Raw genomic sequence first — 56,369 nt, 5'->3', positions numbered from 1 at the left:
GTGCCACCGGTCGTGGTCGTGCCGCCAGTCCTGGTGCCACCCGTACGGGACGTGCCGCCGGTAGTCGTGCCGCCGAATAATGTGACGCCTGCGCCGCCGCCGATCGCGACGCTGGTGGTGGTGCCGCCGGCCTTGCCGCCTGGTGCGAGATTCGCGCTGCCGCCGCCGGTACCGCCGGTGTTGCCGCCGGTGCCGGTAGTGACGCCGCCAGCGCCGCCGGTCACGCCGATTGAAGCGCCGCCAGCGCCGTATGTGCCGGTCGTGCATCCGCGCAAACAGGACCGCAACTGATGGCCGGGCGATGGGGTGGCATGCTGCTGGCCCTGGGCGCCCTGGCTGCGGCGCCTTGCGCGCTGGCGGCCGGGCGGGCCGACTTCAAGCTGGAGCCGGCGTCTGCCGAAGCGAGCAGGCTGGCGGACTGGATCGTCGATTCCGGCGATAACGGCCGGCTGCCGTTCGTCATTATCGACAAGCACGGCGCCAAGGTGTTTGTCTTCCATGCCGACGGCAGCCTGCGCGGCGCCTCGGCCGCCTTGCTGGGACAGTCGTCGGGAGACGACTCGGCGCCCGGCATCGGCACGCGCAAGCTGGCCGATATCCGGCCCGAGGAGCGCACCACGCCGGCCGGCCGTTTTGTCGCCTCGCTGGGCCATAATCTGCACGGCGGCGAAATCTTGTGGGTCGACTACGACGCCGCCATTTCCCTGCATCCGGTGGTCACCAGCAATCCGCGCGAACAGCGGCTGCAGCGCCTGGCCAGCGCCACGCCGCTCGACAACCGCATCTCGTATGGCTGCATCAATGTGCCGCCCAAGTTTTACCAGGGCGTCGTCAGTCCGTCGTTCAAGCAGTCCGATGGCATCGTATATATCCTTCCAGAAACCCGGCCGGCCAGCACGGTCTTCCCTGGCTATCGATAGTGTCTGCATTGCGCCGGACATGCGCGCGGGTGCTTGCATCCTGAGAAAAATGGGTACACAATGCATCGCATATGCAATGCATTGGAGTATTCATGAAAACAGCGACCTTTCCTTCCCTGCGTGTGGATCCGGCATTGCGGCAAGCAGCGGAAGATAATCTGCAGCATGGTGAGACCATTTCGGGTTTTATCGAGCAGTCGATCCGCGACAGTATTTTACGCCGGCAGCATCAACGTGAATTCGTTGCGCGTGGTCTGACCGCACGCGACGAGGCCGCGCGCACCGGTCGCTATGTCAGTGCCGATGCGGTACTGGGCAAACTGGAGACCATGCTGGCCGAAGCCAGGGCCAAGGCTGACGCCGAGGCCGTCGAGTGAGTCTTGCGGACCGCTTTGCCGTCCGCTTCACGTCCCATGCCGAAGACGACCTGCTACGGCTGTATGCATTCCTCTTGCAGCGTGACAATGCAGGTTTTGCCGTCGCCGAGCGTGCTCTGGAGGCCATCCGTCACGCCATCCGTGGCCTGGAGCTATCGCCGTTCAGTTACCGCAAGATCAGAGCCGATAACCCCTTCCTGCGCGAACTGCTGATTCTGTTTGGCGCCGCCGGCTATGTTGCCCTGCTTGAAATCGAGGAGGAGCGGACGGTGACGATATTGGCCGTACGGCACCAGCTGGAAGATGATTGGCTGTAATTTATTCGTCTCCATCCCATGCCGGCTGGCTCGATCGCTTCCACGTCCACATCAGTCCGATGCCGGCCGAGGTGCCGCTGTTCTGGCGCAGCAACGGGCTGTCGCGGTTGGCGGCGCCTGAATAATTGTCGTAGCGCAGAAAGGCAAACGCGCGCCAGTCGCGGTGCAGCAGGTAGGAGCCGCCCAGGCCCAGGCGGGTGAGCATCAGCCCGCCTTTGGCCGCATAGGCGGGACGGCCAGGCGTGGCAAATTGCTGCTCGACGCCATAGAAATAATCGTTGATGCCGCGATTGCCCAGCACGGCGGAGAGGGCCGTGTCCACATGCCAGCGCCCCTGCGGGTCGGCCAGCGTATAGGCCAGGCGCGGCTCGAAGGTGGCGCCCTGGCGGTGCAGGCCGCCGCGCGCCTCGATCACGGCGCGCAGCGGCAGTTCCAGCCGCACCCGGCTGTTCGGCGATGGTTCGGCCAGCTTGATTTTCAGGCGCGGGCCAAATTCCACCAGGGTGCCCAGGTCCGGCATGCCGCGCCGGGCCGGCACATCGTCGGACCTGGCCGGCAGCGAGAGGGCAAAGCCGACGTCGAATTCGGTGCGGTCCGTATTGACCAGCCGCGCGCCCACGCCCGAGCGGTCGGCGCGCAGCACCTTGCCCCGATAAACAAGATAGGGCAGGGCCAGCGTGCGCGTCGAATGGTCGCTGGCGCCCGGATAGGCGGGCGTGACGGCGCTGCCGCCAAACACGCCCGCTTCCCACAGCGGCAGTGCCGGTTCGGCGGCCAGCGCCGGCGCGGCGCTGGCGATGGCCAGCAGTGTGACAGTCCTGATCATGGTCGTGCTCCACAAGATTGCGCAACCGACGGTAGTGTCGACGGGGCGGTTATCCCGGCCCGCCGCCACAGCGCGGTCGCGCTGCGCACATGATGTTCTAGCGCATCGGGGCGGCAGGCGGCGCCGGCGGCCTGCGCGGCTTGCTGGTGCAGGCGCGCCTGCCAGCTGGCGTCTCCATGGCCCAGTTCGACATTGTCGATGGCGTCTTCATACGTGCGCAGCGCCTGCGGCCAGTGTCCCTGCCGGGCCGCCTCGCCTGCCCATTGCTCCTGCTGCGCGGCCATGCGCAGCTCGGCCTGGGTGGCGCAGGCGGCCAATGCCAGCAGGCAGGGCAGCAGCAGGCAAGGCATGGCGCGGGGTGGCAGGGGCATGGCGGCGGCAAGGTTGTCGGAATGAGACTACTGTAGCGCATCGGCGGGCGCACACGCTTGCCGCCGGCGAAATCGTCCCTGGCAGGCGGTAGCGATGACATATAATTTGCTCACCACTTTGTCATCTTCGCCATATCACCAACAGGAGCACCATGTTTTCACGCAAATTCCAGTCTTGTGCACAGCTGATGCTGGCCACCTTGATGATGAGTTTTGTCGCCGCCGCACCCGCGCGCGCGCAGCAGGCAGCCGTCAAATTGCCGAACGTGGTGATCCTGGCCACCGGCGGCACCATCGCCGGCAGCGGCGCCGACAGCACCACCACCGTCGGCTACACCTCGGCCACCGTCGGCGTCGAGCGCCTGATCGCGGCCGTGCCGGAACTGAAAAAAGTGGCCAACGTGAAAGGCGAGCAAGTCTTCCAGATCGCCAGCGAAAGCATGGGCAATGAACACTGGCTGACGCTGGCCAAGCGCATCAATGTGCTGCTGGCTTCGCAGGATGTGGACGGCGTGGTCGTGACGCACGGCACCGACACCATCGAAGAGACCGCGTATTTCCTGAACCTGACCGTGAAGAGCCACAAGCCGGTGGTGGTGGTGGGCGCCATGCGCCCGTCGACGGCGATCTCGGCCGACGGCCCGATCAACCTGTACAACGCGGTGCTGCTGGCCGGCAGCAAGGAAGCCGTCGGCAAGGGCGTGCTGGTGGCCTTGAACGATCAGATCAATGGCGCGCGCGAAGTGACCAAGACCAACACCTCGACCACCGACACCTTCAAGTCGACCGAACTGGGCATGCTGGGCTATATCCAGGGCAGCAAACCGTTCTTTTACCGCCAGTCGACGCGCAAGCACACGCTGGAAGCGGAATTTGACATCAGCAAGCTCGATTCCCTGCCGCAAGTCGATATCGTGTATGGCTACGCCAACATGAACCGCATCGGCATGGACGCCTTTATTGCCGCCGGCGCCAAGGGCATCATCCACGCCGGTGTCGGCGATGGCAGCGTGGCGGCGCAGATGAAGCCGGCGCTGGTCGAGGCGCGCCAGAAGGGCGTGCTGATCGTGCGTTCCAGCCGCGTGGGCCAGGGCATCGTGGCGCGCAATGGCGAAGCCAATGACGATGAGCTCGACAGTGTCGTGTCGGACACCCTGAACCCGCAAAAAGCCCGCATCCTGCTGATGCTGGCCTTGACCAAGACCAACAGTACGCAGGAAATCCAGCGTATTTTCTACACCTATTGATGGCCTGCCGGGCCGGCGCCACATTTGCCTCATCAGGCAGATTTACGCTGGCCCGCTTTGCTGCCATACTTCGCCCCTGAACAATGAATCGGCAGCGGCTGCGGCGCTGCCCGTGGCGCATGGCTATCCTGTCCGAGATTACCTTTTATCCGATCAAATCGTGCGCCGGCATCGCCCTGCGCGAAGCCGTGCTCACCGCCTCCGGCCTGATGAGCGAACAGGTGTATGACCGCGAGTGGATGGTGGTCGATGCCGAGGGCCGCTTCCTGACCCAGCGCGAACATCCGCGCATGGCGCTGATCGTGCCTACCATCAAGGCCACCACCCTGGAACTGCGCGCGCCGGGCATGTTGCGCCTGGAAATCGAACTGGGCCTGCCGCATCCGCAGCTGGCGCCCATGCTGGAAGTCCAGTTGTGGGATGAGCAGGTACGCGCCTATGATTGCGACGAGGTGACGGCCGCCTGGTTTTCCAACGCCATCGGCGTGCCGTGCCGGCTGGCGCGCTTCCACCCGGACGTGGTGCGCACCACCGGCACCAAGTGGACCGGCGGCATTGCCGCGCCCACCCTGTTTTCCGACGGCTATCCGCTGCTGGTGGCCAGCGTGGCCTCGCTCGATGATGTGAACGAGAAACTGCATGCGGCCGGCCGCGCGCCGTTGCCGATGAACCGTTTCCGGCCCAACCTGGTACTCGACGGCATCGGCGCTTTCGAGGAAGATTACGCCGACGAGCTGCAGTTTGGCGCCACCACCCTGAAACCCGTCAAGCCTTGCCCGCGCTGCCCGATTCCATCGGTCGACCAGGCCACGGGCGTGCCGGGACCGGACCCGCTCGATGTCATGCATTATCGGGCCAAGCCCGGGCTCGACGGCGCGATCTGCTTCGGCATGAACGCCATCGTCACCAACGGCGGCGACGAACCCATCGTGGTGGGCCAGGAAGTCGGTTTCGAACTGGCGTTTTAAGCGTAGTGGCCGCACAGAAGGGTTTGAGGTTTATATGAGTCAACCGATATCGCCAGTGTCAGGCCAGCAGGGCAGCGATGCCAGGAGCCAGGCCGCTTCGCTCGCCCGCCTGGAAGCGGAAAACCAGGCCTTGCGCGCGCGCATGGCCTACTTGCTCGAGCAACTGGAACGCAATCACGACATCATGGGCCGCCACCAGGCATTCGACCTGGAAATCGTCGGCGCCGCCACCTTTCCCGAACTGATCGGCACCATTTTTCGCACCTTGCCCGTGGTGTCCGAGCTCGACGGCGTTACCCTGAGCCTGGTCGACGAGGGCGACGATATCCTGGTGGTGATGGAAAAGCTGGGCGTCGATTTCAGCCTATTTCCGCAAATGCTGTTCGTGCAACACCCCGAAGAGCTCGGGTTCACGCCGGCTGGCGAAGGCGGGCCGCCGCTGCCGCTGCTGGGGCCGTTCGATGCGGCCGTGCACGGCGCGCGCTTTCCGGCCAGCGCGACCGTTGGCGAGCTGGTGCTGCGCAGCGTGGCGCTGGTGCCCTTGCTGCGCAACAAGCGGCTGATCGGCAGCCTGAACCTGGCCAGCAGCGACAGCGCGCGCTTTACGCCGGCGCTGGGCACCGACTTCGTCAAGCACATGGCGTCGATTATCGCGATCTGCCTGGAAAACGTGATCAGCAATGAAATGCTGAAATATATCGGCCTGACCGATGCGCTGACCGGCGTCTACAACCGCCGCTACATCGACCGGCGCCTGCTGGAAGAAATCGCCCGCGCGCGGCGCCAGCAATATTGCATCGCTTGCATGTACATCGATATCGACCACTTCAAGAAGGTCAACGATACCCATGGCCACCAGGGCGGCGACGAGGTGCTGCGCGAAGTGGCCGCGCGCATCCGCCAGGAATTGCGCCGCTCCGACGCGCTGGGGCGCTTCGGTGGCGAGGAATTCGTGGTGCTGCTGATCGATGCCGATCTCGACAGCGCTACTTTTGTTGCCGAGCGCATCCGTGCCAGCATCGCCGGCGTGCCGTTCGACCTGCCGGCCGCGCAAGCGTCGGTCAGCGTGTCGATCGGCGTGGCCAGCCTGCCGCCGCAATCGGACCAGTTGCCGATCGAGGTGGTGGCGCAGCAGCTGGTGGCGCACGCCGACCAGGCCCTGTACCAGGCCAAGGCGAATGGCCGCAATCTGGTGGTCAGCGCCTCGGCAAGCTGATTATTTCAGCAGCAAGGTTTCCGCTTTGGCCACGGCGTCGGCTGTGCCGCGCAGCACCACCACGTCGCCGCTGGCCAGCTGCGTCTCGGGCGTGACGGCAAGCCGGCTGCGTCCGCGGCGGATGGTGGTCACCAGCGCGCCGCAGGCCGCCATGTCGATCGTGCTCAAGGGGAAACCGATGCAGCGCGCGCCATCGCCGACGGTGACCGAATGCAGGCGTTCGAGCTCGGCGTCGTCGCCGGCGTCGCTGGCGCCGTGGAAATAGCCGCGCAGCGAGGCATAGCGCTCTTCGCGCGCCGCCTGCACCCGGTGCACCACGCGGCGCAACGGCACGCCCATCATGATCAGCGCGTGCGAGGCCAGCATCAGGCTGCCTTCCATCAGTTCCGGCACCACTTCGGTGGCGCCCGCGTCGCGCAGCAGGTCCAGGTCGCTGTCGTCGTAGCTGCGCACGATGACGGGCAGGGTCGGCGCCAGTTCATTGACCATATGCAGCAGCCGCAGGGCCGCCGGCGTGTTGGCATAGGTAATCACCACGGCGCTGGCCCGGTAAATGCCGGCCGCCACCAGGCTTTCGCGCCGGCCCGCGTCGCCGTACGACACATGGGCGCCGGCCAGCTGCGCTTCCTGCACCCGTTCCGGGTCCAGGTCCAGCGCGTGGTACTCGATCTTTTCTTCCGTCAGTAGTGTCGCCAGGCTTTGCCCGCTGCGCCCGAAGCCGGCGATCAGCACGTGTTTCTGGGCCGCCATGGTACGGGTGGCGATTTTCGTCAGCGCCAGCGACTGCATCATCCAGTCATTGGCGGCCAGCTTCATGACGATGGCGTCCGATTTCGCGATCAGCAGGGGCGCGATCAGCATCGACAGCACCATCGCCGCCAGCACCACCTGCACCACGAACGGGTCCATCAGCTTGATGCCGCCGGCCAGATTGAGCAGCACGAAGCCGAATTCGCCGGCCTGGGCCAGCCCCAGCCCGGTGCGCAGGGCCACGCCGTTGCTGGAACCAAACAACCGCGCCAGGCCGGCGATCAGGGCGAATTTCAGCAGCACGGGCGCGCCCAGCAGCAGCAGCACCAGCCACCAGTTGTCGATCACCACGCGGATATTGAGCAGCATGCCGACCGTGATGAAAAACAGGCCCAGCAGCACGTCGCGGAAAGGTTTGATATCCTCTTCCACCTGGTGCTTGAATTCGGTCTCGGAGATCAGCATGCCGGCGACAAAAGCCCCCAGGGCCAGCGACAAGCCTGCCCGTTCCGTGATCCAGGCCGCGCCTAGGGTGATCAAGAGCAGGTTGAGCATGAACAGTTCCTGCGAGCGGCGCTTGGCGACGATGGTCAGCCAGCCGCGCACCATTTTTTGCCCCAGGAACAGCAGCAGGATCAGCACCACCACGGCCTTGGCGCCGGCCCAGGCCAGGGTTTCGGCCAGGTTGTCGGAGTCTTTGGTCAGCGCGGGAATCAGGATCAGCAGCGGCACCACGGCCAGGTCCTGGAACAGCAGGATGCCGATGATCTTGCGGCCGTGTTCGCTTTCAAGCTCCAGCCGTTCTGTCAGCATTTTTGACACGATGGCCGTCGACGACATGGCCAGCGCGCCGCCCAGGGCAAACGCGGCCTGCCAGCTGAGGTGGAAGTAGGCCGACAGGTAGCGCCCGACGAACCAGCCGAAGACGACGGTGGCGACGATGGTGGTGACCACCTGCGCCATGCCGAGGCCGAAAACGATGCGCCGCATGGCAAGAAACTTGGGAAGGGAAAACTCGAGCCCGATGGAAAACATCAGGAAGACAACGCCGAATTCGGCCAGGGTATGGCTCGCTTCATTCTCGGCAGCCAGGCCCAGCGCATGGGGGCCGATGATGATGCCGACCGCCAGGTAGCCGAGCATGGGGGGCAAGTGCAACATTCTGAAAGCAACCACGCCAAGCACGGCGCTGCCGAGTAACATCAGGGTCAATTCTAGCGAGGAAAACATGGGTTGCCCGGGGTGGTCAGTGGAAATCGTTGTTTGTTGTGACTGGCAAGTTTTTTGCTTTCCTAATTCGTTTATACTTTGGGCATGAGTGTAACCCATGAAAAAACAATGCAGAAAGCTTTTGATCGAAGTGACATGAAAGCCACAAGCGAGCGCGCCGTGGCGCTGGCCCGCACCACCTTGCAGATCGAGGCGGACGCCATCGTTGCGCTGCACGCCCGCCTGGCCACCGACGACAGCGTCGGCCGCGCGGTGGCGCTGCTGCTCGAATGCAAGGGCCGCGTGGTGGTGTCCGGCATCGGCAAGTCCGGCCATATCGCGCGCAAGATCGCCGCCACCCTGGCCTCGACCGGCACGCCGGCCATGTTCGTCCATCCGGCCGAAGCGGCCCATGGCGACCTGGGCATGGTCACCTCGGACGACGCCTTTATCGCCATCTCGTATTCCGGCGAATCGGCCGAACTGATGGCCATCATGCCGGTCGTCAAGCGCATGGGCGGCGTGCTGATCGCCATGACGGGCAAGCCGCAATCGAGCCTGGCGCAACTGGCCGACGTCCACCTCGATATTTCGGTGGAAAAAGAAGCCTGTCCGCTGAACCTGGCGCCGACCGCCAGCACCACCGTCACCCTGGCGCTGGGCGACGCGCTGGCCGTGGCGCTGCTGGACCTGCGCGGCTTCAAGGAAGAAGATTTTGCCCGTTCGCATCCGGGCGGCGCGCTGGGCCGGCGCCTGCTGACGCATGTGCATGACGTGATGCGCAGCGGCGAACGGGTGCCGAAAGTGCCGGCGGATGCCTCGCTGCTGCAGGCACTGGAAGAAATGACGAAAAAGGGCATGGGCATGACGGCCATCGTCGATGCGGATGACCGTCCGGTGGGCGTATTTACCGATGGCGACCTGCGCCGCATGTTCGAGCGCGTGCAGGATTTCACGCAAGTGGCGATCCGCGACGTGATGCATGCGCAGCCGCGCAGCATCGCGCCCGACCGCCTGGCCGTCGACGCGGTGGCCGTGATGGAACAGCACCGCATCAACCAGATGCTGGTGGTCGACCTTGACGGCAAGCTGGTCGGCGCCTTGCATATCCATGACCTGACCCAGGCGAAGGTCATCTGATGCCGGTGTGCCGCTCCAGCGGAGCAGGCCTATTTTTGAGAGTGAAACACTATGCGTAAGCCAGAAGGCGCCCATCGCTGGCGCATGATTTTTACCGTGCTGGGCGCCGTCGCGGTGGCGCTGGGCAGCTTCTGGCTGCTTGAAGTGATGAACAAGAGCAGCCAGGACGTCAGTGCCGGCAAGAAATTGGATGAGCCCGATTATTTCGTTACCAATTTCAGCCTGGTGCGCATGGACTTGCAGGGTAAACCAAGCTATATCGTCTCCGGCGCCAAGCTCACGCATTACCCGGCCGACGATTCCTCCGATATCGACCAGCCTTTCGTGCGCAAGATCAGCCCGGGCGTGCCGCCCCTGAACATGACGGCCGAGCTGGCGCATATCGACCAGGGCAATACGCGGCTGCAATTGTCGCGCAATGTCGTGATCGACCGCGTGGCCGGTCCCAAAACCCAGAACATGACGCTGAAGACCGAGGCGCTGACGATCTTTCCCGATGAAGAGCGGATGGAGTCGGCCGTGCCGGTCGACCTGCTGTCGGGGCGTTCGCACGTGACCGGCGTGGGCCTGAAGGCCAACAATGCCTCCAGCGTGGTGGAAGTGCCGAGCTCGGTGCGCATCGTGATTCCGCCGCGCAAAGCCGTGCCGGCCAAATAAATAAAGAGGACCAAATCAAAATGAAAAAAATCTTGCTGTTGAGCTTGTTTTCCCTGGCCGTGATGGGCAGCGCCCATGCCGAAAAGGCCGACTCGGACAAGGAAGCCGTCATCACCGCCCAGCGCGGCCAGGTCGATGACATCAAGCAGACCCGCACCCTGACCGGCGACGTGGTGCTGGTGAAGGGCACCCTGACCATGAAGGCGGGGCGCGCCCTGATCACGGAAGATCCGCAGGGCTACCAGTTCATCACTTTCTGGGGCGAGGCGGGCAAGCTGGCCACCTTTCGCCAGAAGCGCGACGGCGAAGGCGACCTGTGGGTGGAAGGCGAAGCGGAACGGGTGGAATACAACAACAAGACGGAAGTCGTGAAACTGTTTTCCAAGGCCAAGCTGACGCGCCTGCAAGGCGTCAAGCCGACCGACGTGGCCAACGGCGCCTTCATTTCGTATGACAGCCGCAATGAATTATTCAATATGGAAAACAGCGACAGCGGCACCAGTTCCCCCGGCGCCGGCAGCGTGCGCATGGTGATCCAGCCGAAGAACAAGCCGGCGGCGGAGAAAGCCCCCGCCGCGCCTGCGCCAGGGAAGAAATAATGGACAATAATGTACGTTGCGGCAGCACCCTGATCGTGCGGGGGCTGCAGAAAACCTATGGCAAGCGGCAAGTCGTGCATGATGTGTCGCTGCAAGTCGAATGCGGCGAAGTGGTGGGCCTGCTGGGTCCGAACGGCGCCGGCAAGACCACCTCGTTCTACATGATCGTCGGCCTGGTGCCGTCCGATGGCGGCACCATCGATATCAGCGGCGTCGACATTTCCAGCCTGCCGATCCACCGCCGCGCGCAGATGGGCCTGTCCTACCTGCCGCAGGAAGCGTCGGTGTTTCGCAAGCTGACGGTGGAAGACAATATCCGCGCCGTGCTGGAAATCCAGACAGTCGACGGCCGGCCCCTGAAAAAGGCCGAAATCGAAGAACGCCTCGACAAACTGCTGGCCGACTTGCAAATTGAAAAGCTGCGCGAAAACCAGGCGCTGTCGCTGTCGGGCGGCGAGCGGCGCCGCGTGGAAATCGCCCGCGCGCTGGCCACCGACCCGCGTTTCGTGCTGCTCGACGAACCGTTCGCCGGCGTCGATCCGATCGCCGTGATCGAAATCCAGCGCATCGTGCGGTTTTTGAAGGAACGCAATATCGGCGTGCTGATCACCGACCATAATGTGCGCGAAACGCTGGGCATCTGCGACCGCGCCTACATCATCAACCAGGGCTCGGTGCTGGCGTCGGGCCGGCCCGACGACATCATCGCCAACGAGTCGGTACGCCGGGTGTATCTGGGCGAACACTTCCGCATGTAAGCCAATGAAACAATCCCTGCAACTGCGCACCTCGCAGCACCTGGCACTGACGCCGCAATTACAGCAATCGATACGCCTGCTGCAACTGTCCACGCTGGAATTGCACCAGGAGCTGGAGCAATTGCTGACCGATAATCCCTTGCTGGAACGGCTCGACGATCCGCTCGACCGCTCGCTGCGCCTGCTGTCCGATGGCGCCCTGAGTTCGACCGCCGCCCCCGGCGAAGCGCCACCGGCGCCGCCGGGCCAGGAAGCGCCGGCGCCAGCCGCCGAAGCGGAGTCGTTTGACGGCGATGGCGGCGAGAGCACGGCCGCGTCCGAGGGCGGCGACAGCGACTGGAACGAGGCCAGCCGCGGCAAGGCGCCCGATGACGAGGATTCCCGTCCGCAACTGGAGGCCCATCACTGCACCTTGCGCGAACACCTGATGGAACAGATGCGCGTGACCGTGCTGGAGCTGCGCGACCGCGCGCTGGTGGAATTGATCATCGATGCGCTCGACGACAATGGCTACCTGGAAGAGCCGCTCGACGATATCCTGGCGCGCCTGCCGGAAGAACTGGAAGTCGATGCGGATGAGCTGCGCACGGCGCTGTCGCTGCTGCAAAGTTTCGACCCGGCCGGCGTGGGTGCGCGCAATGCGTCCGAATGCCTGGCGCTGCAGATCAAACGCTTGCCGCAGGTGGCGCTGGTGACGCGGCGCATGGCCTTGAACATCGTCGAGAAACACCTGACCTGGTTCGCCCAGCGCGACTTCAACAAGCTCAAGAAAGCCCTCGACTGCGACGATGAAGACTTGCGCGAAGCACAGACCGTGATTCGCTTGTGCAACCCGCATCCGGGCGCCGTGTTCGCTTCCGACGTGTCCGATTACGTGGTGCCGGACGTGGTGGTCAAGCGGGCCCGCAATGGCTGGCAGGTATCGCTCAACAATGACGTCATGCCGCGCCTGCGCGTGAACGCCATGTACGCCAACCTGCTCAAGCAGGGCAAGGGCGAAGGCGGCATGGGTGCGCAGTTGCAGGAAGCCAAGTGGCTGATCAAGAACATGCGCCAGCGCTTCGACACCATCCTGCGCGTGGCGCAGGCGATCGTGGAACGGCAAAAGGATTTTTTCTCGCACGGCGCAGTTGCCATGCGGCCACTTGTGCTTCGCGAAATAGCTGATACACTGGGTTTACACGAGAGTACTATCTCGCGGGTAACAACCCAAAAGTACATGCTGACCCCGCATGGAATGTTTGAGTTGAAGTATTTCTTTGGCAGCCACGTCGCCACCGAAGCAGGAGGGGAGGCGTCATCGACGGCGATACGGGCCTTGATCGTGCAATTGACAGGAGCAGAGAACCCTAAAAATCCTTTATCCGACAGTAAGATTGCGGACATGCTGGGGGAACAAGGCATGGTGATTGCGCGACGTACTGTTGCCAAATACCGGGAAGCGTTGAAAATTCCGCCAGTGAGTCTGCGTAAGTCTTTGTAGTTTTTTCGGTTCCTCTGCGGGCCGGAACGATGGACACCGCACGAACCCGATCATCTTTAGGAGTGTGTATGAATCTCACCATCAGCGGACATCATCTCGAAGTGACACCAGCCATCCGTGAATACGTACAAACCAAACTGGAGCGCGTGAAACGCCATTTCGATCACGTTATCGATATTGCCGTGATTCTGACCGTCGACAACCTCAAAGAGAAAGAAAAACGCCAGAAGGCCGAAGTGAATCTGCGACTGAGCGGCAAGACCGTCTACGTGGAAAGCCTGGCGCAAGACCTGTATGCCGCGATCGACAGCCTGATCGACAAGCTGGACCGGCAAGTGATGAAGTACAAAACCAAAGTGCAAGGGCACGGTAAAGAGGCGATCAAGCATCTGCCAGACAACACTCCTGAAGAAGCCGCCGCCGTCTAGGCCTGCCGCTCCAGATTGTTGTGATCAACTAAGGGCGCGCTGTTTTATCTTCGCGCCCTTTTTTGCGCCCATTTTTCCGGCTCAGTTACGCTCGCGGTGGCGCAGCACGACCCGTTCGCGGTCGGCAAAATACTGCGCCAGGTGTTCCGCCATATACACCGAACGGTGCTGGCCACCCGTGCAGCCGAGTGCGACCGTCAGATAGCTGCGGTTGTCGGACTTGAACGACGGCAGCCACTTTTCCACGAAATCGCGGATATCCGCAAACAGTTCCAGCGCGCTGGGCTGGGCGTCCAGAAAAGCGATCACGGGCGCATCGCGGCCATCGAGCGGCCGCAACGCCAGGTCGTAATACGGATTGGGCAGGGCCCGCACGTCGAACACGAAATCGGCATCCAGCGGCACGCCCAGCTTGAAGGCGAACGACTCGAAGAACAGGGTCAGCGGCGCGCGTTCGGAGGCGACGATATCCTTGACCCAGGCGCGCAGCTTGTTGGCGCTCAGTTCCGAAGTATCGATCACATGGCCCAGTTGCTGGATCGCCGACAGCCGCTCGCGCTCCTCCGAAATGCATTCGATCAGCGTGCGGCGGCTGGCCGGATTCTCACCTGGAAGCAACTCATGCGACAAAGGATGGCTGCGCCGCGTTTCCGAAAAGCGCGCCACCAGCGAGTGCGTGGTGGCGGTCAGAAACAGCACCTTGACATCATGCCCCTGCGCACGCAGCAGTGACACATTGTGTGGCAGGTTGGCCAGCGATTCGGCACTGCGTGCGTCGACCGCGACACCGAGCCTGCTGGTTCCTTCGTCGAGCAAGGTCTGCACCAGGCTTGGCAACAAGGCAGGCGGCAGATTGTCGACACAGTAATAACCGGTATCTTCCAGCACCTTGAGTGCGACAGATTTGCCGGAGCCGGAGATGCCGGTAAGTAGAATGATGTGCATAGGCGCGATCATACAATAAAGATTGCCTGTGCGCCCCCGCAACAAATTTCTTTGCAAATCATTGCATTTGATTATGAAGATCTGGCTGGGCAAAGTGGGGTTTGACCGCGGCTTTAATCACCACGCATTGCCTGTCTAACGGTTCGCCCTTGCAACGCCTAGTCTCCGCTCATTGCCAATCGTTGCCGCTCCATGAACTCCTGCAAGGTATCGATCCCCCTCAGCTGCAAGATGGTATTGCGCACGGCCGCTTCCAGCAGCACGGCGATATTGCGGCCGGCGGCGACGGGGATGACGACCTTGCGCACGGGCAGGCCCAGCACGTCTTCGGTGGGGAACAGGAAAGGCAGGCGCTCGACTTCCTCTTCCAGCGCGTTGCGGCGCACCAGATGCACGATCAGTTTCAAACGCATCTTGCGGCGCACGGCCGTCTCGCCAAAGATGGCCTTGATGTCGAGCAGGCCCAGGCCGCGCACTTCGAGCAGGTTCTGCAGCAGCGGCGGGCAGCGGCCTTCGATCATGTTGGGGGCGATGCGCGAGAACTCGACGGCGTCGTCGGCCACCAGGCCGTGGCTGCGTGAAATGAGTTCGAGCCCCAGCTCGCTCTTGCCCAGGCCCGAGTCGCCCGTGATCAGTACGCCCACGCCCAACACGTCCATGAATACGCCGTGCATGATGATGCGCTGTGCCAGCTTTTTCGACAGGTAGACGCGCAGGAAGTCGATCACTTGCGCGGCCGGCAGCGGAGTGGAAAACAGCGGGATATTCTGCTCGTCGCAGATGGCGAGGATGTCGGGCGGCGTTTCCAGGCCTTGCGCGATGATCAGCGCGGGCGGGCCGCCGGCGATCAGTTCGCCGATCACGTGGGTACGTGTATTGACCTTCAGGCGCTGGTAGTAATTGATTTCCTGGTGGCCAAATACCTGGATGCGGCCCGGGTGGATCAGGTTCAAGTGGCCGACTTGGTCGGCGGCCGACGAGACGTCGCCCGAGATCAGGCGCTCGCCGCCGGGAAAGCCGGCGAACCAGCCCAGTTGCAGACTTTCGCGATTGTCGTCGTACAGGCGTTGTATCGTCAGCGGCGTTTGCAACATGGCAGTTTTCTTCAGGAGTGGAGGAGTTCCTGAAGTTTAACCCGCCGCTTGCAGACTGGGTTGCCAATTGACGATGCGCGAATGCACGGATTTCGGTTCCGGATCGGTGGCCAGCGCCGTGCGGAAGGCGTCGTCGGAAAACATTTCGGCGATTTCCGACAGGATTTCCAGGTGTTGCTGGGTCACATGGTCGGGGATCAGCAGGAAAAACAGCAGGCTGACCGGCTTGCCGTCCGGCGACTCGAACGGGATCGGTTCGGCCAGGCGCACGAAGGCGCCCAGCGGCGCTTTCAAGGTCTTGGTGCCCTTGATGCGGCCATGCGGCACGGCGACGCCATGGCCGAGGCCGGTCGAGCCCAGGCGTTCACGGGCAAACAGATTGTCCGATACGGTAGAGCGGGCGATGCCGTAGTTGTTTTCGAAGATCAGGCCGGCTTGCTCGAAAGCGCGCTTTTTGCTGGAGACTTCCAGGTCCAGGAGCACGTTTTCGAGGGATAATATTTTGCTAAGATTAGTCATGACACTCAATGAAATGGTGCAATGCGCAGAGGGCTTGCGAGCCGAATTATAGGCCTGTTTGTGTGGCCTGTAACGCCAATTCTCAACAGTATATGCTCGCTGCCGGCGCAGTGGGCACTCTGGCGGGAGAAGCAAACATTTTATCAAAAAAATAACGTCAAAGGGAATTAGCTATTTCTTGATTGAAAACGAATCTCCTGCCGGTTTTTCCGTCGCCGAATGCCGATTTTCCGACTTTTCAGCGTTTTGTGTTACTTGCATCATCAACGCTGGCGTTGTTTTAAAACACAGCCAGCATTCCTGAAAGCATCATTCTGCGCGCTTCGGGCGGCCATGACCAGTACTTATTGGCGTGCGTTGCGCAGATTGCCGGGCAGCTTGCCGGTGCTGAAGTTGCTGCGCCAGGGGTTGATGTCCAGCCCGCCGCGGCGCGTGTAGCGCGCGTAGACCGACAATTTTTGCGGCTTGCACTGGCGCAAGATGTCGACAAAGATGCGCTCGACGCATTGTTCATGGAATTCATTGTGTTCGCGGAAACCGATCAGGTAGCGCAGCAGGCTTTCCTGGTCGATCTGCGGTCCCGCATACTCGATCTGCACGCTGCCCCAGTCCGGCTGGCCGGTCACCAGGCAATTCGATTTGAGCAGGTGCGACACCAGTTTTTCTTCCACCGGCGCCTCGTCCAGCGCCGCTTTCAACAGTTGCGGCGAGGGCGTGTAGTCGGTGATTTCCAGGTCCAGGCGGTCCAGCAGCACGCCGTCGAATTCGCCCATCTTCAGCTTGCCGAAGTCTTCCTGCAAGGTCAGTTCCACCTGCACCGGCGCGCCGAAGCCGTTCGACAGATCCTGTTTCAGCAGGGCCAGCAGCGCTTGCGGGCTGTCCAGTTTGGTCTGGTTGAACGAGTTCAGGTACAGCTTGAACGATTTCGATTCGATGATATTGGGCGAGTCGGCCGGCGCGCTGACCTTGGCCACGGCCACTTGCGGCTTGCCGCGCAGGTTCAGCCACGACAATTCGTAGGCGTTCCAGATATCGAGGCCAAAGAAGGGCAGGGTGCCGCGCAGTTCCAGCTCGTCGCGCTTGCCCTGGCGCGGAATCGGAAACAGCAGTTCCGGCGCGTAATCGCTGCGGTAGGCGGAGCTTTTGCCCAGGGGGGACAGTTCGGCGAGATCAATGGTGGTGGTCATGGTGATGGCGTAAATTCAGTCAAGGACGAATGGTAGCCTATTTCGGGGTCAGACCCGTCGGACTCGGCGTCCCCGTCTGACCCCAGCTTTTCACTTGGCTTGGTGCTAACCCAAAAACAGCTTATACACCGGATTACTCGTCTCATCCCAATACCGGTACCCCAGCGTATCGAGGAAACGCGCAAATTCACCCATCTCGTCGGGCGGTACCTGCAGGCCGATCAGGATGCGGCCCACGTCGCCGCCCTGGCTGCGGTAATGGCACAGCGAAATATTCCAGTTCGGCGCCATGCTGTCGAGGAAGCGCATCAGCGCGCCCGGGCGCTCGGGGAATTCGAAGCGGTACAGCAGCTCGTCCTGCGCCAGCCGGCTCTTGCCGCCCACCAGGTGGCGGATATGCGACTTGGCCAGCTCGTCGTGGGTCAGGTCGAGGGTGCGGAAGTCGTGCTCTTCGAAGCGCTTGGCCATCGCGCCCGATTCATGGCGGTCGGCGATCTGGATGCCGACAAACACGTGGGCGTCTTTTTCGTCGCTGATGCGGTAATTGAATTCGGTCACGTTGCGCGCGCCGATCAGCGAGCAGAAGCGCTTGAAGCTGCCGCGCTGTTCGCGCATGGTGACGGCGAACACGGCTTCGCGGAACTCGCCAAGTTCGGCCCGCTCTGCAACAAAACGCAGGCGGTCGAAATTCATGTTGGCACCACAGGCAATCGTCACCAGGGTCTGGTTGACGATCGGGTGTTTCGTCAGGCTGGCGCGTTCCACATAGGCCTTGGCGCCGGCAATGGCCAGCGCGCCGGCCGGCTCCAGGATCGAGCGCGTGTCGGTAAAGACATCCTTGATGGCGGCGCAGATGGCGTCGGTGTCGACGATGATCACTTCATCCACATATTGCTGGGCCAGGCGGAAGGTTTCCTCGCCCACCAGGCGCACCGCCGTACCGTCCGAAAACAGGCCGACGTCGGGTAGCGTGACCCGTTCCTTGGCCTTCAGGGAGCGCGCCATGGCGTCCGAGTCGACCGTCTGCACGCCGATGATCCTGATATCGGGACGAATCTGTTTCACATAGGCCGCCACGCCGGCGATCAGGCCGCCGCCGCCGATGGCGATGAAAATGGCGTGGATCGGGCCCGCGTGCTGGCGCAAAATTTCCATGCCGATCGTGCCCTGGCCGGCGATCACGTCCGGGTCGTCGAACGGGTGCACGAACGTGAGCTTTTGTTCCTGTTCCAGGGTCAGGGCATGGTTGTAGGCGTCGGTATACGAGTCGCCATGCAGCACGATTTCCACGCTGCTGCCGCCGCGCGCCCTGACCGCTTCGATTTTCAGGGGCGGGGTGGTGGTCGGCATGACGATCAGCGCGCGGCAACCGAGGCGCGCGGCCGACAGGGCCACGCCTTGCGCATGGTTGCCGGCCGAAGCGCAGATGACGCCGCGCTTCAATTGCGCTTCGCTCAGCTGCGCCATCTTGTTGTAGGCGCCGCGAATCTTGAAACTGAACACGCTTTGCATGTCCTCGCGCTTGAAGTAAATCTGGTTGTCGAGGCGCTGCGACAGGGCAGGCGCCAGTTCCAGCGGCGTTTCGGAGGCAACGTCATAGACGCGGGCGGTCAGGATTTTCTTGAGGTAGTCGATGTTCATAGTCTGCAAGCGAGTGATTCTGGGCCAGGAAGTGCACTGGAGCGTGTACGTCGGCATGCCTGGCCCGGGGCGGATAGCGGGGCGGCAAGCATGCTCTGTGGAACTGCGGGCCGGTGAGCCCTTGCCTGTCCGCACGGTTCGTGCGGCGCGCAAGCTGCTCTTCATTATAATGGAGAGCCTTACCGCACCGTGAAGTGTTCAATGATCGAATCCGCAATCACCTGGCTGCTGCAACTGATAGCGGCGCCGGAGGTCGGGCTGACATCGGTCTTTCTGATCAGCTTTATTTCAGCGACCTTGCTGCCGCTCGGCTCCGAGCCGGCCGTGTTCGCCGTCATCAAGGCCAACCCCGCCCTGTTCTGGCCCACCATCGCGGTGGCCACCGTCGGCAATACCCTGGGCGGCGCCGTCGACTACTGGATGGGCTACCGCGCCAAGCAGGCGTTCGCCAAGGAACGCGACACGCGCTGGTTCCGCTGGCTGGCCCGCTACGGCGCCAAGACCATGCTGCTGGCCTGGCTGCCGGGCGTGGGCGATCCGCTGTGCACCCTGGCCGGCTGGCTGAAATTGCCGTTCTGGCCCAGCGTGGCCTATATGGCGGTCGGCAAGTGCGCGCGCTACCTGACCATGACCACTTTGCTGCTGTATGTGCCCGATGGCGTATGGCACCGGATTGGACAGATGCTGTCCTGAGAAGGTCGACCGTGGGGCGTTTTGCAACGCCCCTTTGCCCCATGATTGGGCAGTCTGATAATTTGCAGGGCCTTGGGAAAGTTGGCATTTTCCAGCGGAAAGTGCTACCGGATAGAACTTTTATTCATCCAAAAACGGGCTTTGCCATATTTGCTTTTGTTGCAGGCATGCTGCTTAAACCTTAGGCGGCCTAAGGCTGTTCCCGCATGGTGCGGCGCAATAAGATAAAATGGCCCTTTAGGGTCCAGTCCACATCGTCACCATATTCCATGAACGCTCCCGCACATATCCAAGCTTTACTGGCAGAAACGCCCAATGGTCCCGCAGCCAGCCGCCTGCGCGAAATCCCGTATAACTACACGTCGTTTTCCGATCGCGAGATCGTGATACGCCTGTTGGGAGAGGACTCGTGGCGCCTGCTCGACGAGCTGCGCGGCGCGCGCCAGACGGGCCGCTCGGCGCGCATGCTGTATGAAGTGCTCGGCGATATCTGGGTGGTGCGCCGCAATCCCTACCTGCAGGACGACCTGCTCGACAACCCCAAGCGCCGCCAGGGCCTGATCGATGCCCTGCATCACCGGCTGGCCGAAGTCGACAAGCGCCGCTTGAGCATCGACGCGGCCGGCGGCGACGTTGCCGCCAGTGGCGAGTCGCCGGAAGTGGCGCAGGCGCGCAGCCACAATGTCGAACTGTTGCTGAAAGCCGCCAGCAAGGCGGTGGCCGATTTTGGCGACGAATTCCGCAAGACCTATGACCTGCGCAAGCGCACGGTCAAGGTGCTGGGCCGCTACACGGAAAAGCACAATGTGCGCTTCGACGGCATGACGCGCGTCTCGCACGTGACCGACGCCACCGACTGGCGCGTGGAATACCCGTTCGTGGTGCTGACGCCCGATACGGAAGAAGAAATGGCCGGCCTGGTGAAAGGCTGTATCGAGCTGGGGCTGACCATTATCCCGCGCGGCGGCGGCACCGGCTACACGGGCGGCGCGATTCCCCTGACGCCGATGTCGGCCGTGATCAACACGGAAAAACTGATCAACCTGGGCGCCGTCGAAATGACGGTCTTGCCGGGCCTCACGCACGAATACGCGACGATTTATTCGGGCGCCGGCGTGATCACCAATAAAGTCTCGGAAGCGGCAGAGAAGGCCGGTTTCGTGTTCGCCGTCGACCCCACCTCGGCGCATGCCTCGTGTATCGGCGGCAACGTCGCCATGAACGCGGGCGGCAAGAAGGCCGTGCTGTGGGGCACGGCGCTGGACAACCTGGCCTCGTGGCGCATGGTCGACCCGAATGGCGACTGGCTCGACGTCACGCGCCTGGACCATAACCTGGGCAAGATCCACGATATCGCACTGGCGCGCTTCCAGCTGGAATGGCGCCACCCGAGCACGCGCGACGCGACCAAGCCGAACGCGCCGTTCAAGACGGAAATCCTGGAAATTCCTGGCCGCAAATTCCGCAAGGAAGGCCTGGGCAAGGACGTCACCGACAAATTCCTGGCCGGCTTGCCGGGCATCCAGAAAGAGGGTTGCGATGGCCTGATCACGTCGGCGCGCTGGATCCTGCACAAGATGCCGAAGTTCGCCCGCACCGTCTGCCTGGAGTTCTTCGGCCAGGCGCGCGACGCGATTCCGTCGATCGTGGAAATCAAGGATTACCTGGACGGCTTGCCGGCCAAGGGCGAGCAATACACGACCATCCGCCTGGCGGGCCTGGAGCACCTGGACGAGCGCTATCTGCGCGCGGTCGGCTACGCCACCAAGTCGAAGCGCGGCGTGCTGCCGAAGATGGCGCTGTTCGGCGACATCGTCGGCGACGATGAAAATGCGGTCGCGCAAGCGGCCTCGGAAGTGGTGCGTATCGCCAATACCCGTGTCGGTGAAGGTTTTATCGCCGTCAGCCCCGAAGCGCGCAAGAAGTTCTGGCTCGACCGCGCCCGCACGGCGGCGATCGCCAAGCACACCAATGCCTTCAAGATCAATGAAGACGTGGTCATTCCGCTCAACCGCATGGGTGAATATACGGACGGCATTGAGCGCATCAATATCGAGCTGTCGATCAGGAACAAGCTGCAGCTGGCCGCGGCCCTGACCGAGTTCTTTGACAAGGGCAACCTGCCGATCGGCAAGAGCGACGACGCCTCGGACGACCGCGTCGACGACGCCGAAATGCTGGGCGACCGCGCCGAGCAGGCGCAGCAGTTGCTGGCGCAGGTCACAAGCCGCTGGACGTATCTGCTGGCCCAGCTGGACCGTCCGCTGGCCGATGTGAAAAACGAGTTGGCCGAACTGGGCATGGAGCGCTTGCTGCCCGTGTTCGATGCGCGCCTGGAAAACCAGCCTGGCGCCACCCTGTTCGACGTGGTGCAGGATCGCACCGTGCGCGTGACCTGGAAACAGGAAATCCGCGCCCAGCTGCGCCAGATCTTCAACGGCGCCGCCTTCAAGCTGATCCTCGATGAAGCGACCGCGATTCACGCGCGCATCCTGCGTTCGCGCGTCTTCGTGGCGCTGCACATGCATGCCGGCGACGGCAATGTGCACACCAACTTGCCGGTCAACTCGGACAACTACGAAATGCTGCAGGACGCCCACGAAGCCGTGGGCCGCATCATGATACTGGCCCGTTCGCTGAACGGCGTGATTTCCGGCGAGCACGGTATCGGCATTACCAAGCTGGAATTCCTGACGGAAGAAGAGATCGGCGACTTCCGCGACTACAAGCTGCGCATCGATCCGGAAGGCCGGTTCAACAAGGGCAAACTGCTCAATTTGCCGGGCATGGGCGCCGACCTGCGCAATGCCTATACGCCATCGTTCGGCCTGATGGGGCACGAGTCCCTGATCATGCAGCAAAGCGATATCGGCGCGATTGCCGACAGCGTCAAGGACTGCCTGCGCTGCGGCAAGTGCAAACCCGTGTGCTCGACCCACGTGCCGCGCGCCAACTTGCTGTACTCGCCGCGCGACAAGATACTGGCGACCTCGTCGCTGATCGAAGCGTTTTTGTACGAGGAACAGACCCGTCGCGGCATTTCCATCAAACATTGGGAGGAGTTCGAAGACGTGGCCGACCATTGCACCGTGTGCCACAAGTGCGTTACGCCTTGCCCGGTGAATATCGACTTCGGCGACGTGTCGATGAATATGCGCAACCTGCTGCGCAAGATGGAAAAGAAGAGTTTTAATCCGGGCACCAAGGCCACCATGCTGTTCCTGAACGCCACCGATCCGGTGACGATCAACGCCACGCGCCAGGTCATGATCGGCTGGGGCTACAAGGCGCAGCGCCTGGGCCACGATTTGCTGAAGAAATTTGCCAAGAAACAGACCAAGGCGCCGCCGCCATCGACCGGCAAGCCGCCCGTCAAGGCGCAGGTGATCCACTTCATCAACAAGAAAATGCCGGGCAACCTGCCGAAGAAAACCGCGCGCGCGCTGCTCGATATCGAAGACGATAAAGTCATTCCGATCATCCGCAATCCGAAGACGACCACGGCCGATACGGAAGCCGTGTTCTACTTCCCCGGTTGCGGTTCGGAGCGCCTGTTCTCGCAAGTGGGCCTGGCCACGCAAGCCATGTTGTGGGAAGTGGGCGTGCAGACGGTCTTGCCGCCTGGCTACCTGTGCTGCGGTTATCCGCAACGGGGCGCCGGCGAGTTCGACAAGGCCGAAAAGATGATGACGGATAACCGCGTGCTGTTCCACCGCATGGCCAATACGCTCAACTATCTGGATATCAAGACGGTGCTGGTGTCGTGCGGCACCTGTTATGACCAGCTGGCCACCTACCAGTTCGAGAAGATTTTCCCTGGCTGCCGCATCATGGATATCCATGAATACCTGCTGGAAAAACAGGTCAAGCTGGAAGGCGTGAACGGCACGCGCTATATGTACCACGAGCCTTGCCACAATCCGATGAAGCTGCAGGAATCGGGCAAGACCATCAACTCCCTGATCAGCACGGTGGACAACGTGAAGATCGAGAAGAACGACCGTTGCTGCGGCGAATCCGGTTCGCTGGCCGTCACGCGCCCCGACATTTCCACGCAAGTGCGTTTCCGCAAGGAAGAAGAGATGGTCAAGGGCGCCGACAAGCTGCGCGGCGACGGTTTTACGGGCGACGTGAAAATCCTCACCAGCTGCCCGTCCTGCCTGCAAGGCCTGTCGCGCTACAATGACGATTCGGGCACCACCGCCGACTATATCGTCGTCGAGATCGCCAAACACTTGCTGGGAGAGAACTGGATGCCGGACTATGTGAAACGCGCCAATGATGGCGGTATCGAGCGGGTGCTGGTGTAATGGCCACGCCTTGCGATCTGTGCGGCTTGCTGGACGGCTTTGCGCAGCAGCAGGGCGTTGACGCCTTGCTGTGGCGCAGCGACCGCCTGTCGGTGGTGGCTGTCGACGACCCTGCCTATCCCGGCTTTTGCCGCGTGATCTGGAACCAGCACGTCAAGGAAATGACGGATCTCACGCCAGGCGAGCGCAACTATGTCATGGAAGTGGTGTGGCAAGTCGAGCTGGCCGTGCGCGAAGTGATGCAGCCGGAAAAGGTCAACGTGGCCAGCTTCGGCAACATGACGCCGCACGTGCACTGGCATATCATTCCCCGTTACCAGGACGACGCGCATTTTCCGAACCCGAACTGGGCCGTGGTCCAGCGCGCCACGCCGCCCGAGGTGCTGGCCACGCGCCGCGCGCTGTTGCCGGCGCTGCGCACCGCCATTATCGACCGTTTGACCGCTTGACCTTGACCGCATAAAGAGTTTATCCATGAGCACAACTACTCCCCAGCCTACCGGCATTACCGTACGCAACCAGTCGCGCGTGCTGGAAATTACTTTTGACGACGGCGCGGCTTTTTCGCTGCCCTTCGAATACCTGCGCGTGTATTCGCCCTCGGCCGAAGTGCAAGGCCATGGCAAGGGCCAGGAAACCCTGCAGCTGGGCAAGCGCCTGGTGGGCCTGAACAGCCTGGACCCGGTCGGCAACTACGCCGTCCAGCCCACCTTCAGCGACGGCCACAATTCCGGCCTGTACACCTGGACCTATCTGTACAAGCTGGGCGCCGAGCAGGCGACCCTGTGGCAGCAATACCTGGACAATCTGACGGCCGCCGGGTTTCCGGGCGACAGCGGGCGCGATGCGAAAGCGGATATGACGATCAAGCAGTCGTCGGGCGGTCACGTCCATGGCCCCAGCTGCGGCCACAAGCACTGATCACTTTCCCGTGGGTTTCCACACCCATACACTCCCCGCAACATTGACCGGTTTCGGGATCAACTTTTGCTGGTAAAACAGGTCGGCCACGCGCTGCTGGTTGGCGATGATGTCGGCCGTGACGGGCACGGCGCCATAGCGCGTACGGGCCTGCCAGGTGGCGACTATCTCGGGCGGCAAGCCTGTCAAGGGGCCGATCAGGGCGGCGATGTCTTTCGGGTGGCTGGCGGCCCACTGACCGGTGGCACGGACCTGGTCCAGCATGTTTGACAAAACCTGTGGCGACTGCTGCGCGAACTTGCGCGAGGCCAGGTAAAAACCGTTGGCTTGCGGCAGGCCCTGGTAGTCGGCCAGCACGCGTACGGCATACGCCTGCTGGGCCGAAGCGAAATACGGGTCCCATACCACCCAGGCGTCGATCTTGCCGCTGACAAAGGCGGCGCGCGCCTCGGCCGGGCCAAGATGGATCGGCACGATATCGCGCATGGTCAATCCTGCTTTCTGCAGCGCCACCACCAGCAAAAAGTGCGAACCGGAACCCTTCTGGAACGCCACCCGTTTTCCCTTCAGTTCCTTCACATTTTTCAGCGGCGAATCTTTCGCCACGAAAATCGCTTCGCTGGAGACCGGCGCCGGTTCCGCGCCCACGTACAGCAGGTCGACCCCGGCCGCCTGGCCGAAGATGGGCGGCGGCGCGCCCGTGCTGCCGAAATCGATGCTGCCCGTATTGAGCGCTTCGAGCATTTGCGGGCCGGCCGGGAATTCGATCCAGCGCACCTGCCGCTGCTGCGCGCCCAGGGTTTTTTCCAGCGTGCCCTGGGCTTTCAAGACGGCCAAGAGGCCACTGCCTTTCTGGAAGCCGATGCTGATCGGCTCGGCCGCGTGGGCCACGAACGCCGCCGACAATGCCAGCGCCATTCCTGTTTTTTTGATGATGTTCATGCTGTTCCTTGGTAGGGGAGTTACGCGCTTTCGCGCGCGATGACTTCGCACGCCAGGCGGTTCAGGCGCGCGTTGGCGTGTTTGCTGTCGCTGCTGACCACGCCCAGCGCTTCGAGGATGCGCAGCGCGGCGATTTCGCCGATTGCGCGCGCGGGCGGGCGTATCGTCGTCAGGCTGGGCATCAATAGCGGCGAAATCGCATAGTCGCCAAAGCCCATCAGCGCGCATTGCGCTGGCATGGCGATGCCGGCGCGCTGGCCGGCCAGCAGCGCCCCGGCGGCCAGGTTATCGTTGGCGAAGATGATGGCGTCGGCCGGCTTCTTGCGCAGCGCCAGCGCCTCGATCGCCTGGCGGCCCGCGTCGAAGGGGGCGGCTTCCGTCGGGATAAAAGTCCACGGTTTCAGGCCCGCCTCGCTCATCGCCTGCGCATAACCGTCGCGCCGGTCCAGCGCGCTCAGGTCGCCCGCCAGGCTGTTCTGCACAAAGGCGATGCGGCGATAGCCCTTGTCGATCAGGTAGCGCGCCTGCTGCACGCCCACCTCGACATTCGAAAAACCCACCTGTATCGGTTTGCGGCGCGGCCGGTAGTCCCAGGTTTCCACCACCGGGATCTGCGCTTCGGCCAGCATCTTTTCCGTCGCCTTGCTGTGGAAAGGGCCCGTCACCACCAGCGCCGCCGGCGACCATCCGAGAAAGGCGCGCACGGCGCTTTCTTCCTGCTCTTGCGAAAAATAGCTCGACGCCAGCAGCAGCTGGTAGCCGTGCGCGCTCAAGGTATCGCTGAAGCTCTGGATGGTATTGGCAAAGATGGGGCCCGAGATATTCGGGATCACCATGCCGACGATGCGGCTGTGCGTCGAGGCCAGGCCGCCCGCCACCAGGTTGGGCACATAGTGCAACTGCGTCACGGCCGCCGCAATCCGTGCCCCAAGTTCGGTCGACACCTGCGACGGCTGCTTCAGGTAGCGCGACACCGTGATCGAACCCACTTGCGCCAGGCGCGCCACGTCGTGGATGGTGGCGCGGCCCGAGCCACGCCGCTTGCGCGTGCTTGCTGCTGGTTTTTCATCCGCCATGCGCTTATTCCTAAAAGACATATCCAAGGTTTTTTTAATTCTTTGACTTCAATCTGGCCATCAAAGACACTTCAAACGGTACCGGTACCATAAAAAGTCTAGCAGAGTTGCCGGGCAGGACAAAGTTGATTTCATGACCGCACAGATGCGTTTTTCGCATAAGCCCGGCAAACCATTACAGGGGTAATACCATGCAACAGAACCATAGCAAGCGCACCGCCAGCCAGGCGGCATTGAAACAGGGACTGCTGCTCTCCAGCGTGTTGCTGGCCGGAGGCGTGCATGCCGCCGACGTGGCGGACCAGGGCGACGCGGCGGTCGTTGCCGAAGCGGCCGCCATCGGCGTGGTCCAGGCGGGCAATGAAGTGCCGAGCGTGACGGTCAGCGCCACGCGCCGCAACGCCAGCCTGCAGTCGGTGCCGCTGGCCATTACCGTGATCGATGGCGAACGGCTGGAACAGGCCAACCGCAACAGCATCGAGTCCATCGTGCAGGAGATCCCCAGCGCCACCTTCCGCCAGCAGGGCGGCAACAAGGACTCGACCATTTTCGTGCGCGGCATCGGCACCATTTCCACCTCGCCCGGCGTCGAGCCGACGGTCTCCACCGTGATCGACGGCGTGGTGCTGGCGCGCCCCGGCCAGGCCACCCTGGACCTGCTCGATATCGACCGGGTGGAAGTGCTGCGCGGCCCGCAAGGCACCCTGTTCGGCAAGAACGCGTCGTCGGGCGTATTGAATGTGGTCAGCCGCAAGCCGGGCCAGCAGCTGGCCGGTTTTGTCGACGGCGGCTACTACGAAGGCAATGAAAAAAGGGTGCGCGCGGGCGTCTCCGGCGCGCTGGTGCCGAACGTGATCGCGGCGTCATTGAACGCCCTGTATGCGGACTACGACGGCAACGTCAATAACGTGCATGCCGGTGGCGGCAAGGTGAATGGCTACGAGCGCAAGGGCCTGCGCGCCCGTGTCGATATCACGCCGCGCGAGGACCTCGATATCACCTTGATTGCGGACTACCTGCGCGGCACCGGCTCGCCCAGTTTCACGGCGTATAAATCGACCAGCGCCGCGTTTTCGCAGGCGATCGCGCCCGTCATTGCGCGGCCGGACAACCGCAGCGTCAATGTCGACCTGCCCAGCGATATACGCGACACCAACCGTGGTGTTTCCGCCCAGGTGGACTGGCGCGTGAATGGCTACACCTTCACTTCGATCAGCGCCGCGCGCGACTGGGACAATGCGCAGTACACGAGCACCTCGGCGATCGGCAACAGCGCGGAAGCGTCGCGCATCACGGCGGCGTATCCGGCCACGCGCGATATCGGCACGGTGGCGTTTTCGCAGGTCTCGCAGGAGCTGCGGGTGGCTTCGCCCAAGGATGGTTTTGTCGACTACGTGGCCGGCGCCTTCTACCTGCACGGCAAGGACCGCGAAGTCTACCAGCGCATAGTCACCACCAACACGGTCAACAGCGGCCGCGCCGACTATGGCGTCAAGAACGACAGCTATGCCGTGTTTGGCGAAGCCACGCTGAACTTCACGCCGGCCCTGCGCGGCATCGCGGGCGCGCGCTGGAACCGCGACGAACTGGCCTACGACCATGCGCGCACTTCCACGCAAACCACCGCCTTTGCGGGTGTGCAGCCGGGCGTGCAAAGCGATGGTTCCGTCACCAGGGACGGCTACTCGGGCAGGGTGGGGCTGCAGTATGACCTGGCGCCCGGCATCAACACCTACGCCACCTATTCGCGCGGCTACAAGGGCCCGGCCTACAATGTGTTTTTCAATATGCTGGCGCGCGACACGCTGGCGCTCAAACCCGAAACCTCGGACGCGTTCGAACTGGGACTGAAGTCCAGCTGGCTGCAGCGCCGCCTGACGGTCAACGTGGCCGCTTTCCACACCGCCTACAAGGACTACCAGGCCAATTTCTATGACACGGTGGCCGGCGCCGTCGTCACGCGCCTGATCAATGCGGGCGAGGTCTCCACGCGCGGCCTGGAACTGGATGTGACGGCGCGCCCCACGCAGCAGCTGAGCCTGAACGCGGCGCTGGCTTATACGGACGCGCAGATCGACCAGTTCAACTGCCCGGCCGCCGCTGCCGCCTCGTGCAACCTGAATGGCAAGACCCTGCCGTTTTCGCCGAAGTGGAAAAGCTTTGTGCGCGCCAATTACGGCATCCCGCTCAACAACGGCCTGCTGCTGGACCTGTCGGCCGACTACAGCTATCAAAGCCGCACGCAGTACGACCTGTTCCAGTCGCCGGACGCTATCCAGGGCGCGTATGGCCTGCTCAACGCGGGCGTGACCCTGTCGTCCACGGACGGCGGCTGGCGGGTGGCGCTGGTGGCCAAAAACCTGGCCAACAAATCGTATGCGACCAACCTGGTCGCCTCCACCGGCTACGTGACCCGCGGCGTGCCGCGCGACGACAGCCGTTACTTCGGCATCACCGCCCGCAAGGAGTTTTAAGATGACTGCTACCCCCAAACGCCAGCTCAGCATAGGCGCTTTCCTGATGCGCCACGGCCACCATGTGGCGGCCTGGCGCCATCCCGATACCGACCTCGAAGGCAATGTGTTCCAGGTCTTCAAGCGCCAGGTGCTGGCCGCCGAAAAAGCGTGCCTCGACGCCGTCTTTTTTGCCGACAGCGTGGCGCTGACCAACGGCGTGCCGGCGCTGGAACCCTTGACCTTGTTGTCGGCGCTGGCCGCCGTCACCGAGCATATCGGCCTGATCGGCACGGCGACGACCACCTACAACGAGCCGTATCACGTGGCGCGCAAGTTCGCCTCGCTCGATACGATTTCGCAGGGCCGCGCCGGCTGGAACCTGGTCACCTCGGACAACGCCATCGAGGCGCAGAACTTCGGCCGCGAGCAACACGTGGGCCATGCCGAGCGCTATGGGCGGGCGCGTGAATTCTACGATGTGGTGACGGGCCTGTGGAATGGCTGGGATGACGACGCCGCCGTCAACGACAAGGCCAACGGGCAGTTGTACCGGCCGGGCAGCGTGCGCCGCCTCGATCATCATGGCGAACATTTTTCGGTGGCCGGGCCGCTCAATGTGGCGCGCAGCGCCCAGGGTCACCCGGTGGTGGTGCAGGCCGGCAGTTCCGAGGCCGGCCGCGCGCTGGCCGCCGCCACCGCCGACGTGGTATTCACGGCCCATCCGGCGCTGCCGTCGGCGCAGGCCTTTTACCGCGACCTCAAGCAGCGCGTGGCAGCCATCGGGCGCGATCCGGACTCGTTGAAAATCATGCCGGGCCTGTTTGCCGTGGTGGGGAGTAGCGAAGCGGAAGCGCAGGATAAATTCGCCCTGTTGCAGGAACTGGTGCAGCCCGAGGTGGGGCTGGCGCTGCTGGGCCGCATGATCGGCAATTTCGATTTGTCCGCTTACGACATCGACGGGCCGCTGCCCGAACTGCCGCTGACCAACGATGGCCAGCGCAGCCGCCAGCAATTGCTGACCAGCCTGGCGCAGGGCGAAAACCTCACCATCCGCCAGCTGTATCAACGGATCGCCGGCGGACGCGGCCACTTCACGGTGATCGGCACCGCGCAGACGGTGGCCGACCAGATGCAGCAATGGTTCGAACAAGAGGCGGCCGACGGCTTCAATTTCATGTCGCCGCATCTGCCGGGAGGTCTGGACGACTTCCTGCAAGGCGTGGTGCCGGAACTGCAGCGGCGCGGCCTGTTCCGCACCGCATATGCGGGCAGTACCTTGCGTGGTCATCTGGGCTTGGCCAAGCCGGGGCGGGCGCATGCGTAAGCTGGTCTTGTCCCTGGCGCTGCTGGCGGCATCCATGCCGGCCGCCGCCGACTGGGTGATCGGCGACGCACGGCCCGATGCGCCCGCGCTGGCCGCGCGCGGTGCCTACAAGGTCGGCGTGCGCACCGAACAGATCGTGCACCGCGGCCAGCTCGATATCCTGCGTGCGAGCAGCAGCAATCCGGCGCCACGTTATGACCGCGCATTGACGCTGGAAGTCTGGTATCCGGCGCAGCTGGCCGCCGGCGAGCGCGAAGCCGTCGTCTACACCGATGTGCTGGGCGCGGGCGCCAATAATCCGGCCCGGCCCAATACGCCGTTTACGTTTGCGGGACGGGCCGCGCGTGGCGCCGCCGCGGTCAAGGGCGCGTTTCCCCTGCTGATCGTCTCGCACGGCTATCCCGGCTCGCGCTTGCAGATGAGCTACCTGACCGAAAACCTGGCCTCGAAAGGCTATGTGGTGGTGGCCATCGATCACCTGGAGTCGACGCGCGCCGACCGGGCCGGCTTTGCCAGCACCTTGCTGAATCGCCCGCTCGACGACGGTGTTGTCCTCGACACGGTGGCCGGCTGGAGCCAGGCGGGCAGCGGCCACTTCCTGGCCGGCGCCGTCGATGCCGATCACACCGCGCTGCTCGGCTATTCCATGGGCGGCTATGGCGCGCTGGTGGCGGCCGGCGCCAGCGTGGATCTGGCCGCCCTCAAGCCGCTGGGCGTGGCGGACACCACCGCCTTTGTGGCGCGCGCGCCCGATCCGCGCATCCACGCCGTGGTGGCATTCGCCCCCTGGGGCGGCGCGCGCCAGCTGTGGAGCAGTGCGTCCCTGGCCGGCCTGCGGGTGCCGCTGCTGTTTATCGCCGGCGAGCAGGACACGATCGCCGGCTTTGACGACGGCGTGCTGCGCCTGGCGCGGGAGGCTGTCAACGCGCCGCGCTACCTGCTGGCTTACCAGAACGCGCGCCACAATATCGCCCCCAATCCGCCGCCACCGGCAGCGTATGCCAACCGCGAGGATTTTTCCGCGTATGCGGAAAGCGCCTGGGACAGCGCGCGCATCAACAATATCAACCAGCATGTGGTGACGGCCTTTCTGGAGCAAACCTTGCGCCAGCGCGACATGGGCCGCCATCTGGCGCCCGAGTCGGAGCTTGCTCCGGCGCGCATCGGCCCAGGTATTACCTGGCGCCACTGGCCTGCCGCGGTAGAAAAGGCCGATTAGGCAAACGCCTTTCTCTTGACGCCAGCCTGGTGCGTGTGTACGGTAAAGGGCTGGCCGCTTGTATAATGCAGCCAAATCAACAGGGCTGCCTACCATGACCAATACGACGCATTTCGGATACAAAACAGTTGCAGAAGACGATAAAGTGCGCGAAGTCGCCAAGGTGTTTCACTCCGTCGCTGCCAAATATGACGTGATGAACGACCTGATGTCGGGCGGCCTGCATCGCTTGTGGAAGACGTTTACGATTGCCAACGCGGGCGTGCGCCCCGGCTTCAAGGTGCTCGATATCGCCGGCGGCACGGGCGACCTGTCCAAGGCGTTTGCCAAGCAGGCGGGCCCGACCGGGGAAGTCTGGCTGACCGATATCAACGAGTCGATGTTGCGCGTGGGCCGCGACCGCCTCTTGAATCGCGGCCTGTTGACCCCCACCATGTTGTGTGACGCGGAAAAACTGCCGTTCCCCGATAACTATTTTGACCGCGTCAGCGTGGCCTTCGGCCTGCGCAACATGACGCACAAGGATGTGGCGCTGGCGGAAATGCGCCGCGTGCTGAAACCGGGCGGCAAGCTGCTGGTGCTGGAATTTTCGAAAGTGGCGGCGCCGCTGCAAAAGCCGTATGACCTGTATTCGTTCTCGGTGCTGCCATGGTTCGGGCAGAAGATTGCCGGCGACGCGGAAAGCTACCGCTACCTGGCCGAATCGATCCGCATGCATCCGGACCAGGAAACCCTGAAGACGATGATGGAAACGGCGGGCCTCGAGCGCGTGCAGTACTACAATTTGACGGCAGGCATAGCCGCTTTGCATACCGGCATCAAGATGTAAGTTGTTTGTTGGTAATTAGGAGATGAAATGAAACTGAAAAAATTTATGGTCGGCATGATGCTGGCCGCTACCACCGTATCCATGCTGGGCGAGGCGCTGGCCCGTCCCATGGGCGGTGGCCGTTCCATGGGACGCCAGTCGCAGAACGTGAGCCGCCAGGCGCCCGCACCGGCGCCGGCCCCCGCGCCAGCGGCCGCACAGCGCCAGGCCCAACCGGCACCTGCCGCGCCGGCGCCGGCCGCTGCCGCCAAACCGCCTAGCCGCTGGAAGGGTTTGCTGGGCGGCGCCTTGCTGGGCCTGGGCCTGGGCGCGCTGCTGTCGCATTTCGGCCTGGGCGGCGCCCTGGCCAGCATGATCAGCACCTTGCTGATGGTGGCCCTGCTGGCTGGCGCCGCTTACTTCATCTACCGCATGGTGCGCGGCAAGCGTGAGAACAATGGCAATCCGGCACCGTTTGCCGGTTTTGGTGGCAATACGCCTGCGCCGGCCGGCAATGTGCCGGAGATCGGTTCGCGCATTCCACCGCTGCCGCCGCTGCAACCGGTGTCGTCCGGCGTCGGCCTGGACAAGCCTGCTGCGCCGGTCGCGCCCGCACAATGGGGCGTGCCGGCCGATTTTGACCAGGCCGCTTTCCTGCGCCATGCGAAAAGCAACTTCATTCGCCTGCAGGCCGCCTGGGACAAGGCCGACGTCAACGATATCCGCGAATTCACCACGCCGGAAGTGTATGCAGAGCTGCGCATGCAGATCCAGGAGCGTGGCGCGCAAGCGGACTTCACCGACGTGGTCACCATCGACGCCGAGTTGCTGGGCATCGAGACCAGCGTCAACGATTACCTGGCCAGCGTGAAGTTCATCGGCCAGATCCGTTCGGCGCCAGGTGCCGCCGCCGAGCCGTTCTCGGAAGTGTGGAATATGTCGAAACCGGTCAGTGGCAGCACCGGCTGGGTACTGGCAGGTATCCAGCAAGTGTAAAAACTTGCTGAAGTTGGGCTTAAGTCCAGCCGCCATGCGTGATGCTTGACGGAATTGGCCTGCTGAAATGTTAAGATCAAGACCGCCCGCAGGTATTTCGGGCGGTCTTTTCTTTTTAAGGGCGCGCCTGGCGCGCAAGCATATGATTGCATCTGTTCCAGATCTTTCCCCGACGGCCGCCGTCAGCTTGGCTGCCGTGGCCACCATCAACCACTTGCTGGCGCAGGAGCCGTGGGCGCGCAAGCAACTGGCCGTGCATGCCGGCAAGCTCGCCGTGATCGATACGGGCGCCGTGGCGATCCGCCTGCTGGTCGACGGTATCGGCATGCTGGAGCGCGCACCTGTTGATGTGCCGGCCAATGTCACCATCCGCGTGAAACTGTCGGATTTGCCCTTGATTGCGCAAAACCGCGAGCGCGCATTTTCCTATGTAAAGATCGAGGGCGATGCCGAGTTCGCCAATGCGATCTCGCAGCTGAGCAAGGGTCTGCGCTGGGATGCCGAACACGACCTGGAAAAAGTGCTGGGCCCGATACTGGCCACGCGCATGGTCGCCGGCGCCCGCGATGCGGTGGACTTTGTCCGTGCCGGCCAGCAAAAACTGGCGGAAAACGTGGCCGAGTATTTCCTGGAAGAACAGCCACTGCTGATCCGGCCCGCCAACCTGGCGGACTACTCCGCCGGCGTTACGCGCGTGCGCGACGACGTCGAACGCCTGGCCAAGCGCCTTGCCCGGCTGGAAAAGGCGCATGCTGCCGTCCAGCCTTTGCCACCTTCACCGGATGTGTCTACATGATCTTGAAATTTTTGCGCCTGTTAAAAATCATCCGGGTATCCATCAAATACGGTCTTGATGAAATCGCCATCTCTGGCTTGAAAGTACCGCGTACCGCCAAGCTGATCGACACAGTCATCTTCTGGCGCGACCTGTCCTCGCCGCGCGGCCTGCGCCTGCGCCTTGCCCTGGAAGAGCTGGGCCCCATCTTCGTCAAGTTCGGCCAGGTGCTGTCGACCCGGCGCGACCTGATGCCGCCCGATATCGCCGAAGAACTGGCCCACCTGCAAGACCGGGTGCCGCCGTTCGACTCCGACCTGGCGATCGCACAGATCACGAAGTCCTTGGGCGCTCATCCGGACCAGCTGTTCGCCCATTTCGAGCGCGACCCGGTGGCGTCCGCTTCGATTGCCCAGGTGCACTTTGCAACGTTAAAAAATGGCAAGGAAGTGGCCGTCAAAGTGCTGCGTCCGGGCATGAAAAAGCTGATCGACGAAGACGTGGCGCTGATGCATATCGCCGCCGAGTGGACCAGCCGCCTGTGGGCCGACAGCAAGCGCCTGAAGCCGCGCGAAGTGGTGGGCGAGTTCGACAAATACCTGCATGACGAGCTGGACCTGATGCGCGAGGCGGCCAACGCCAGCCAGCTGCGCCGCAACTTTGCCGAGTCGAACTTGCTGCTGGTGCCGGAAATGTACTGGGATTACTGCTCCAGCAGCGTGATCGTGATGGAACGCATGAACGGCATCCCGGTGTCGCAGATCGACCGCCTGGTGGCGGCCGGCGTGGACTTGCGCAAGCTGTCCACCGATGGCGTGGAAATTTTCTTCACGCAAGTATTCCGCGACGGCTTTTTCCATGCGGATATGCACCCGGGTAATATTCTCGTGTCGATCGCGCCCGAGTCGTTCGGCCGCTATATCGCGCTCGACTTCGGCATCGTCGGCACCTTGAACGACTACGATAAAGATTATTTGTCGCAAAACTTCCTGGCCTTCTTCCGCCGCGACTACAAGCGCGTGGCCGAAGCCCATATCGAATCGGGCTGGGCACCGAAGGAAACCCGCGTCGACGAACTGGAGGCGGCCGTGCGCGCCTGCTGCGAGCCGATCTTCGACCGTCCCTTGAAAGATATCTCGTTCGGCCAGGTGCTGCTGCGGCTGTTCCAGACCTCGCGCCGCTTCAACGTGGAAGTGCAGCCGCAACTGGTGCTGCTGCAAAAGACGCTGCTCAATATCGAAGGCCTGGGCCGCCAGCTGGACCCGGAACTGGACCTGTGGCAGACGGCCAAGCCGTATCTGGAAAAATGGATGAGCAAGCAGGTGGGGCCGCAAGGCTTCATGGAACGGATGCGCGCCGAGGCGCCACGCTATGCGCATATCTTCCCGCAACTGCCGCGCTTGCTGCACCAGGCCTTGACGGTGGCCGGCGAGCCGCGCGAAAACGAGGTGGAGCTGATGAAAACCTTGCTGGCGGAGCAAAGACAAACCAATCGCCTGCTGAGCTTTATCGTGTATTTCGTCGGCGCCTTTGCGCTTGGCGCCCTGGGCTTCCAGCTGTTCATGCGCTGGCATCAACTGCCATTCTAAGCGCCTGTAAAGGAGAGTGATGGCTGACTTTCAAACCCGCGATCCGCTCTCGCCCGCCTTCTGGGACGAGCGGTTTGACAAGCAATTCACGCCGTGGGACCAGGGTGGCGTGCCGCAGCGCCTGGCGCAATTTGTCGCCGGCAGTCCGGCGCCGCTGCGCTGCCTGATTCCCGGCTGCGGCTCGGCCTACGAGCTGGCCTTCATGCTCGATCATGGCTGGAAGACCACCGCCATCGACTTTTCGCCGGGCGCCGTGGCCGCGGCCCGCGCCGTGCTGGGCCAGCGGGCAGAACATGTGGAGCAGGCCGATTTCTTTGCCTGGCAGCCCGATGCACCGCTCGATCTGATCTATGAACGGGCCTTTCTGTGCGCCATGCCGCGCGCCATGTGGCCGCAGGTGGCCGCGCGCTGGGCGCAGCTGCTGGCGCCGGGCGCCATGCTGGCCGGCTATTTCTTTTTTGACGACAATGGCAAGGGGCCGCCGTTCGGCATCGCCCGCGAGCAGCTGTTTGAATTGCTGGCGCCGCATTTCGACTGCCTGGCCGATGAAAGCGTCGACGATTCGATTGCCGTGTTTGCCGGCAAGGAACGCTGGATGGCCTGGCACCGTCGCCCTGACTGAAGCCACCCCGGCTATTTCTGCTAAGCGCCGTGGAAAAGCTTTATAATTCAGGGTTTTTGATGATTTTTGCGGAGTTCTGATGCCGATTTACGCTTACCGCTGTGAAGAGTGTGGTTTTGCCAAGGATGTCTTGCAAAAGATGTCCGATCCCGTGCTGACGGTGTGCCTGTCTTGCGGCAAGCCCAGTTTCAAGAAACAATTGACCGCCGCCGGTTTCCAGTTGAAGGGCACCGGCTGGTACGCCACCGATTTCCGTGGCGGCACGGCGCCGACCACCGCCATCCCGACCGGGCCTGCCGAGAGCGCCAAGCCGGCTGCCGACAGCGCACCCGCCGCGGCCACGCCAGCGGCAGCGCCGGCCGCCGCGCCGAAAGCGGACTGAAGCACTGTGGCGCAAGCCGCAGCCCGTGGCCATTACCGAGAAACCGATGCGTAAATACTTTATTACCGGATTGCTGATTTTAGTACCGCTGGCGATCACCGTCTGGGTACTCAACCTGGTGATCGGCACGCTGGACCAGTCGCTGTTGCTGGTGCCGCAACGTTTCCGCCCGCAATCGCTGTTCGGCTTTGACATTCCCGGCCTGGGCACGATACTGACCATATTGATCGTGTTTTTGACTGGCTTGCTGACCAACAACCTGGTCGGCAACTACGTGGTGAAACTGTGGGAGCGCCTGCTGCAACGCATTCCCATCGTCAATTCCCTGTATTCGAGCGTCAAGCAGGTGTCGGACACCCTGTTTTCCTCGTCGGGCAATGCGTTCCGCAAGGCCGTGCTGGTGCCGTATCCGCACCAGAACTCCTGGACCATCGCCTTTTTGACGGGCGTGCCGGGCGGCGATGCGGCCAAGCACCTGGTGGGCGATTATGTCAGCGTGTATGTGCCCACGACGCCCAACCCCACATCGGGTTTTTTCCTGATGATGAAACGCAGCGATGTGGTCGAGCTCGACATGAGCGTCGACGCGGCGCTCAAGTACATTGTCTCGATGGGCGTGGTGGCGCCCGCGGAAGTTGCCGCTGTCGCTGCCCCGGTAACGGTGCCGGCAGCCAAAGAATAAAGGCAGGCGCTCCACGTGGGGCGTGGCCGGATCGAACACTCACTAACCTGAACTGAGAATTTTTATGTCTATGCGTACTGAATATTGCGGCCTCGTCACCGAAGCCATGCTGGGCCAAACCGTCAGCCTGTGCGGCTGGGTACATCGCCGCCGCGACCACGGCAGCCTGATCTTCATCGACTTGCGCGACCGCGAAGGCCTGGTGCAAATCGTCTGCAACCCGGAACAAGCCGAGATGTTCAAGGTCGCCGAAGCCGTGCGCAATGAATTCTGCCTGCGCGTGACGGGCGTGGTGACCAACCGTATCGACGGCACCATCAACAACAACCTGAAATCGGGCAAGATCGAAGTGGTGTGCTCGGAACTGGAAGTGCTCAATCCTTCCGTGCCGGTACCGTTCCAGCTGGACGACGACAATCTGTCGGAAACCACGCGTTTGACGCACCGCGTGCTGGACCTGCGCCGCCCGCAGATGCAGAACAACCTGCGCCTGCGCTACAAGGTGACGATGGAAGTGCGCAAGTACCTCGACAACCTGGGCTTCATCGACATCGAAACGCCGATGCTGACCAAGTCGACCCCGGAAGGCGCGCGCGACTACCTGGTGCCGTCGCGTGTCAACGCCGGCAGCTTCTTCGCGCTGCCGCAGTCGCCGCAGCTGTTCAAGCAGCTGTTGATGGTCGCCAACTTCGACCGTTACTACCAGATCACCAAGTGCTTCCGCGACGAAGACCTGCGCGCCGACCGCCAGCCTGAATTCACCCAGATCGACTGCGAAACCTCGTTCCTGACGGAACAGGAAATCCGCGACCTGTTCGAAGACATGATCCGCGTGGTGTTCAAGAACACCCTGAACATCGAGCTGCCGAACCCGTTCCCGGTGATGGACTTTGCCGAAGCGATGGGCCTGTACGGTTCCGACAAGCCGGACATGCGCGTCAAGCTGGCCTTCACCGACCTGACCGAGATCATGAAATCGGTCGAGTTCAAGGTCTTCAACGGCGCCGCCAACATGAAGGGCGGCCGTGTGGTGGCCTTGCGCGTACCGGGCGGCGGCACCATGCCGCGTTCGGAAATCGATGCCTACACCCAGTTCGTCGCCATCTACGGCGCCAAGGGCCTGGCCTACATCAAGGTCAACGAGAAAGCCAAGGGTCCTGAAGGCCTGCAGTCGCCGATCGTCAAGTTCCTGCCGGCCGACGTGCTGGCCACGATCCTCGAGCAGACCGGCGCGCAAGACGGCGACCTGATCTTCTTCGGCGCCGACAAGGCGAAAGTCGTCAACGACGCCATCGGCGCGCTGCGCGTGAAAATCGGCCACAGCGAATTCGGCAAGAAAGCCGGCCTGTTCGACGACGTGTGGAAGCCATTGTGGGTGGTCGACTTCCCGATGTTCGAGCACGACGAAGAAGCGGACCGCTGGACCGCCACCCACCATCCGTTCACGGCGCCGAAAGACGGCCATGAAGACATGCTGGAAAGCGATCCGGGCGCCTGCATCGCCAAGGCCTACGACATGGTCCTGAACGGCTGGGAACTGGGCGGCGGTTCGATCCGTATCCACCGCGAAGAAGTGCAGTCGAAAGTGTTCCGCGCGCTGAAGATCGATGCCGAGGAAGCCCAGCTGAAATTCGGCTTCCTGCTCGACGCCCTGCAATACGGCGCGCCACCGCATGGCGGCCTGGCATTCGGCCTGGACCGTATCGTGACCATGATGACCGGTTCCGAATCGATCCGCGACGTGATCGCCTTCCCGAAAACCCAGCGCGCGCAAGACTTGCTGACCCACGCGCCGTCGGAAGTGGACGAGAAGCAACTGCGCGAACTGCATATCCGTTTGCGCAGCGCCGATCCTAAAGTAGTCTAAAGCAAAGCCTGACCCGTTGAGGGCTGGGGTCAGACGGGGACGCCGAGTCCCAAGGGTCTGACCCCTTTTTCATTATTGCCATGACTTATAAAATTCCCGTTTCCGTGCTGGTCGTCATCCATACGGCCGACCTCGACGTGCTGCTGATCGAGCGCGCGGGGCAGCCCGGCTTCTGGCAATCGGTGACCGGTTCGATCGACGCCGTTGACGAACCGCTGCTGCAGGCGGCCACGCGCGAGCTGTTCGAAGAGACTGGCATCGTCGCCGACGGCCAGCAGATCGCGCTGCTCGATTGGCAGCTGTCAAATATCTATGAGATTTATCCGGTCTGGCGCCATCGCTATGCACCCGGCGTGGTCCACAATACGGAACACGTGTTCAGCGTGCGCGTGCCGCGCGACTGCGTGGTGACTGTCAATCCGCGCGAACACCTGCGCTATACATGGCTGCCGTATCTGGCGGCGGCCGACCAGTGTTTTTCTTCTTCCAATGCGGAAGCGATTCTGCAACTGCCGGCCATCACGGGCCTCAACCCGGGCCTGGCGCCACAAGAAAGTACCTGATGCTGAACTGGAATTATTTGACGATGCAACAAAAGCTGCTCGGTGCCCTGGGTATCGCGTTCTGCATTTGCGTGATCCTGGCCCTGTTCCGCTTTAATCCGCCGGACCGCACGCCGCCGATCGGCTTGCCGCTGGTGGCGATCGGCTGGCTGCTGCATCCGGGCGCATTTGCCGTCGGCAAGCGCACTGTCGCCTGGCGCGGCGCGCCGCTGCTGGTCAAGATCGTGTGGGCGGCCGCCATCACGGCCTTGCTGGTCAGCGTGACGGCTGGCGTGGGACGCATGCTGGCCTGATCCAACTTCCACTTTAGGTGCGCGCACGCACCGTTGAATGCAGCGCGGCGCGCCTGTCTCGGAGTAGAATCAATGCATGAAAATCCGCGTAGCAACTTATAATATCCACAAGGGTGTGTCCTCCGTGCGCGGGCTGCCCCGCGTGCATGCCCTCAAGCAGGCGATCGCCCTGTTCGATGCCGATGTCGTGTTCCTGCAGGAGGTGCAGGGCAAGCACGACCGCAATGCGGCCCGCTACGGCGCCGAGACGCATGGCCACAAGCATTGGCCGGAAGCGTCGCAGCATGAATTCTTTGCCGGCCCCGAGCACCATACGGCCTACGGCATGAATGCCGTGTACGACCATGGCCACCATGGCAACGCCTTGCTCAGCAAATATCCGATCGGCTCGCAGATCAACCACGACGTGTCCGACCATGCGTATGAGCAGCGCGGCATCCTGCATTGTGTGCTGAAAACGCCGCAGGCCGACGTGCACTGCTATGTGGTGCACCTGGGCTTGTTCGAATCGGGACGGGGCCGCCAGACGCAGGCCCTGATCGACGCCGTCAACGCCTCGGCGCCGAATGGCGAACCGGTGATTATCGCGGGCGACTTCAACGACTGGCGCAACACCCTCAGCGACAAGCTGAGGAATGCGCTGGGCGTGGTGGAAGTGTTCGACCAGCGCGCCTCCAATTCCGCCCTGGGCGACCTGGTGCGCACCCTGGCGCGGCGCCAGGCCCGTCCGCCGGTGCCGGTGCCGGCGCGCACCTTTCCCGCCGCCTTGCCATGGTTCCGGCTCGACCGCATCTATGTGCGCGGCTTCCAGGTGGAAGGGGCGCAAGTGATGCATGGCACCTTGTGGGCAAAACTGTCGGACCATGCGCCGATCGTTGCCGCCTTGAAACTGGCCTAGAGTTGCGCATGCGTTCAGTCCACTATACCGCCCATAACGACATCCGGCTGCTGTATTGCGGCACCGACTACTTTCCCGCCCTGATCGGCGCCATCGACAATGCAAAGAAAGAGGTCTATTTCGAGACCTATATCTTTGCCGACGACGCCACCGGCACCCTGGTACTGGACGCCCTCAAGCGGGCGGCCGCGCGCGGCGTCATGGTCTGCATGATTACCGACTGGTTCGGCACGGGCCGGCGCAGGGTCAACGCCATGCATGCCCAGCTGGAAGCGGCGGGCGTGCATCACCGCGTGTTCAACCCGTGGTTCTTGCGCGGCATCACGCGCACGCACCGGAAGATCTGCGTGGTCGATTACGAGGTGGCGCTGGTGGGCGGCATCAATATCAATGACGACATGTTTTGCGACTACGACCACAATATCAGCCTGGAAGCGCCGCGCTGGGATTTCGCGGTGCAGGTGAAAGGGCCGCTGGTCGACGCCATCCATATGGAAGCGCAGGCGCAGTGGGCGCGCCTGGGCAAGATGAACCTGGTGCGGCGCATCAAGCTGTACCGCAAGATGCGGGTGGTCGGCAAGGAACTGGCGAAGAACCCGGTGGTGGCCGGCTTTGTCGTGCGCGACAACCTGCGCAACCGCCGCACCATCCAGCGCGCCTATCTGCAGGCGCTGGGCCAGGCGCGCAAGAGCGTGATGCTGGCCAACCCGTATTTTGCACCCGGCCACAAGCTGCGCCGGGCGCTGGCGCGCGCCGCCCAGCGCGGGGTGGACGTGGTGCTGCTGATCGGCGTGGGCGAGTTCAAGCTGCAAGATGCCGTCGCGCATTCGTTTTACCCTAAGCTGCTGGCGGCCGGCGTGAAAATCGTCGAGTACCGCAAGACCCAGCTGCACGCCAAGGTGGCGGTGGTCGATGACGACTGGGCCACGGTGGGTTCGAGCAATATCGACGCGCTGAGCCTGTTTTTGAACCAGGAAGCCAATGTGGTGATCAAGGACGTGGCGTTCGCCCAGGCCTTGCGCCAGCATATAGAACAGGGCATTGCCGACGGCAAGGTGATCCACCAGGACGACTTCAAGCATATCGGCCGGGTGCAGCGCATCGGCTATGAGCTGGCGTTCTGGAGTTACCGCCTGGTGATGCGCATCTTTTCAGTAGGGAAATACGCATGAGCGAGATGAGCAATCTGCGTATCGACAAATGGCTGTGGGCGGCGCGTTTTTTCAAGACGCGCACGCTGGCCAGCGAGGCCGTCGATACCGGTAAAGTCAAAGTGGGCGGCGAGCGCGTGAAACCGGCGCGCGGCCTGCGCATCGGCGATGAATTGTTCATCGACAATGGCGCCGATACCTGGGAAGTGGAAGTGCTGGGCCTGTCCGACAAGCGCGGCGCGGCGCCCGTGGCGCGCCTGCTGTATGCGGAAACGCCGGCCAGCATCGCGCGCCGCGAGCAGGCGCAGGAAGAACGCAAACTGTTCCGCGAGCCGGGCAGCACCATCAAAGGGCGGCCGACCAAGCGCGACCGCCGTCAACTGAGCAAGGCCGGCGACCTCTCCTGAGTTGCCTCAATACGCCGTTTCCTGGCCGCGACAAGCCGGCCAGGAATTGTTGCATCGCATTAATAGAACGTCCGCTCTAAATTTCGTGTTTGACTTTTGCGGCGCACTGGATAATAGTACGAGCGTTCGGATTTTTTCATGGCGTGCTTTTTTTTGCCGCTACGACAAAATCCACCAGTCTGGCCACATCACATTAAGAACGGTAATTTTGAATACTTCAGTCAAATTCATGCGCAAGGGCGAACTGACGCGGGCCGCCATCCTCGACGTGGCGCTGGACTTGTCCAGCCGCGACGGCCTGGAAGGGCTGACCATCGGGCTGCTGGCCGACAAGATGAACATGAGCAAATCGGGCGTGTTCGCCCATTTCGGCTCGCGCGAAGACTTGCAGATGGAAGTGCTCAAGCTCTACCACCATCGTTTCGAGCAGGAAGTGTTTTTTCCGAGCATGAAAGAGCCGCGCGGCATCGCCCGCCTGCAATCGATGTTTGCGCGCTGGGTCAAGCGGGTCAGCGTGGAAATCGCCTCGGGCTGCATCTATATCAGCGGCGCCGTCGAGTACGACGACCGCCCGGGCCCGATCCGCGAGTCGCTGGTGGCCATGGTGCAAGCCTGGCAGGGCGCCTTGCTGCGCAGCGTGCAGCAGTCGATCGCTTCCGGCGACCTGAAGGCCGGCACCGACGCGCAGCAGATGGTGTATGAAATGTATGGCCTGATTTTGGCCCTGCATCACGACGCGCGCTTCCTGCGCGTGCCGGGCAGCATCGAGCGGGCGCAGCGCGGTTTCGAGCGCCTGATCGAGTCGTACCAGAATCACGCCACCGTCACAGAATAAGCAGTCCAGCAGGATCAGCAGGATCAGCAACATACGCCGCACATACAAGTACAACACTTTAGCTAATGCCTTGAGGAGAAAATAATGGGTCAATACGTCGCGCCTATCCGTGATATGCAATTCGTTCTGCATGAGTTCCTGAACGTCGGTGAAGAGCTGAAAGCCATGCCCGATTACGCCGAAGTCGATGCCGACATCATCAACCAGGTACTGGAAGAGGGCGCCAAGTTCACCTCGGAAGTGCTGTTCCCGCTGAACCACTCGGGCGACCGCGAAGGCTGCAAGCACGACGCCGCGACCCACACCGTGACCACGCCGAAAGGCTTCAAGGAAGCGTACAAGCAGTACGTCGACGGCGGCTGGGCGGCGCTGGCCTGCGATCCGGAATACGGCGGCCAGGGCTTGCCGGTGGTGCTGAACAATTCGTTCTATGAAATGCTGAACTCGTCGAACCAGGCCTGGTCGATGTACCCGGGCCTGTCGCACGGCGCCTACGAGTGCCTGAAGGAACACGGTACCGATCACCAGAAACAGGTCTACCTGCCGAAGCTGGTGTCGGGCGAATGGACCGGCACCATGTGCCTGACCGAACCGCACTGCGGTACCGACCTGGGCCTGCTGCGCTCGAAAGCGCTGCCACAGGACGACGGTTCGTGGCTGATCACCGGCAACAAGATCTTTATCTCGGCCGGCGAGCACGACATGGCGGAAAACATCCTGCACCTGGTGCTGGCCCGCGTGCCCGACGCACCGGAAGGCTCGAAAGGTATTTCGCTGTTCCTGGTGCCGAAGTTCCTGCCGAAGGAAGACGGTACGGTTGGCGAACGCAATCCGATCACCTGCGGCGCCATCGAAGAAAAAATGGGCATCCACGGCAACTCGACCTGCCAGATGAACCTGGACGGCGCGCGCGGCTGGATCATCGGCCAGCCGAACAAGGGACTGAACGCCATGTTCGTCTTCATGAACGCGGCCCGCCTGGGCGTGGGCATGCAGTCGCTGGGCCTGACCGAGATCGCCTTCCAGAACGCGCTGATCTACGCCAAGGACCGCACGCAAATGCGTTCGCTGTCCGGCATCAAGAACCCGGAACTGCCGGCCGACCGCATCATCGTGCACCCTGACGTGCGCCGCATGCTGCTGACCGGCAAAGCCTACGCCGAAGGCGCGCGCGCCTTTACCTCGTACGTGGCGCTGCAGATCGACCGCGAACTGCACCACCCTGACGCCGACGTGCGCAAGGAAGCGGCCGACGAAGTCGCGCTGCTCACGCCCGTGATCAAGGCCTTTATCACCGATAACGCCTGGATCGCCACCTCGGACGCGATGCAAGTGTTCGGCGGCCATGGCTATATTTCGGAATGGGGCATGGAACAATATGTGCGCGACGCGCGCATCAACATGATCTATGAAGGCACCAACACGATCCAGTCGCTGGATCTGCTGGGCCGCAAGATCCTGGGCGACAACGGCGCCAAGCTGCGCAAGTTCGGCGAAAAGATCAAGGCCTTCGTGGAAGACAACGGCACCGACGAAGCGATGAGCGAATTCGTCACGCCGCTGGGCGACCTGGGCGACAAGGTCACCAAGCTGACCATGGAAATCGGCATGAAGGCGTTCCAGAATCCGGACGAAGTGGGCGCGGCCTGCGTGCCTTACCTGCGCGTGGTCGGCCACATGATCTACAGCTATTTGTTCGCGCAGATGGCGAAGATCGCACTGGAAAAAGAATCGTCTGGCGACACCTTTTACACCGCCAAGCTGGCTACCGCACGCTTCTATTTCGCCCGCCTGCAACCTGAAACGGCCACCCTGATCCGCCAGGCGCGCTCCGGTTCGGCCAACCTGATGGCACTCGACGCAGACCTGTTCTAAGACTTGAGGAAAATATGACCAATTTCATCGTTAAAAAAGTAGCCGTCCTCGGCGCCGGCGTGATGGGCGCGCAGATCGCCGCCCATTGCATCAACGCGAAAGTACCGGTCGTGCTGTTCGACCTGCCGGCCAAGGAAGGCCCAAAGAATGGCATCGTGCTGCGCGCCATCGAGAACCTGAAAAAGCTGTCGCCTGCGCCACTGGGCAACAAGGACGATGCGGCCCTGATCCAGGTCGCCAACTACGAAGACAACCTGGACCTCTTGGCCGGTTGCGACCTGATCATCGAAGCCATCGCCGAGCGCATGGACTGGAAGCACGACCTGTACCAGAAGGTGGCGCCGCATATCGGCCCGAACGCGATTTTTGCGTCGAACACCTCCGGCCTGTCGATCACCAAGCTGGCCGAAGGCTTTGACGCCGACCTGAAATCGCGCTACTGCGGCGTGCACTTCTTCAATCCGCCGCGCTATATGCACCTGGTCGAAATCATTCCGACCGAGTTTACCAAGCCCGAGATTTCGGACCAGCTGGAAGGCTTCCTGACCACCACCCTGGGCAAGGGCGTGGTCCGCGCCAAGGATACGCCGAACTTCATCGCCAACCGCGTGGGCGTGTTCGGCATCCTGGCCATCGTGCACGAAGCCGAAAAATTCGGCCTGTCGGTCGATGTGGTGGATGACCTGACCGGCGCCAAGCTGGGCCGCGCCAAGTCGGGCACCTTCCGCACCGCCGACGTGGTGGGCCTGGACACGATGGGCCATGTGATCAAGACCATGCAGGACTACCTGCCGAACGACCCGTTCGCCGCCGTCTACAAGACGCCGGACGTGCTGGCCAAGCTGGTGGAAAAAGGCGCGCTGGGCCAGAAGAGCGGCGCCGGCTTCTACAAGAAGGTCGGCAAGGAGATCCAGCGCCTCGATTTCGCCACCGGTGAATACGTGGCCGGCGGCGCCAAGGCGGCCGACATCATCGCCCGCATCCTGAAGGAAAAGGATCCGGTCAAGAAGATGAAGGCGCTGCACGATTCGACCAATCCGCAGGGCCAGTTCCTGTGGGCGATCTTCCGTGACGCCTTCCACTACATCGCCATCCACCTGGACACCGTGGCCGACAATGCGCGCGACATCGACTTCGCCATGCGCTGGGGCTTCGGCTGGAACGTCGGTCCGTTTGAAACGTGGCAGGCCTCGAACTGGCTGCAAGTGGCCAACTGGGTCAAGGAAGATATCGACGCCGGCAAGGCGCTGTGCAATGCACCGCTGCCGGCCTGGGTATTCGAAGGTCCTGTGGCGGACAAGGGCGGCGTGCACACCGCCGAAGGTTCATACTCGGCTGTGTCGAACAGCTTCGTGCCGCGCTCGACCCTGTCGGTCTACGACCGCCAGCCATTCCGCGCGCCAGTCATTGGCAGCGGCGCGGTGGATGGAAAAACCGCCGGCACCACCGTGTTCGAAGACGAATCCGTGCGCGTCTGGCACAGCGGCGACGACGTCCTGATCATCTCGTTCAAGACCAAGATGCACGTGATCGGCGAAGGCGTGATCAACGGCCTGAAACTGGCCCTGGCGGAAGCGGAGAAGAACTTCAAGGGCCTGGTGATCTGGCACGCGGATGCGGCCGAAGGCGGCGCGTTCTCGGCCGGCGCGGACCTGCAGTCGGCGTTGCCGGCCTTCATGCAGGGCGGCGTCAAGGCGGTCGATCCGATTATCGCCGAACTGCAGAAAACCTTCATGTCGCTGAAATACGCGAACGTGCCGGTGATCGCCGCGGTGGCGGGCCTGGCGCTGGGCGGCGGCTGCGAACTGGCGCTGCATGCATCGAAACGCGTGGCCTCGATCGAGTCGTATATCGGCCTGGTGGAAGTGGGCGTGGGCCTGATTCCCGCCGGCGGCGGCCTGAAAGAAGCGGCGCAGCGCGCCTACAAACAGGCCAACGGCAATGACATCCTGCAGTTCCTGAAGGTGGGCTTCACCAATGCCGCTACCGCCAATGTGTCGAAGTCGGCGCTGGAAGCAAAAAAAATGGGCTACCTGAAGGAAGACGACGTCATCGTCTTCAATCCCTACGAGCTGCTGCACGTGGCGAAAGTCGAAGCGCGCGCCATGTTCGACGCTGGCTTCCGTCCAGCGCTGCCGTCGCTGATCCAGGTCACGGGCCGTTACGGCTGGGGCACCATCAAGGCGCAGCTGGTCAATATGCGCGACGGCGGCTTTATCTCCGCGCACGATTTCAAGCTGGGCGAGATGATCGCCGAGATCGTGTCGGGCGGCGATATCGACCAGGGCAGTTTTGTCAGCGAACAGTGGCTGCTGGACATGGAACGCAAGGCCTTCCTGGAATTGCTGAACCATCCCAAGACGCAGGAACGCATCATGGGCATGATGCAGACCGGCAAGCCAGTGCGCAACTAATCGATAGAGAACACGAAAGAAGACCATGAGCAAACAACTTCAAGACGCCTATATCGTCTCCGCCACCCGCACGCCGATCGGCAAGGCGCCGCGCGGCATGTTCCGGAACACCCGTCCCGACGACCTGCTGGTGCGCGTGCTGCAATCGGCGCTGGCGCAAGCCCCTGGCCTGGACCCGGCGCTGATCACCGACGCCATTATCGGCTGCTCGTTCCCGGAAGCGGAGCAGGGCTTCAATATCGCCCGCCAGTCGGTACTGCTGGCCGGCCTGCCGAAAACCGTCGGCGGCGTGACCGTCAACCGTTACTGCGCCTCGGGCATCACCGCCATCGCCATGGCCGCTGACCGCATCCGCGTTGGCGAAGCCGACGTGATGATCGCCGGCGGCATCGAATCGATGTCGATGGTGCCGATGATGGGCCACCACCCGTCGATGAACCTGGACATGTTCAGCGATGAAAACATCGGCATGGCCTACGGCATGGGCCTGACGGCCGAAAAAGTGGCGCAGCAATGGAAAGTGACGCGCGAACAGCAGGACGCGTTCTCGGTCGAATCGCACCGCCGCGCCATCGCCGCCCAGCAGGCCGGCTTCTTCAAGGCCGAAACCACGCCGGTCGAGATCATCACGCGCACGCCGAACCTGGCCACCGGCCAGGTGGATGTCTCGCGCCGCACCGTCGACACCGACGAAGGCGCGCGCGCCGATTCGACCATGGAGTCCTTGGCCAAGCTGAAACCGGTGTTTGCCGCCAAGGGCAGCGTCACCGCCGCCAACAGCTCGCAGATGTCGGACGGCGCCGGTGCGCTGCTGATCGTCAGCGAAAAAATCCTGCGCGAGCATAATCTGACGCCGCTGGCCAAGTTCTCGTCGTTCGCCGTGCGCGGCGTGCCGCCGGAAATCATGGGCATCGGTCCGAAGTTCGCGATTCCCGCAGCGTGCGCCGCCGCCGGCATCACCCAGGACCAGCTGGACTGGATCGAACTGAACGAAGCGTTCGCCGCGCAGGCGCTGGCCGTGATCGGCGACCTGGGCCTGGACCCGTCGAAAGTGAACCCGATGGGCGGCGCGATCGCCCTGGGCCACCCGCTGGGCGCGACCGGCGCCATCCGCGCCGCCACCGTGATCCACGCGCTGCAGCGCACCAAGCAGAAGTACGGCATGGTGACCATGTGCGTGGGCGCCGGCATGGGTGCCGCCGGGATTTTTGAACGCGTATAAGTTTGACCGACTGAAGCAATAAAACAGGGCGCTGCGGAACCTCCTCGGCGCCCTTACTTTTTGGAGACACCATGGATATTTTGTGCAGCAAGAGCGACGGCATACTGACGCTGGAATTCAACCGCCTGGAACGCAAGAACGCGATCACGGGCGCGATGTACCAGACCCTGGCCGATGCGCTGGTGGCGGCCGAAACCGACACCGAAGTGCGCGCGATTGTCTTGTGCGGCAAGCGCGAGATTTTCACGGCCGGCAATGACCTCGACGACTTCATGAAGACGGCGCGCCCGAAAGACGGCTCGCTCGACCATGACCGCCCGGTATTCCAGTTCATGCGCGCCTTGTATGGCTGCGGCAAGCCCGTGGTGGCGGCGGTCTCGGGCCCCGCGATCGGCATCGGCACCACCATGCTGATGCATTGCGACCTGGTCTACGCGGCCGACAATGCCAGCTTCTCGATGCCCTTCACCCAGCTGGGCCTGTGCCCGGAATTTGCCTCCAGCCTGCTGCTCACGCAACTGGCCGGCTACCCGCGCGCGGCCGAAAAGCTGATGCTGGGCGAGTCGTTCCCGGCCCAGGAAGCGCTGGAAATGGGGCTGGTGTCGAAAGTGCTGCCGCTGTACGAGCTGATCCCGTTCGCCCAGGCCCAGGCCGCCAAACTGGTGGCCCTGCCGGCCGCCTCGATCCGCGCCACCAAGCGCCTGATGAAGCAGAGCCGCATGGAGCCGATCAAGGCGGCCATCGCCGACGAAAACCAGCTGTTCAGCGCCATGCTGGGCGGCCCGGAAGCGAAAGAAGCGTTTACGGCGTTCTTTGAAAAGAGAAAGCCGGACTTCAAGAAGTTTGCTTGAGTCCCTAGTACTCGGCGCTATTGCTGCCATTGACTGTCACAAAAGTCGGGATTTTTCTCGCATAAGTCGGGATATTTCTTACATAAGTTGAACAGAAGTTGCTTTCACAGAACTTCTTTTCCAATTTGTTCAGATATACGTCTGAAAAGATCTGTGTGCCACTAACCACGCCTTGGTATCCCCGGCATTTTTCGCCCATACTCTTCGTGTACTCTCGACGTTACACTAGCGGCGGCGCCCAACTGGTGCGCCTCATTTCCGTGGTGCTGGCCATTGCGGCGGCGCTGGCGAGGATCCGATCGGTGAGCAGATGAAGGAATAAGTTGGCATCGGGCACCGCTGGTACCCGCCGTCCACCTGGAGCTGGCCATTGTGGTGGTCGCGCGTGGCACGCCGGCGGCACCAGCGTGGGCTCGGGTTGGTGATCAGATGCAAGTTCCGGAGCGCCGTTGCACGCTGGTCTCCCCCTCCTCAGGCCCGCAGGGATTATGTGATAATCCACGCAGAAAACGAACCGAGTGAGCCGATGACTGATCAGCAGACCAGAAACAACCATTATGTCCCGCAGTGGTACCAGCGCGGTTTCCTCGCTCCCGGTCAATCACGCCTCTTTCATCTCAACCTGGCCCCTGATTGCAATACGCTGCCTGACGGCCGACAAGTGCCGCATCATGCGCTCCGTGAATCGGTCACCAAGAAATGTTTCGTCGAATTCGATCTATACACTACGCATTTCGGTCCGATCGTCAACGACGACGTCGAGAAGTACTTGTTTGGTGCCATCGACGACCAGGGGGCGATAGCACTTCGGGCCTTCGCGCTCGGCAATCAAGCCGACGTCCACGAATCGTTCCAGGATTTCTTTGAGCACATGGCATCGCAGAAGCTGCGCACGCCCAAGGGTTTGGACTGGATTCGCTCGTGCTACGGCGCTCTGGGGCAAGTCGATCTGATGGTCGAGATGCAGGCTTTGCGCTGGATGCATTGCACTATGTGGGTCGAGGGCGTGCGGGAGATCGTCTCGGCACATGACTCGGATGTGAAGTTTATCCTGACGGACCACCCAGTGACGGTCTACAACGCGGCGGTGGATGCTACGTCTGAGCAGTGCGCCTACCCGCATGATCCGATGGTTGCGGCCGTTGGATCTCAGACAGTTTTCGCGCTGGATGCCAACACCTGCCTGATTCTCACGCACCTGGAATATGCTAAGGAGCCGGATCAACCAGACCTGATGCGGCTTCGCACGAACGCCCGACACTTGGGCGTGGGCATGGCGCGCACCGACGCCTTCATCCGAGACCGACTATTGAGTCGGGATGAGGTGATCGCGATCAACCACCTGCTCAAGTCACGGGCCAAGCGCTACATCGCAGCCGCCGACAAGACTTGGCTCTACCCGGAACTGGAGTTCAAGGGGTCATGGGCCCAGATTGCTAATGTGCTGCTACCCAAGGACAACCTGTGGCACTTTGGCGGGGAAATCTACATCGGCTACAAGGACGGAACGTCTGGCTATTGGGACGAACATGGCCGTACGTCCAAGGCTCATGAATTCCTTACGCGCGAGTCCCCCCGCAAGAACATCGGGGCCAACGACTTCTGCGGCTGCGGCAGCGCCTACGCGTTCAAGGATTGCTGCCAGCAGTTGCCATCTGGGGAGCGTCCGTCGTGGGAGGTCTACGGCCTGCGCGAGCGCAACCTGAAGTTCTGTAACGCGGTCAAGGGAATCCTGGGGCTATTTGACGGAGCGTCCTGGGAAGACGTGCGCCGCGACCTGAGCGACGAGCAGGTCAAGCGTATCCATGGAGTGTTTGCGAGCCTGTGGCCCGAAGACACCGATCTGGCCTCTCTGCTACCGCGACCCAATCCGAAAGTCCTGCGCTCTGCCTACATCGGCGTCAGCGATCCGCGCACCATCGAGGCGACAGTGCTGGGCTGGCTGCCGTTTGTCGATGAAATTGTATTGGTCAACCCATTCTTCCTGGGCATGCGCATGAAGCCCGAGTTCAGCCCCATCGAGTCGCCCGCCGGGCACAAGATGCAGACACTCAAGAACGTCATGCTGCTCTTGGTGCTCGAGCCATTTATTCGCGACGGCATCGTGCATCTGGTGCCTGATCCCGGCGAGGTCAGTGCCCCACTCGGCCAGCATGTTCAGGATGTGCTCACGCGGCGCACCGACGGACAGAAGCCCCCTAAGATTGGCGGCCTGTACCGCTTCCTGAAACTCCCGGAAGAAGACGCGCAACGCCTCATCTGGATGCTGCCAGAGGCATACCAGCGGCGCTGGATTGCCAACCACAGACCAAAGGCTGACTCCAAAATGACGGATCGGATCATCGCGGACTTCAAGCACCAAGCTGAGGCCGATCCATTCACGCTGCTGCAGCCACTCCCTGTGGGAAGGGCCGGTGCGCAGTTCCAGATCCGCAAGGAGTTGAGCTTGGAAGCGGCGTTGTATCTGGCGGCACTTACTGGCTCGATCATCCATGTCGACACGGAGGCGAACTGGTCTCAGCTCCTAATGCATGCTCAACCTGGCGGTACACAGTCGCAATCCACATGGGAACCCGTGGGACGGGCCTTGCGCGAGATATCGTTTCCGGTGGAACTCAACTCGCAGCGGGTGAAAGAACGCATCGATAGCGACGACCGCCCGCCTATCGGGACGCTCCTGCGACGGCTGGCCAAATCGATCTCCTCCCCGGAAGATGGGTCCGATCCCAGCGTGCTTGCCAAGCAGATGCGTCAGGTGCGCGGTAAGGTCGAGCGCACGGGGAAATGCGCTGGCGACAGTGTCCTGCTCCACGCACGCTTGGAGCTGCACGTACCACCGGCGGGATTTGCCCGTCACGAGGTGCAGCGGTTGCTCGTGATGTTTGCCGGCGTGACCCAACCTCGGCCCATTCCATACGCGCTGCGCTTGGTGTTTGACGAGCCAGAGGATGACAGCGGACAAAGGACGACATGACGAGAATTCAATCAATAAATCGAGGAGAGAGATTGTCCGGAGACCTTCGAAGTGGCCCTGAAGCTGTCGGGCAGGCGCGCTCTTACGGTAGCTGTTTTCATACTGGTTGTCTTACAATGTATTACAGGAAACTATACACAGGGCCCAGTTAATTGCAAGGCCGGACTCAGCCACAACATTCACAGCCGGAGCCGCACCGCATGAATTTCCCCTTGGGGCACCGCCCGCTCGGAAAACGGCCGAACGTCCGCAATGAGATAGCTAGGATTAAGCGCGATCCCTTGGAGCCTTGGTTCGAAGTCTTGGGACACGACTTGAACCCGGTAATCAGTACGGACATATCCCGCTACCGCGACGCGTATCTCCTCTACTTCCTGTCGGCACGACGCTTCCTAACGAACATGTCGGTCGTCGCGCGCTACATGGCTTCGGCGCACTACGCCGGGAAACACCGGGTGGCTTACACGTCCCACGAGCGGAAGATTGCCGACAAGTACCGGGAGATAGCGCCATATACCGAACTGGAAATCATCAACTGCTTGATCCATGCAAGGATACTGCTTGACCGCGTAGCTGCTATGTCGAGTCGGTTTCTCAAGGGCGGAAACCGTCCGAGCTTCAATTCGTTCAGCGACCACAAGAAGTTCTTCCAGAAGCTCTCCGGCTCTTACGGCGAGCACGAAACTTACGCGAGTTACATTCGAAATGGGACTTCATGGTTCGAAATGCCGCTGAAGGAAGTGCGCGACAATTTCGTCGTCCACTCCGCACCGAAACACATGAGGTCCGTGGTCTTGCCGAATGACTTCGAAGTAGAGCTGCTTATTCTCAAAGCCGAAGGGATACATTCGGAAAAGCCGCTTGCCAGAACCACGCCGATAATCGTCAACGTCCTCAGGATGAGCCACGATATCGAAGGGTTTCTCGACTGGTATTGCGCCTACGCCGTAGGGAAAAAGGTGTAGGACAGGACTTGGACATGTTGATAGGCTTCAATAATGTCAGAACTTGGGCGGGCTGCTGTGGGGGGCAAGTTCTTCTTGCCAGTTGCAATCGGACGAATCGCATTCTTGATCGAGTTGTCGTTGATCGGAAGGGAAAGTGAACCGCAACCGGTGATCCCGTGTCGTTTGGAATAGACCAGCGCGTCAGACTTGCATGCTAGTAAGCTCTTCTGCATACAAATTAAGCAATCTGAATAATCTAAACTTATGTGAGAATTTGCTGAAGAATCTCATCTTCTGTGAGAACTGATCTCAACTTATGCGAGAACTCGCGCGCTAAGTGCTTGATTCCTAGGAACGTTAGTCTCAACTTATGTGAGACCCAACGTGCTGCATCTGCGCCGCCAGTTCCAGCCAGGCGCGCGCCGCCGGCGGCAGGTAGGCTTGCCGCCGCCACGCCAGGGTCATGTGCCAGTCGGTGTGCGGTTCATCGAGGGGCGCTTGCCAGATAGCCTCGCGCCGGTGTTTTTCCGCCAGCATGCGCGGGAAGAATGCCACGCCCAGTCCCGCCGCCACCAGGTCGACGATAAAGTCGATCTGGGCGCTGCGCGCGGTGATCTTCGGCTGCACGCCCTTGCGCGCGCAGGCATCCAAAATGATGCGGTTCAGCGCGAAGCCGCCTTCGAACAGGATGAAGGGGGTGGTGGCCAGTTGCGTGAAGTCGACGCGATCGCTGCCCGCCAGCGGATGGCTGGCCGACATCAGCGCCACCAGCGGTTCCACCCGCACTTCCTGGAAATCGAAGTCGGCATGCACGGGCGCCAGGATGGCCGCCACGTCGATCTCGCCGTCGTGCAGGCACTGGTTCAGTTTTTGGCCGCCATGCTCCAGCAAGGCAATCTCGATGGCCGGGTAGCGGCTGCGGTAGGCGGCGAACATGGCGGCAAACACGACGCCGCTGCCGACCGGCGGAATGCCGATCCTGAGCACGCCCCGTTGCAATCCCTTCAGTTCATCGAGTTCGACCAGGAGATCCTGGCGTTCGGCCAGCATCGTCTGCGCGCGGCGACAGGTGATTTCTCCGGCCGGCGTCAGTTCGATGCGGTGGCCGAGGCGGTTCAGCAAGGGCAGGCCCAGTTCCTCTTCCAAGGTCCTGACGGCCTTGCTGACGGCCGACTGGGTCAGCGACACCGATGCCGCCGCCTGCGAAAAGCCGCCCTGGCGCACCACTTCGACAAAGATCCGCAGCGTTCGTAAATTCATCGGTATTCCATTGGCGACTGGATCGTAGAAAAATAAGTTGTTTGCATCATAGCAAAGCCGACCTTATGCTGCTCATCTCACAACACCATGTCGCCCCCCTGCCATGATTATTTCTTCCGCCTCCGACTACCGCGCAGCGGCACGCCGCAAGCTGCCGCGCTTCCTGTTCGACTATATCGACGGCGGCGCCTACGCCGAGCATACGCTGGCTGCCAATACCGCCGACCTGGCGGCGATCAGCCTGCGCCAGCGGATATTGAAAAATGTCGGCCAGCTGAGCCTGGAAACAGAACTTTTCGGCCAGAAGCTGGCCATGCCAGTCGTTCTGAGTCCGGTGGGCTTGACCGGCATGTATGCGCGCCGCGGCGAAGTCCAGGCGGCGCAGGCGGCCGCCAGCAAGGGCGTGCCGTATTGCCTGTCGACCGTGTCGGTGTGCCCGATCGGGGAGGTCGCGTCGCAAAGCAGCGCGCCGATCTGGTTTCAACTGTATGTGCTGAAGGATCGCGGCTTCATGCGCCATGCGCTGGAACGGGCGCAGGCGGCCGGCGTGAAAAACCTGGTGTTCACGGTGGACATGCCGACGCCGGGCGCGCGTTATCGCGATGCGCATTCGGGCATGTCCGGGCCGTATGCCGCACCGCGCCGCATGCTGCAGGCGATGACGAAGCCGGCCTGGGCTTACGATGTCGGCCTGATGGGGCGTCCCCACGACCTGGGCAATATCTCCAGCTACCTGGGCAAGGCAGTGACCCTGGAAGACTATATCGGCTGGCTGGCGAACAACTTCGACCCGTCGATCAGTTGGAGCGACCTGGAATGGATACGCGAGTTCTGGAAAGGTCCGATGATCATCAAGGGCATCCTCGATCCGCAGGATGCCAGGGACGCCGTCAGTTTCGGCGCAGACGGCATCGTCGTGTCCAACCATGGTGGCCGCCAGCTCGACGGCGTCCCGTCCACCGCCCGCGCGCTGCCGGAAATCGCCCAGGCGGTCGGCAGCGACCTGACGGTGCTGGCCGATTCGGGCGTGCGTTCCGGCCTCGATGTGGTGCGCATGCTGGCGCTGGGCGCCCGCGCCGTGCTGCTGGGACGCTCGTCCGTCTATGCGCTGGCGGCCGATGGACGGCATGGCGTGGAAAACCTGCTCGACATTTTCGCGCGTGAAATGCGGGTAGCCATGACCTTGACCGGCGTGACGGCGATCGACCAGATCGACGAGGCCATCCTGGTGCGCGGGCGCGGGCTGTGAATCGCGGGTGCACATCACGTTGTAGACGACTGGTCTAATCATGCTATACTATGTTCCATGAAAGCCGAATACACCGACGTCCGCCAGCACATCCTTGACCAGGGCAAGGCCATCAT

53 protein-coding genes (2 of these 53 only partly in view) are annotated in these 56,369 nt (G+C 62.3%); 42 read left to right on the top strand and 11 right to left on the bottom strand.

Annotated elements, in window-relative coordinates; translation table 11 throughout:
* The 4 genes from ACP7B7_RS03500 to ACP7B7_RS03485 all read left to right on the top strand — a co-directional run.
* Positions 1-291 carry the 3' end of an MBG domain-containing protein gene (locus ACP7B7_RS03500; protein ID WP_426075759.1) on the top strand. It extends 4,161 nt beyond the left edge of the window, so only the last 291 of its 4,452 coding nucleotides appear in the window; its start codon lies off the left edge, out of view; its stop codon occupies positions 289-291.
* Positions 291-920 (top strand): hypothetical protein, encoded by a 630-nt coding sequence (locus ACP7B7_RS03495; protein WP_426075758.1) that lies wholly within the window; start codon positions 291-293, stop codon positions 918-920. The genes ACP7B7_RS03500 and ACP7B7_RS03495 overlap by 1 nt, the downstream gene beginning before the upstream one ends.
* Before the next feature lie 92 nt (positions 921-1,012).
* Positions 1,013-1,297: a YlcI/YnfO family protein gene (locus ACP7B7_RS03490; protein WP_426075757.1), complete on the top strand. Its 285-nt coding sequence runs from the start codon at positions 1,013-1,015 to the stop codon at positions 1,295-1,297.
* Entirely contained in the window at positions 1,294-1,614 is a 321-nt protein-coding gene (locus ACP7B7_RS03485) for a type II toxin-antitoxin system RelE/ParE family toxin (protein WP_426075756.1), read from the top strand. The genes ACP7B7_RS03490 and ACP7B7_RS03485 overlap by 4 nt, the downstream gene beginning before the upstream one ends.
* A 1-nt stretch (position 1,615) precedes the next feature.
* Here the strand turns inward: ACP7B7_RS03485 and ACP7B7_RS03480 are convergent, their stop codons facing one another.
* Positions 1,616-2,440, bottom strand: a complete 825-nt coding sequence (locus tag ACP7B7_RS03480; RefSeq protein ID WP_426075755.1) for a MipA/OmpV family protein — start codon at positions 2,438-2,440, stop codon at positions 1,616-1,618.
* Positions 2,437-2,811: a hypothetical protein gene (locus tag ACP7B7_RS03475; RefSeq protein WP_426075754.1), complete on the bottom strand. Its 375-nt coding sequence runs from the start codon at positions 2,809-2,811 to the stop codon at positions 2,437-2,439. The genes ACP7B7_RS03480 and ACP7B7_RS03475 overlap by 4 nt, the downstream gene beginning before the upstream one ends.
* A 152-nt stretch (positions 2,812-2,963) precedes the next feature.
* Here ACP7B7_RS03475 and ACP7B7_RS03470 point away from each other — a divergent pair, with 152 nt between their 5' ends.
* The 3 genes from ACP7B7_RS03470 to ACP7B7_RS03460 all read left to right on the top strand — a co-directional run bounded on the left by ACP7B7_RS03470 (position 2,964) and on the right by ACP7B7_RS03460 (position 6,242).
* Positions 2,964-4,058 (top strand): type II asparaginase, encoded by a 1,095-nt coding sequence (locus tag ACP7B7_RS03470; RefSeq protein ID WP_426075753.1) that lies wholly within the window; start codon positions 2,964-2,966, stop codon positions 4,056-4,058.
* Between the two features lie 119 nt (positions 4,059-4,177).
* Positions 4,178-5,026 (top strand): MOSC domain-containing protein, encoded by an 849-nt coding sequence (locus ACP7B7_RS03465; protein WP_426075752.1) that lies wholly within the window; start codon positions 4,178-4,180, stop codon positions 5,024-5,026.
* A 34-nt stretch (positions 5,027-5,060) separates the two neighbouring features.
* A complete protein-coding gene (locus ACP7B7_RS03460; RefSeq protein ID WP_426075751.1) occupies positions 5,061-6,242 on the top strand; it encodes a DUF484 family protein in 1,182 nt (393 codons plus the stop codon).
* On the opposite strand, the gene ACP7B7_RS03455 is transcribed toward ACP7B7_RS03460, so the two are convergent.
* The gene (locus ACP7B7_RS03455) at positions 6,243-8,222 is read right to left on the bottom strand and encodes a cation:proton antiporter (RefSeq protein ID WP_308923595.1); all 1,980 of its coding nucleotides are present in this window, start codon (positions 8,220-8,222) and stop codon (positions 6,243-6,245) included.
* 108 nt (positions 8,223-8,330) lie between these two features.
* On the opposite strand from ACP7B7_RS03455, the gene ACP7B7_RS03450 reads away from it, so the two are divergent.
* The 6 genes from ACP7B7_RS03450 to hpf all read left to right on the top strand — a co-directional run bounded on the left by ACP7B7_RS03450 (position 8,331) and on the right by hpf (position 13,266).
* The gene (locus tag ACP7B7_RS03450) at positions 8,331-9,341 is read left to right on the top strand and encodes a KpsF/GutQ family sugar-phosphate isomerase (protein ID WP_426075750.1); all 1,011 of its coding nucleotides are present in this window, start codon (positions 8,331-8,333) and stop codon (positions 9,339-9,341) included.
* Between the two features lie 51 nt (positions 9,342-9,392).
* Positions 9,393-9,998, top strand: a complete 606-nt coding sequence (gene lptC, locus ACP7B7_RS03445; protein ID WP_426075749.1) for an LPS export ABC transporter periplasmic protein LptC — start codon at positions 9,393-9,395, stop codon at positions 9,996-9,998.
* 20 nt (positions 9,999-10,018) lie between these two features.
* On the top strand, positions 10,019-10,597 hold the full coding sequence (gene lptA, locus ACP7B7_RS03440) for a lipopolysaccharide transport periplasmic protein LptA (protein ID WP_308923598.1): 579 nt from the start codon (positions 10,019-10,021) through the stop codon (positions 10,595-10,597).
* On the top strand, positions 10,597-11,355 hold the full coding sequence (gene lptB, locus ACP7B7_RS03435) for an LPS export ABC transporter ATP-binding protein (protein WP_308923599.1): 759 nt from the start codon (positions 10,597-10,599) through the stop codon (positions 11,353-11,355). The genes lptA and lptB overlap by 1 nt, the downstream gene beginning before the upstream one ends.
* Positions 11,356-11,359: 4 nt before the next feature.
* Positions 11,360-12,838 (top strand): RNA polymerase factor sigma-54, encoded by a 1,479-nt coding sequence (locus ACP7B7_RS03430; RefSeq protein ID WP_308923600.1) that lies wholly within the window; start codon positions 11,360-11,362, stop codon positions 12,836-12,838.
* A gap of 68 nt (positions 12,839-12,906) precedes the next feature.
* The gene (gene hpf, locus ACP7B7_RS03425; RefSeq protein ID WP_065310093.1) at positions 12,907-13,266 is read left to right on the top strand and encodes a ribosome hibernation-promoting factor, HPF/YfiA family; all 360 of its coding nucleotides are present in this window, start codon (positions 12,907-12,909) and stop codon (positions 13,264-13,266) included.
* Positions 13,267-13,347: 81 nt separating this feature from the next.
* Here hpf and rapZ read toward each other — a convergent pair whose 3' ends face one another.
* The 5 genes from rapZ to ilvA form a co-directional block, all read right to left on the bottom strand.
* Complete coding sequence (gene rapZ / locus ACP7B7_RS03420; RefSeq protein ID WP_308923601.1) at positions 13,348-14,211, bottom strand: RNase adapter RapZ; 864 nt, start codon at positions 14,209-14,211, stop codon at positions 13,348-13,350.
* Positions 14,212-14,369: 158 nt separating this feature from the next.
* A complete protein-coding gene (gene hprK / locus ACP7B7_RS03415; protein WP_034753337.1) occupies positions 14,370-15,305 on the bottom strand; it encodes an HPr(Ser) kinase/phosphatase in 936 nt (311 codons plus the stop codon).
* A gap of 36 nt (positions 15,306-15,341) precedes the next feature.
* Entirely contained in the window at positions 15,342-15,824 is a 483-nt protein-coding gene (locus tag ACP7B7_RS03410; protein ID WP_308923602.1) for a PTS sugar transporter subunit IIA, read from the bottom strand.
* 344 nt (positions 15,825-16,168) lie between these two features.
* Positions 16,169-17,011, bottom strand: coding sequence for an NADPH-dependent 7-cyano-7-deazaguanine reductase QueF (gene queF, locus ACP7B7_RS03405; protein ID WP_308923603.1), 843 nt, complete (start codon positions 17,009-17,011; stop codon positions 16,169-16,171).
* A 105-nt stretch (positions 17,012-17,116) separates the two neighbouring features.
* Positions 17,117-18,652, bottom strand: a complete 1,536-nt coding sequence (gene ilvA, locus ACP7B7_RS03400) for a threonine ammonia-lyase, biosynthetic (RefSeq protein WP_426075748.1) — start codon at positions 18,650-18,652, stop codon at positions 17,117-17,119.
* A 201-nt stretch (positions 18,653-18,853) separates the two neighbouring features.
* On the opposite strand from ilvA, the gene ACP7B7_RS03395 reads away from it, so the two are divergent.
* From ACP7B7_RS03395 to ACP7B7_RS03380, 4 genes are all read left to right on the top strand, one after another.
* Positions 18,854-19,345 (top strand): YqaA family protein, encoded by a 492-nt coding sequence (locus ACP7B7_RS03395; RefSeq protein ID WP_308923605.1) that lies wholly within the window; start codon positions 18,854-18,856, stop codon positions 19,343-19,345.
* Between the two features lie 269 nt (positions 19,346-19,614).
* A complete protein-coding gene (locus tag ACP7B7_RS03390; protein ID WP_308923606.1) occupies positions 19,615-23,655 on the top strand; it encodes a DUF3683 domain-containing protein in 4,041 nt (1,346 codons plus the stop codon).
* Entirely contained in the window at positions 23,655-24,104 is a 450-nt protein-coding gene (locus ACP7B7_RS03385) for an HIT family protein (RefSeq protein ID WP_426075747.1), read from the top strand. Before ACP7B7_RS03390 ends, ACP7B7_RS03385 begins: the two co-directional genes overlap by 1 nt.
* Before the next feature lie 25 nt (positions 24,105-24,129).
* Entirely contained in the window at positions 24,130-24,576 is a 447-nt protein-coding gene (locus ACP7B7_RS03380; protein WP_426075746.1) for a gamma-butyrobetaine hydroxylase-like domain-containing protein, read from the top strand.
* On the opposite strand, the gene ACP7B7_RS03375 is transcribed toward ACP7B7_RS03380, so the two are convergent.
* Positions 24,577-25,518: an aliphatic sulfonate ABC transporter substrate-binding protein gene (locus ACP7B7_RS03375; RefSeq protein ID WP_426075745.1), complete on the bottom strand. Its 942-nt coding sequence runs from the start codon at positions 25,516-25,518 to the stop codon at positions 24,577-24,579.
* A 20-nt stretch (positions 25,519-25,538) separates the two neighbouring features.
* Positions 25,539-26,594 (bottom strand): LacI family DNA-binding transcriptional regulator, encoded by a 1,056-nt coding sequence (locus tag ACP7B7_RS03370; protein ID WP_426075744.1) that lies wholly within the window; start codon positions 26,592-26,594, stop codon positions 25,539-25,541.
* Positions 26,595-26,785: 191 nt separating this feature from the next.
* Here ACP7B7_RS03370 and ACP7B7_RS03365 point away from each other — a divergent pair, with 191 nt between their 5' ends.
* The 23 genes from ACP7B7_RS03365 to ACP7B7_RS03255 all read left to right on the top strand — a co-directional run bounded on the left by ACP7B7_RS03365 (position 26,786) and on the right by ACP7B7_RS03255 (position 53,762).
* Complete coding sequence (locus tag ACP7B7_RS03365) at positions 26,786-29,068, top strand: TonB-dependent receptor (protein ID WP_426075743.1); 2,283 nt, start codon at positions 26,786-26,788, stop codon at positions 29,066-29,068.
* A 1-nt stretch (position 29,069) separates the two neighbouring features.
* Positions 29,070-30,374, top strand: coding sequence for an LLM class flavin-dependent oxidoreductase (locus ACP7B7_RS03360; RefSeq protein WP_426075742.1), 1,305 nt, complete (start codon positions 29,070-29,072; stop codon positions 30,372-30,374).
* On the top strand, positions 30,367-31,593 hold the full coding sequence (locus ACP7B7_RS03355) for an alpha/beta hydrolase family protein (RefSeq protein WP_426075741.1): 1,227 nt from the start codon (positions 30,367-30,369) through the stop codon (positions 31,591-31,593). Before ACP7B7_RS03360 ends, ACP7B7_RS03355 begins: the two co-directional genes overlap by 8 nt.
* 94 nt (positions 31,594-31,687) lie before the next feature.
* The gene (gene ubiE, locus ACP7B7_RS03350; protein WP_034778407.1) at positions 31,688-32,422 is read left to right on the top strand and encodes a bifunctional demethylmenaquinone methyltransferase/2-methoxy-6-polyprenyl-1,4-benzoquinol methylase UbiE; all 735 of its coding nucleotides are present in this window, start codon (positions 31,688-31,690) and stop codon (positions 32,420-32,422) included.
* A 27-nt stretch (positions 32,423-32,449) separates the two neighbouring features.
* Positions 32,450-33,397, top strand: coding sequence for a Tim44 domain-containing protein (locus ACP7B7_RS03345; RefSeq protein ID WP_426075740.1), 948 nt, complete (start codon positions 32,450-32,452; stop codon positions 33,395-33,397).
* A gap of 142 nt (positions 33,398-33,539) precedes the next feature.
* Positions 33,540-34,193 (top strand): ubiquinone biosynthesis accessory factor UbiJ, encoded by a 654-nt coding sequence (locus tag ACP7B7_RS03340; RefSeq protein WP_308923615.1) that lies wholly within the window; start codon positions 33,540-33,542, stop codon positions 34,191-34,193.
* Positions 34,190-35,761 carry a ubiquinone biosynthesis regulatory protein kinase UbiB gene (gene ubiB, locus ACP7B7_RS03335; RefSeq protein WP_426075739.1) on the top strand — a complete coding sequence of 524 codons (1,572 nt, stop codon included), beginning with the start codon at positions 34,190-34,192 and terminating at the stop codon, positions 35,759-35,761. Before ACP7B7_RS03340 ends, ubiB begins: the two co-directional genes overlap by 4 nt.
* 19 nt (positions 35,762-35,780) lie before the next feature.
* Positions 35,781-36,383, top strand: coding sequence for a methyltransferase (locus ACP7B7_RS03330; protein WP_426075738.1), 603 nt, complete (start codon positions 35,781-35,783; stop codon positions 36,381-36,383).
* A 79-nt stretch (positions 36,384-36,462) separates the two neighbouring features.
* Positions 36,463-36,765, top strand: coding sequence for an FmdB family zinc ribbon protein (locus ACP7B7_RS03325; RefSeq protein ID WP_426075737.1), 303 nt, complete (start codon positions 36,463-36,465; stop codon positions 36,763-36,765).
* A 46-nt stretch (positions 36,766-36,811) separates the two neighbouring features.
* On the top strand, positions 36,812-37,447 hold the full coding sequence (locus ACP7B7_RS03320; RefSeq protein WP_426075736.1) for a DUF502 domain-containing protein: 636 nt from the start codon (positions 36,812-36,814) through the stop codon (positions 37,445-37,447).
* 70 nt (positions 37,448-37,517) lie between these two features.
* On the top strand, positions 37,518-39,314 hold the full coding sequence (gene aspS, locus ACP7B7_RS03315) for an aspartate--tRNA ligase (RefSeq protein WP_426075880.1): 1,797 nt from the start codon (positions 37,518-37,520) through the stop codon (positions 39,312-39,314).
* Positions 39,315-39,394: 80 nt separating this feature from the next.
* The gene (gene nudB / locus ACP7B7_RS03310) at positions 39,395-39,877 is read left to right on the top strand and encodes a dihydroneopterin triphosphate diphosphatase (RefSeq protein WP_426075735.1); all 483 of its coding nucleotides are present in this window, start codon (positions 39,395-39,397) and stop codon (positions 39,875-39,877) included.
* Positions 39,877-40,170 carry a hypothetical protein gene (locus ACP7B7_RS03305; protein WP_308923621.1) on the top strand — a complete coding sequence of 98 codons (294 nt, stop codon included), beginning with the start codon at positions 39,877-39,879 and terminating at the stop codon, positions 40,168-40,170. The genes nudB and ACP7B7_RS03305 overlap by 1 nt, the downstream gene beginning before the upstream one ends.
* A 76-nt stretch (positions 40,171-40,246) precedes the next feature.
* Positions 40,247-41,068 carry an endonuclease/exonuclease/phosphatase family protein gene (locus ACP7B7_RS03300; protein WP_426075734.1) on the top strand — a complete coding sequence of 274 codons (822 nt, stop codon included), beginning with the start codon at positions 40,247-40,249 and terminating at the stop codon, positions 41,066-41,068.
* An 8-nt stretch (positions 41,069-41,076) separates the two neighbouring features.
* Positions 41,077-42,240, top strand: coding sequence for a cardiolipin synthase ClsB (gene clsB / locus ACP7B7_RS03295; protein WP_426075733.1), 1,164 nt, complete (start codon positions 41,077-41,079; stop codon positions 42,238-42,240).
* A complete protein-coding gene (locus ACP7B7_RS03290; protein ID WP_308923624.1) occupies positions 42,237-42,626 on the top strand; it encodes an RNA-binding S4 domain-containing protein in 390 nt (129 codons plus the stop codon). The genes clsB and ACP7B7_RS03290 overlap by 4 nt, the downstream gene beginning before the upstream one ends.
* Before the next feature lie 229 nt (positions 42,627-42,855).
* Positions 42,856-43,461 (top strand): TetR/AcrR family transcriptional regulator, encoded by a 606-nt coding sequence (locus tag ACP7B7_RS03285; RefSeq protein ID WP_308925647.1) that lies wholly within the window; start codon positions 42,856-42,858, stop codon positions 43,459-43,461.
* Positions 43,462-43,545: 84 nt separating this feature from the next.
* A complete protein-coding gene (locus ACP7B7_RS03280) occupies positions 43,546-45,336 on the top strand; it encodes an acyl-CoA dehydrogenase C-terminal domain-containing protein (RefSeq protein ID WP_308923625.1) in 1,791 nt (596 codons plus the stop codon).
* 14 nt (positions 45,337-45,350) lie between these two features.
* A complete protein-coding gene (locus ACP7B7_RS03275; protein WP_426075732.1) occupies positions 45,351-47,750 on the top strand; it encodes a 3-hydroxyacyl-CoA dehydrogenase/enoyl-CoA hydratase family protein in 2,400 nt (799 codons plus the stop codon).
* Positions 47,751-47,775: 25 nt separating this feature from the next.
* The gene (locus tag ACP7B7_RS03270; protein ID WP_426075731.1) at positions 47,776-48,972 is read left to right on the top strand and encodes an acetyl-CoA C-acyltransferase; all 1,197 of its coding nucleotides are present in this window, start codon (positions 47,776-47,778) and stop codon (positions 48,970-48,972) included.
* A gap of 71 nt (positions 48,973-49,043) precedes the next feature.
* Positions 49,044-49,823 (top strand): enoyl-CoA hydratase, encoded by a 780-nt coding sequence (locus ACP7B7_RS03265; protein ID WP_426075730.1) that lies wholly within the window; start codon positions 49,044-49,046, stop codon positions 49,821-49,823.
* A gap of 526 nt (positions 49,824-50,349) precedes the next feature.
* The gene (locus ACP7B7_RS03260; RefSeq protein WP_426075729.1) at positions 50,350-52,797 is read left to right on the top strand and encodes a DUF4238 domain-containing protein; all 2,448 of its coding nucleotides are present in this window, start codon (positions 50,350-50,352) and stop codon (positions 52,795-52,797) included.
* 200 nt (positions 52,798-52,997) lie between these two features.
* A complete protein-coding gene (locus ACP7B7_RS03255; RefSeq protein WP_426075728.1) occupies positions 52,998-53,762 on the top strand; it encodes a hypothetical protein in 765 nt (254 codons plus the stop codon).
* A 345-nt stretch (positions 53,763-54,107) separates the two neighbouring features.
* On the opposite strand, the gene ACP7B7_RS03250 is transcribed toward ACP7B7_RS03255, so the two are convergent.
* Positions 54,108-55,004 (bottom strand): LysR family transcriptional regulator, encoded by an 897-nt coding sequence (locus ACP7B7_RS03250; RefSeq protein ID WP_426075727.1) that lies wholly within the window; start codon positions 55,002-55,004, stop codon positions 54,108-54,110.
* Between the two features lie 103 nt (positions 55,005-55,107).
* On the opposite strand from ACP7B7_RS03250, the gene lldD reads away from it, so the two are divergent.
* Together lldD and ACP7B7_RS03240 are read left to right on the top strand one after the other, a co-directional pair.
* A complete protein-coding gene (lldD, locus tag ACP7B7_RS03245) occupies positions 55,108-56,253 on the top strand; it encodes an FMN-dependent L-lactate dehydrogenase LldD (protein WP_426075726.1) in 1,146 nt (381 codons plus the stop codon).
* Between the two features lie 57 nt (positions 56,254-56,310).
* A protein-coding gene (locus ACP7B7_RS03240; RefSeq protein ID WP_308923630.1) for a TetR/AcrR family transcriptional regulator crosses the window boundary here: on the top strand, positions 56,311-56,369 show its 5' end (the start). The gene runs 550 nt beyond the window's last position; the window shows 59 of its 609 coding nt (coding positions 1-59); its start codon is at positions 56,311-56,313; its stop codon lies off the right edge, out of view.

Source organism: Janthinobacterium sp. PSPC3-1, from assembly GCF_049896105.1.
Classification (GTDB): Bacteria; Pseudomonadota; Gammaproteobacteria; order Burkholderiales; family Burkholderiaceae_D; genus Janthinobacterium.
The sequence above is the reverse complement of the archived record's forward strand: the minus strand, read 5'-3'. Positions and strand labels throughout refer to the sequence as shown.

What these genes read in the sequence shown, in the direction of transcription:
- ACP7B7_RS03495 (WP_426075758.1), top strand. Translation starts at nt 291, where the DNA reads ATGGCCGGGCGATGGGGTGGCATGCTGCTGGCCCTGGGCGCCCTGGCT.
- ACP7B7_RS03490 (WP_426075757.1), top strand. Translation starts at nt 1,013, where the DNA reads ATGAAAACAGCGACCTTTCCTTCCCTGCGTGTGGATCCGGCATTGCGG.
- ACP7B7_RS03480 (WP_426075755.1), bottom strand. Translation starts at nt 2,440, where the DNA reads ATGATCAGGACTGTCACACTGCTGGCCATCGCCAGCGCCGCGCCGGCG.
- ACP7B7_RS03475 (WP_426075754.1), bottom strand. Translation starts at nt 2,811, where the DNA reads ATGCCCCTGCCACCCCGCGCCATGCCTTGCCTGCTGCTGCCCTGCCTG.
- ACP7B7_RS03470 (WP_426075753.1), top strand. Translation starts at nt 2,964, where the DNA reads ATGTTTTCACGCAAATTCCAGTCTTGTGCACAGCTGATGCTGGCCACC.
- ACP7B7_RS03465 (WP_426075752.1), top strand. Translation starts at nt 4,178, where the DNA reads ATGGCTATCCTGTCCGAGATTACCTTTTATCCGATCAAATCGTGCGCC.
- ACP7B7_RS03460 (WP_426075751.1), top strand. Translation starts at nt 5,061, where the DNA reads ATGAGTCAACCGATATCGCCAGTGTCAGGCCAGCAGGGCAGCGATGCC.
- ACP7B7_RS03455 (WP_308923595.1), bottom strand. Translation starts at nt 8,222, where the DNA reads ATGTTTTCCTCGCTAGAATTGACCCTGATGTTACTCGGCAGCGCCGTG.
- ACP7B7_RS03450 (WP_426075750.1), top strand. Translation starts at nt 8,331, where the DNA reads ATGCAGAAAGCTTTTGATCGAAGTGACATGAAAGCCACAAGCGAGCGC.
- lptC (WP_426075749.1), top strand. Translation starts at nt 9,393, where the DNA reads ATGCGTAAGCCAGAAGGCGCCCATCGCTGGCGCATGATTTTTACCGTG.
- lptA (WP_308923598.1), top strand. Translation starts at nt 10,019, where the DNA reads ATGAAAAAAATCTTGCTGTTGAGCTTGTTTTCCCTGGCCGTGATGGGC.
- lptB (WP_308923599.1), top strand. Translation starts at nt 10,597, where the DNA reads ATGGACAATAATGTACGTTGCGGCAGCACCCTGATCGTGCGGGGGCTG.
- ACP7B7_RS03430 (WP_308923600.1), top strand. Translation starts at nt 11,360, where the DNA reads ATGAAACAATCCCTGCAACTGCGCACCTCGCAGCACCTGGCACTGACG.
- hpf (WP_065310093.1), top strand. Translation starts at nt 12,907, where the DNA reads ATGAATCTCACCATCAGCGGACATCATCTCGAAGTGACACCAGCCATC.
- rapZ (WP_308923601.1), bottom strand. Translation starts at nt 14,211, where the DNA reads ATGCACATCATTCTACTTACCGGCATCTCCGGCTCCGGCAAATCTGTC.
- hprK (WP_034753337.1), bottom strand. Translation starts at nt 15,305, where the DNA reads ATGTTGCAAACGCCGCTGACGATACAACGCCTGTACGACGACAATCGC.
- ACP7B7_RS03410 (WP_308923602.1), bottom strand. Translation starts at nt 15,824, where the DNA reads ATGACTAATCTTAGCAAAATATTATCCCTCGAAAACGTGCTCCTGGAC.
- queF (WP_308923603.1), bottom strand. Translation starts at nt 17,011, where the DNA reads ATGACCACCACCATTGATCTCGCCGAACTGTCCCCCCTGGGCAAAAGC.
- ilvA (WP_426075748.1), bottom strand. Translation starts at nt 18,652, where the DNA reads ATGAACATCGACTACCTCAAGAAAATCCTGACCGCCCGCGTCTATGAC.
- ACP7B7_RS03395 (WP_308923605.1), top strand. Translation starts at nt 18,854, where the DNA reads ATGATCGAATCCGCAATCACCTGGCTGCTGCAACTGATAGCGGCGCCG.
- ACP7B7_RS03390 (WP_308923606.1), top strand. Translation starts at nt 19,615, where the DNA reads ATGAACGCTCCCGCACATATCCAAGCTTTACTGGCAGAAACGCCCAAT.
- ACP7B7_RS03385 (WP_426075747.1), top strand. Translation starts at nt 23,655, where the DNA reads ATGGCCACGCCTTGCGATCTGTGCGGCTTGCTGGACGGCTTTGCGCAG.
- ACP7B7_RS03380 (WP_426075746.1), top strand. Translation starts at nt 24,130, where the DNA reads ATGAGCACAACTACTCCCCAGCCTACCGGCATTACCGTACGCAACCAG.
- ACP7B7_RS03375 (WP_426075745.1), bottom strand. Translation starts at nt 25,518, where the DNA reads ATGAACATCATCAAAAAAACAGGAATGGCGCTGGCATTGTCGGCGGCG.
- ACP7B7_RS03370 (WP_426075744.1), bottom strand. Translation starts at nt 26,594, where the DNA reads ATGGCGGATGAAAAACCAGCAGCAAGCACGCGCAAGCGGCGTGGCTCG.
- ACP7B7_RS03365 (WP_426075743.1), top strand. Translation starts at nt 26,786, where the DNA reads ATGCAACAGAACCATAGCAAGCGCACCGCCAGCCAGGCGGCATTGAAA.
- ACP7B7_RS03360 (WP_426075742.1), top strand. Translation starts at nt 29,070, where the DNA reads ATGACTGCTACCCCCAAACGCCAGCTCAGCATAGGCGCTTTCCTGATG.
- ACP7B7_RS03355 (WP_426075741.1), top strand. Translation starts at nt 30,367, where the DNA reads ATGCGTAAGCTGGTCTTGTCCCTGGCGCTGCTGGCGGCATCCATGCCG.
- ubiE (WP_034778407.1), top strand. Translation starts at nt 31,688, where the DNA reads ATGACCAATACGACGCATTTCGGATACAAAACAGTTGCAGAAGACGAT.
- ACP7B7_RS03345 (WP_426075740.1), top strand. Translation starts at nt 32,450, where the DNA reads ATGAAACTGAAAAAATTTATGGTCGGCATGATGCTGGCCGCTACCACC.
- ACP7B7_RS03340 (WP_308923615.1), top strand. Translation starts at nt 33,540, where the DNA reads ATGATTGCATCTGTTCCAGATCTTTCCCCGACGGCCGCCGTCAGCTTG.
- ubiB (WP_426075739.1), top strand. Translation starts at nt 34,190, where the DNA reads ATGATCTTGAAATTTTTGCGCCTGTTAAAAATCATCCGGGTATCCATC.
- ACP7B7_RS03330 (WP_426075738.1), top strand. Translation starts at nt 35,781, where the DNA reads ATGGCTGACTTTCAAACCCGCGATCCGCTCTCGCCCGCCTTCTGGGAC.
- ACP7B7_RS03325 (WP_426075737.1), top strand. Translation starts at nt 36,463, where the DNA reads ATGCCGATTTACGCTTACCGCTGTGAAGAGTGTGGTTTTGCCAAGGAT.
- ACP7B7_RS03320 (WP_426075736.1), top strand. Translation starts at nt 36,812, where the DNA reads ATGCGTAAATACTTTATTACCGGATTGCTGATTTTAGTACCGCTGGCG.
- aspS (WP_426075880.1), top strand. Translation starts at nt 37,518, where the DNA reads ATGCGTACTGAATATTGCGGCCTCGTCACCGAAGCCATGCTGGGCCAA.
- nudB (WP_426075735.1), top strand. Translation starts at nt 39,395, where the DNA reads ATGACTTATAAAATTCCCGTTTCCGTGCTGGTCGTCATCCATACGGCC.
- ACP7B7_RS03305 (WP_308923621.1), top strand. Translation starts at nt 39,877, where the DNA reads ATGCTGAACTGGAATTATTTGACGATGCAACAAAAGCTGCTCGGTGCC.
- ACP7B7_RS03300 (WP_426075734.1), top strand. Translation starts at nt 40,247, where the DNA reads ATGAAAATCCGCGTAGCAACTTATAATATCCACAAGGGTGTGTCCTCC.
- clsB (WP_426075733.1), top strand. Translation starts at nt 41,077, where the DNA reads ATGCGTTCAGTCCACTATACCGCCCATAACGACATCCGGCTGCTGTAT.
- ACP7B7_RS03290 (WP_308923624.1), top strand. Translation starts at nt 42,237, where the DNA reads ATGAGCGAGATGAGCAATCTGCGTATCGACAAATGGCTGTGGGCGGCG.
- ACP7B7_RS03285 (WP_308925647.1), top strand. Translation starts at nt 42,856, where the DNA reads ATGCGCAAGGGCGAACTGACGCGGGCCGCCATCCTCGACGTGGCGCTG.
- ACP7B7_RS03280 (WP_308923625.1), top strand. Translation starts at nt 43,546, where the DNA reads ATGGGTCAATACGTCGCGCCTATCCGTGATATGCAATTCGTTCTGCAT.
- ACP7B7_RS03275 (WP_426075732.1), top strand. Translation starts at nt 45,351, where the DNA reads ATGACCAATTTCATCGTTAAAAAAGTAGCCGTCCTCGGCGCCGGCGTG.
- ACP7B7_RS03270 (WP_426075731.1), top strand. Translation starts at nt 47,776, where the DNA reads ATGAGCAAACAACTTCAAGACGCCTATATCGTCTCCGCCACCCGCACG.
- ACP7B7_RS03265 (WP_426075730.1), top strand. Translation starts at nt 49,044, where the DNA reads ATGGATATTTTGTGCAGCAAGAGCGACGGCATACTGACGCTGGAATTC.
- ACP7B7_RS03260 (WP_426075729.1), top strand. Translation starts at nt 50,350, where the DNA reads ATGACTGATCAGCAGACCAGAAACAACCATTATGTCCCGCAGTGGTAC.
- ACP7B7_RS03255 (WP_426075728.1), top strand. Translation starts at nt 52,998, where the DNA reads ATGAATTTCCCCTTGGGGCACCGCCCGCTCGGAAAACGGCCGAACGTC.
- ACP7B7_RS03250 (WP_426075727.1), bottom strand. Translation starts at nt 55,004, where the DNA reads ATGAATTTACGAACGCTGCGGATCTTTGTCGAAGTGGTGCGCCAGGGC.
- lldD (WP_426075726.1), top strand. Translation starts at nt 55,108, where the DNA reads ATGATTATTTCTTCCGCCTCCGACTACCGCGCAGCGGCACGCCGCAAG.